This window comes from Saccharopolyspora soli (assembly GCF_022678645.1).
Lineage (GTDB): Bacteria > Actinomycetota > Actinomycetes > Mycobacteriales > Pseudonocardiaceae > Saccharopolyspora > Saccharopolyspora soli.
The window spans coordinates 1-44,989 of the sequence record NZ_JALBWV010000066.1; the positions used below are offsets into that span (position 1 = coordinate 1).

The 44,989-nt window shown below is 68.5% G+C and carries 47 protein-coding genes and 2 pseudogenes; 23 read left to right on the forward strand and 26 right to left on the reverse strand.

Annotated elements, in window-relative coordinates; translation table 11 throughout:
* The 3 genes and pseudogenes from MOQ72_RS35290 to MOQ72_RS35300 all read right to left on the reverse strand — a co-directional run.
* Positions 1-124: pseudogene (locus tag MOQ72_RS35290) on the reverse strand (isopentenyl-diphosphate Delta-isomerase); the annotation flags it as partial.
* Between the two features lie 223 nt (positions 125-347).
* Positions 348-1,328, reverse strand: a complete 981-nt coding sequence (locus MOQ72_RS35295) for a zinc-binding dehydrogenase (protein ID WP_242190174.1) — start codon at positions 1,326-1,328, stop codon at positions 348-350.
* Between the two features lie 122 nt (positions 1,329-1,450).
* Positions 1,451-1,684: a hypothetical protein gene (locus MOQ72_RS35300; RefSeq protein WP_242190175.1), complete on the reverse strand. Its 234-nt coding sequence runs from the start codon at positions 1,682-1,684 to the stop codon at positions 1,451-1,453.
* A 38-nt stretch (positions 1,685-1,722) separates the two neighbouring features.
* On the opposite strand from MOQ72_RS35300, the pseudogene MOQ72_RS35305 reads away from it, so the two are divergent.
* The 3 genes and pseudogenes from MOQ72_RS35305 to MOQ72_RS35315 all read left to right on the forward strand — a co-directional run.
* Positions 1,723-1,818: pseudogene (locus MOQ72_RS35305) on the forward strand (helix-turn-helix domain-containing protein); the annotation flags it as partial.
* 111 nt (positions 1,819-1,929) lie between these two features.
* Positions 1,930-3,123: a CaiB/BaiF CoA transferase family protein gene (locus MOQ72_RS35310; protein WP_242190176.1), complete on the forward strand. Its 1,194-nt coding sequence runs from the start codon at positions 1,930-1,932 to the stop codon at positions 3,121-3,123.
* 82 nt (positions 3,124-3,205) lie between these two features.
* Complete coding sequence (locus MOQ72_RS35315) at positions 3,206-4,372, forward strand: acyl-CoA dehydrogenase family protein (RefSeq protein ID WP_242190177.1); 1,167 nt, start codon at positions 3,206-3,208, stop codon at positions 4,370-4,372.
* 74 nt (positions 4,373-4,446) lie between these two features.
* Here the strand turns inward: MOQ72_RS35315 and MOQ72_RS35320 are convergent, their stop codons facing one another.
* On the reverse strand, positions 4,447-5,190 hold the full coding sequence (locus MOQ72_RS35320; RefSeq protein ID WP_242190178.1) for an IclR family transcriptional regulator: 744 nt from the start codon (positions 5,188-5,190) through the stop codon (positions 4,447-4,449).
* 159 nt (positions 5,191-5,349) lie between these two features.
* On the opposite strand from MOQ72_RS35320, the gene MOQ72_RS35325 reads away from it, so the two are divergent.
* The 11 genes from MOQ72_RS35325 to MOQ72_RS35375 all read left to right on the forward strand — a co-directional run bounded on the left by MOQ72_RS35325 (position 5,350) and on the right by MOQ72_RS35375 (position 14,336).
* Positions 5,350-6,318, forward strand: coding sequence for a M28 family metallopeptidase (locus tag MOQ72_RS35325; protein ID WP_242190179.1), 969 nt, complete (start codon positions 5,350-5,352; stop codon positions 6,316-6,318).
* A gap of 123 nt (positions 6,319-6,441) precedes the next feature.
* Positions 6,442-6,678, forward strand: coding sequence for a hypothetical protein (locus MOQ72_RS35330; protein ID WP_242190180.1), 237 nt, complete (start codon positions 6,442-6,444; stop codon positions 6,676-6,678).
* Between the two features lie 48 nt (positions 6,679-6,726).
* Positions 6,727-7,701: an NAD(P)-dependent oxidoreductase gene (locus MOQ72_RS35335; protein ID WP_242190181.1), complete on the forward strand. Its 975-nt coding sequence runs from the start codon at positions 6,727-6,729 to the stop codon at positions 7,699-7,701.
* 138 nt (positions 7,702-7,839) lie between these two features.
* Entirely contained in the window at positions 7,840-8,433 is a 594-nt protein-coding gene (locus MOQ72_RS35340; RefSeq protein WP_242190182.1) for a helix-turn-helix domain-containing protein, read from the forward strand.
* A 304-nt stretch (positions 8,434-8,737) separates the two neighbouring features.
* Positions 8,738-9,922 (forward strand): NAD(P)/FAD-dependent oxidoreductase, encoded by a 1,185-nt coding sequence (locus tag MOQ72_RS35345; protein WP_242190183.1) that lies wholly within the window; start codon positions 8,738-8,740, stop codon positions 9,920-9,922.
* A gap of 35 nt (positions 9,923-9,957) precedes the next feature.
* Positions 9,958-10,248: a (2Fe-2S)-binding protein gene (locus MOQ72_RS35350; protein ID WP_242190220.1), complete on the forward strand. Its 291-nt coding sequence runs from the start codon at positions 9,958-9,960 to the stop codon at positions 10,246-10,248.
* Entirely contained in the window at positions 10,245-11,657 is a 1,413-nt protein-coding gene (locus MOQ72_RS35355) for an FAD-dependent oxidoreductase (RefSeq protein WP_242190184.1), read from the forward strand. Before MOQ72_RS35350 ends, MOQ72_RS35355 begins: the two co-directional genes overlap by 4 nt.
* On the forward strand, positions 11,654-12,574 hold the full coding sequence (locus MOQ72_RS35360; RefSeq protein WP_242190185.1) for a dihydrodipicolinate synthase family protein: 921 nt from the start codon (positions 11,654-11,656) through the stop codon (positions 12,572-12,574). Before MOQ72_RS35355 ends, MOQ72_RS35360 begins: the two co-directional genes overlap by 4 nt.
* A complete protein-coding gene (locus MOQ72_RS35365) occupies positions 12,574-13,575 on the forward strand; it encodes a proline racemase family protein (protein WP_242190186.1) in 1,002 nt (333 codons plus the stop codon). Before MOQ72_RS35360 ends, MOQ72_RS35365 begins: the two co-directional genes overlap by 1 nt.
* Positions 13,576-13,644: 69 nt before the next feature.
* The gene (locus MOQ72_RS35370) at positions 13,645-13,782 is read left to right on the forward strand and encodes an amino acid permease C-terminal domain-containing protein (protein ID WP_242190187.1); all 138 of its coding nucleotides are present in this window, start codon (positions 13,645-13,647) and stop codon (positions 13,780-13,782) included.
* Between the two features lie 11 nt (positions 13,783-13,793).
* The gene (locus tag MOQ72_RS35375; RefSeq protein WP_372495614.1) at positions 13,794-14,336 is read left to right on the forward strand and encodes a GNAT family N-acetyltransferase; all 543 of its coding nucleotides are present in this window, start codon (positions 13,794-13,796) and stop codon (positions 14,334-14,336) included.
* Between the two features lie 134 nt (positions 14,337-14,470).
* Here the strand turns inward: MOQ72_RS35375 and MOQ72_RS35380 are convergent, their stop codons facing one another.
* Both MOQ72_RS35380 and MOQ72_RS35385 read right to left on the reverse strand, forming a co-directional pair.
* Entirely contained in the window at positions 14,471-14,695 is a 225-nt protein-coding gene (locus tag MOQ72_RS35380; protein ID WP_242190189.1) for a hypothetical protein, read from the reverse strand.
* 40 nt (positions 14,696-14,735) lie between these two features.
* Positions 14,736-14,924 carry a hypothetical protein gene (locus MOQ72_RS35385; protein ID WP_242190190.1) on the reverse strand — a complete coding sequence of 63 codons (189 nt, stop codon included), beginning with the start codon at positions 14,922-14,924 and terminating at the stop codon, positions 14,736-14,738.
* A 217-nt stretch (positions 14,925-15,141) separates the two neighbouring features.
* On the opposite strand from MOQ72_RS35385, the gene MOQ72_RS35390 reads away from it, so the two are divergent.
* From MOQ72_RS35390 to MOQ72_RS35400, 3 genes are read left to right on the forward strand one after another with little or no spacing between them, the layout of a single operon-like run.
* Entirely contained in the window at positions 15,142-15,990 is an 849-nt protein-coding gene (locus tag MOQ72_RS35390) for a helix-turn-helix domain-containing protein (RefSeq protein ID WP_242190191.1), read from the forward strand.
* Complete coding sequence (locus tag MOQ72_RS35395) at positions 15,987-16,160, forward strand: DUF397 domain-containing protein (protein WP_242190192.1); 174 nt, start codon at positions 15,987-15,989, stop codon at positions 16,158-16,160. Before MOQ72_RS35390 ends, MOQ72_RS35395 begins: the two co-directional genes overlap by 4 nt.
* Before the next feature lie 27 nt (positions 16,161-16,187).
* Complete coding sequence (locus tag MOQ72_RS35400) at positions 16,188-16,364, forward strand: DUF397 domain-containing protein (RefSeq protein ID WP_242190193.1); 177 nt, start codon at positions 16,188-16,190, stop codon at positions 16,362-16,364.
* Between the two features lie 73 nt (positions 16,365-16,437).
* Here the strand turns inward: MOQ72_RS35400 and MOQ72_RS35405 are convergent, their stop codons facing one another.
* Positions 16,438-18,000: an aldehyde dehydrogenase family protein gene (locus MOQ72_RS35405; RefSeq protein WP_242190194.1), complete on the reverse strand. Its 1,563-nt coding sequence runs from the start codon at positions 17,998-18,000 to the stop codon at positions 16,438-16,440.
* Positions 18,001-18,353: 353 nt separating this feature from the next.
* On the opposite strand from MOQ72_RS35405, the gene MOQ72_RS35410 reads away from it, so the two are divergent.
* Positions 18,354-19,151, forward strand: a complete 798-nt coding sequence (locus MOQ72_RS35410) for an SGNH/GDSL hydrolase family protein (protein WP_242190195.1) — start codon at positions 18,354-18,356, stop codon at positions 19,149-19,151.
* Here MOQ72_RS35410 and MOQ72_RS35415 read toward each other — a convergent pair.
* The 8 genes from MOQ72_RS35415 to efeU form a co-directional block, all read right to left on the reverse strand.
* Entirely contained in the window at positions 19,141-19,866 is a 726-nt protein-coding gene (locus MOQ72_RS35415) for a Mut7-C RNAse domain-containing protein (RefSeq protein ID WP_242190196.1), read from the reverse strand. The genes MOQ72_RS35410 and MOQ72_RS35415 overlap by 11 nt on opposite strands.
* 25 nt (positions 19,867-19,891) lie before the next feature.
* Complete coding sequence (locus MOQ72_RS35420) at positions 19,892-21,097, reverse strand: cytochrome P450 (protein WP_242190197.1); 1,206 nt, start codon at positions 21,095-21,097, stop codon at positions 19,892-19,894.
* Between the two features lie 228 nt (positions 21,098-21,325).
* A complete protein-coding gene (locus tag MOQ72_RS35425; protein ID WP_242190198.1) occupies positions 21,326-22,225 on the reverse strand; it encodes a dihydrodipicolinate synthase family protein in 900 nt (299 codons plus the stop codon).
* A 201-nt stretch (positions 22,226-22,426) separates the two neighbouring features.
* Positions 22,427-23,581 carry a cation:proton antiporter gene (locus MOQ72_RS35430; protein WP_242190199.1) on the reverse strand — a complete coding sequence of 385 codons (1,155 nt, stop codon included), beginning with the start codon at positions 23,579-23,581 and terminating at the stop codon, positions 22,427-22,429.
* A 3-nt stretch (positions 23,582-23,584) separates the two neighbouring features.
* On the reverse strand, positions 23,585-24,064 hold the full coding sequence (locus MOQ72_RS35435) for a cation:proton antiporter regulatory subunit (RefSeq protein WP_242190200.1): 480 nt from the start codon (positions 24,062-24,064) through the stop codon (positions 23,585-23,587).
* A 213-nt stretch (positions 24,065-24,277) separates the two neighbouring features.
* Positions 24,278-25,513 (reverse strand): iron uptake transporter deferrochelatase/peroxidase subunit, encoded by a 1,236-nt coding sequence (gene efeB, locus MOQ72_RS35440; protein WP_242190201.1) that lies wholly within the window; start codon positions 25,511-25,513, stop codon positions 24,278-24,280.
* A complete protein-coding gene (gene efeO, locus MOQ72_RS35445; protein WP_242190202.1) occupies positions 25,510-26,625 on the reverse strand; it encodes an iron uptake system protein EfeO in 1,116 nt (371 codons plus the stop codon). Before efeO ends, efeB begins: the two co-directional genes overlap by 4 nt.
* Positions 26,622-27,467 carry an iron uptake transporter permease EfeU gene (efeU, locus tag MOQ72_RS35450; RefSeq protein WP_242190203.1) on the reverse strand — a complete coding sequence of 282 codons (846 nt, stop codon included), beginning with the start codon at positions 27,465-27,467 and terminating at the stop codon, positions 26,622-26,624. The genes efeO and efeU overlap by 4 nt, the downstream gene beginning before the upstream one ends.
* Before the next feature lie 651 nt (positions 27,468-28,118).
* On the opposite strand from efeU, the gene MOQ72_RS35455 reads away from it, so the two are divergent.
* The 4 genes from MOQ72_RS35455 to MOQ72_RS35470 all read left to right on the forward strand — a co-directional run bounded on the left by MOQ72_RS35455 (position 28,119) and on the right by MOQ72_RS35470 (position 30,698).
* Complete coding sequence (locus MOQ72_RS35455; RefSeq protein WP_242190204.1) at positions 28,119-28,373, forward strand: biotin/lipoyl-containing protein; 255 nt, start codon at positions 28,119-28,121, stop codon at positions 28,371-28,373.
* A 57-nt stretch (positions 28,374-28,430) separates the two neighbouring features.
* Complete coding sequence (locus tag MOQ72_RS35460) at positions 28,431-29,504, forward strand: J domain-containing protein (protein WP_242190205.1); 1,074 nt, start codon at positions 28,431-28,433, stop codon at positions 29,502-29,504.
* Positions 29,505-29,875: 371 nt separating this feature from the next.
* The gene (locus MOQ72_RS35465) at positions 29,876-30,274 is read left to right on the forward strand and encodes a DoxX family protein (RefSeq protein ID WP_242190206.1); all 399 of its coding nucleotides are present in this window, start codon (positions 29,876-29,878) and stop codon (positions 30,272-30,274) included.
* Positions 30,275-30,302: 28 nt separating this feature from the next.
* Positions 30,303-30,698 carry a VOC family protein gene (locus tag MOQ72_RS35470; protein WP_242190207.1) on the forward strand — a complete coding sequence of 132 codons (396 nt, stop codon included), beginning with the start codon at positions 30,303-30,305 and terminating at the stop codon, positions 30,696-30,698.
* A gap of 81 nt (positions 30,699-30,779) precedes the next feature.
* Here MOQ72_RS35470 and MOQ72_RS35475 read toward each other — a convergent pair whose 3' ends face one another.
* The 10 genes from MOQ72_RS35475 to MOQ72_RS35520 all read right to left on the reverse strand — a co-directional run bounded on the left by MOQ72_RS35475 (position 30,780) and on the right by MOQ72_RS35520 (position 41,538).
* Positions 30,780-32,726 carry an ABC transporter substrate-binding protein gene (locus tag MOQ72_RS35475; RefSeq protein WP_242190208.1) on the reverse strand — a complete coding sequence of 649 codons (1,947 nt, stop codon included), beginning with the start codon at positions 32,724-32,726 and terminating at the stop codon, positions 30,780-30,782.
* 20 nt (positions 32,727-32,746) lie between these two features.
* Positions 32,747-33,787 carry an ABC transporter ATP-binding protein gene (locus MOQ72_RS35480; RefSeq protein WP_242190209.1) on the reverse strand — a complete coding sequence of 347 codons (1,041 nt, stop codon included), beginning with the start codon at positions 33,785-33,787 and terminating at the stop codon, positions 32,747-32,749.
* Positions 33,777-34,820 (reverse strand): ABC transporter ATP-binding protein, encoded by a 1,044-nt coding sequence (locus tag MOQ72_RS35485; protein WP_242190210.1) that lies wholly within the window; start codon positions 34,818-34,820, stop codon positions 33,777-33,779. The genes MOQ72_RS35480 and MOQ72_RS35485 overlap by 11 nt, the downstream gene beginning before the upstream one ends.
* 3 nt (positions 34,821-34,823) lie before the next feature.
* Positions 34,824-35,948 (reverse strand): ABC transporter permease, encoded by a 1,125-nt coding sequence (locus MOQ72_RS35490; protein ID WP_242190211.1) that lies wholly within the window; start codon positions 35,946-35,948, stop codon positions 34,824-34,826.
* A 15-nt stretch (positions 35,949-35,963) separates the two neighbouring features.
* Positions 35,964-36,950 (reverse strand): ABC transporter permease, encoded by a 987-nt coding sequence (locus MOQ72_RS35495; RefSeq protein WP_242190212.1) that lies wholly within the window; start codon positions 36,948-36,950, stop codon positions 35,964-35,966.
* Positions 36,951-37,201: 251 nt separating this feature from the next.
* Positions 37,202-38,287 carry a Gfo/Idh/MocA family protein gene (locus tag MOQ72_RS35500; RefSeq protein ID WP_242190213.1) on the reverse strand — a complete coding sequence of 362 codons (1,086 nt, stop codon included), beginning with the start codon at positions 38,285-38,287 and terminating at the stop codon, positions 37,202-37,204.
* Positions 38,272-38,943 carry a ThuA domain-containing protein gene (locus MOQ72_RS35505; protein WP_242190214.1) on the reverse strand — a complete coding sequence of 224 codons (672 nt, stop codon included), beginning with the start codon at positions 38,941-38,943 and terminating at the stop codon, positions 38,272-38,274. The genes MOQ72_RS35500 and MOQ72_RS35505 overlap by 16 nt, the downstream gene beginning before the upstream one ends.
* Before the next feature lie 382 nt (positions 38,944-39,325).
* On the reverse strand, positions 39,326-40,006 hold the full coding sequence (locus MOQ72_RS35510; protein ID WP_242190215.1) for a DUF899 family protein: 681 nt from the start codon (positions 40,004-40,006) through the stop codon (positions 39,326-39,328).
* A 122-nt stretch (positions 40,007-40,128) separates the two neighbouring features.
* Entirely contained in the window at positions 40,129-40,674 is a 546-nt protein-coding gene (locus MOQ72_RS35515; RefSeq protein ID WP_242190216.1) for a hypothetical protein, read from the reverse strand.
* A 471-nt stretch (positions 40,675-41,145) separates the two neighbouring features.
* Positions 41,146-41,538 (reverse strand): DUF805 domain-containing protein, encoded by a 393-nt coding sequence (locus tag MOQ72_RS35520; RefSeq protein WP_242190217.1) that lies wholly within the window; start codon positions 41,536-41,538, stop codon positions 41,146-41,148.
* A 438-nt stretch (positions 41,539-41,976) separates the two neighbouring features.
* Between MOQ72_RS35520 and MOQ72_RS35525 the strand changes: the two genes are divergently transcribed.
* Positions 41,977-42,474: an alpha/beta fold hydrolase gene (locus MOQ72_RS35525; protein WP_308198037.1), complete on the forward strand. Its 498-nt coding sequence runs from the start codon at positions 41,977-41,979 to the stop codon at positions 42,472-42,474.
* 9 nt (positions 42,475-42,483) lie between these two features.
* Here MOQ72_RS35525 and MOQ72_RS35530 read toward each other — a convergent pair whose 3' ends face one another.
* Positions 42,484-44,907 carry a PEP/pyruvate-binding domain-containing protein gene (locus MOQ72_RS35530; protein ID WP_242190219.1) on the reverse strand — a complete coding sequence of 808 codons (2,424 nt, stop codon included), beginning with the start codon at positions 44,905-44,907 and terminating at the stop codon, positions 42,484-42,486.
* Positions 44,908-44,989 lie beyond the last annotated feature (82 nt).

The following is a 44,989-nucleotide window of genomic DNA, read 5'->3' on the forward strand; positions in this document are numbered from 1 at the left end:
CTCGGTCGTTGAACACGTAACAGGAGAAGGCGAGGTGCAGTGGCGTGTCCTGGTGGTGCACGGCCGCCTTGTCCTCGGCTCCGATCGGCTGACCGGATTCGTCGAGCAGAACCACCTGTTCCACGCGGTACCTCCAGGCGAGGGTTGATCCAGACCAGGGCGGGACCTTACGACAATCCGGACGGGGCCCGCCATCCGATCTTGATCAGCGGTTCTTCGCGGATACGCGCTCCATTTTCGCAGCAGTGCGAACAACGGGTGCGGGATAAGGGGAAGGTGTAGCCGGACGGCGGAGCGCGCCTACCTGCGCCGCCCGTGCTTTCCCCGATCGGGCGAATACCGCTGGATCACCGTCGGGGCCGAAGCACCACCTTGCCGTAGGTCTCGCGATTCTCCAGCGCGGCGTGCGCCCGCGGGGCGTCGGCCAATGCGAACGGCGGGTTGACCAGCGGCACCAGGCTGCCGTCGGCGAGCGCCGCCAGCGACTCGTTCTCCAGGGTCCGCATGGGCACTCGCAGCAGGTTCGGGCCGAGGGCGACCGTTGCGGTCAGCGCGCGGCTGATCAGGTCGTCGGAGGTGAACCGGTGCTCGCCGAACTCCCTGCCATACATGGTGATTCGGCCGCCAGGTCCGAGCAGGTCGAACGCCGTCCGCCCGTACTCGCCACCCGCGCCGTCCAACACCAGGTTCACCGCGCGTCCGTCGAGGGCGGCGCGCACCTCGCGCGCCCAGTCCGGCGCGGTGTAGTCGACGGCCACATCGGCGCCGAGCTCCCGCACCTTTTCGACCTTGGTGCGGCCGCCAGCCGCGCCCACCACGGTCGCGCCGATGTTGTTGGCGTGCTGCACCAGCAGTGCGCCGATGCCACCGGCCGCCGAGGTGACCAGCACGACGTCATCAGCGCTCAGCGGCGTGCTGCGCAGGATGGACATCGTGGTCCGCCCGGTGCCGATCATCGCCACAGCTGCGTCGAAATCGGCATTGTCGGGCAGCGCCTGCACGGCCTCGACGTCACGCACGGCAAGTTCCGCGTAACCACCGCTGGCTTGGCCCAGGTGCGCCACGACGCGCCGCCCCAGCCACTCGGCGTCCACGCCCTCGCCGAGTTCGTCCACGACTCCGGCGACCTCGCGGCCAGGCGTCATCGGCAGCTCCGGATGCGGGAACGGCCCCCGCTGGTTCCCCTGTCGGATCATCGTGTCGAGCACGTGGATTCCGGCGGCAGCAACCTCGATGCGGACCTGTCCGGGGCCTGGGCGCGGGTCGGGGACCTTTTCGTAGCGGAGGACCTCCGCGGGGCCGAACTCGTGCTGCCGAATCGCGTGCATGCCGTGCTCCCTGGGTTCGCTGTTGGCCGTGAGTGCGAAAGCGCGTTGGAACCCGCTTTCGCACTCACGACCGCGAACGCTATGACCTCGACCAAAGTGGAGGTCAAGACCGGCCTCTGAGTTTATCGTTTTTCGATAAATCGATGGAGAGAGGAGGGATGCGTACGAAAGCGCGGGAAGAAGCAGGACCCGCTGGCGCCGATCGCCGGGTTCGCCACCGTGTTGTTCAACCTCTGCGTGGCCGGACTGGTGTTGGCGGTGGTCATCAAGGCCGTCGCCGGGGCGGAGCTGGTACGGGCGATTGTGCCGATGGTCCACGCCGAGGCGCTCAGCGCGATCATCAACGAGTTTCCCATCGTGGTCTTCTTGACCGGCCTCGGCGTGCTCACCTTTCAAGAACGGCAAGGCCAAAGCCATCCGGTTCAGCACCCTCGCGAAGCTCTGCGAAGTCCTCGGCTGCCAACCGGGCGACCTGATCGCCTACCGCTAGTCCATTCGTATATAGGAATCCGGCTGCGACTGATCAGGTTGTCGTTCCTGGACTTGACGGCTGTGGTCTCGGTTTCTATGTTCGCAAATACGAACATTGCTGGAGGTGGGGATGGGCAAGCCGCTGGCCGGGATCCGGGTGTTGGACCTGTCGCGCATCCTCGCCGGGCCGTACTGCGCGCAGTTCCTCGGCGAGATGGGCGCGGACGTCGTCAAGGTCGAACCGCCGGGGCACGGCGACGACACCCGCACCTGGGGTCCGCCGTTCCTGGCAGGTGGCGAGGCGGTGTACTTCCTGGCCGCCAACCGCAACAAACGCGGCATCGCCGTCGACCTCAAGACCGAGCCGGGCCGCGAGATCATCCGGAAGTTCGCCGCGGCCGCCGACGTGCTCGTGGAGAACTTCCGCCCCGGCACCCTGGAACGCTGGGGCCTGGACTACGCCTCGCTCAGCGCCGCCAACCCGAGGCTGATCCACCTGTCGATCACCGGGTTCGGCCAGACCGGCCGCTACCGGGACCGACCCGGCTACGACCTGATCGCCCAGGGCATGGGCGGTGTGATGAACCTGACCGGCGACGCGGACGGGACGCCGATGAAGGTCGGTCTGCCGGTCGCCGACCTCAACGGCGGGACCTGGGGGATCGTCGCGGTGCTGATGGCGCTGCAGGCCCGGCACCAGAACGGTCGCGGCCAGTACCTGGACGTGTCGCTGCTGGAAGCCCAGTTGGCCTGGCACATCTACGCCGCTGGCAGCTACCTGCAGACCGGTGGGGAGCCCGAGCGCAGCGGTACCGCCCACCCGATGATCGCGCCGTACCAGGCGTACCAGGTCGCCGACGGCTGGCTGAACGTCGCGGTCGGCAGTCAGAAGCTGTGGCGGCTGTTCTGCCAGGTGCTCGACTTGGACATCGCCGACGACGAGCGTTTCGCCAGCAATTCGCAGCGGGTGGCGCACCGGGCCGAACTGGCCGCGCTCGTCGAGCCCGTGTTGGGCGCCAAGCCGATGCGGCACTGGCTGGACGCCTTCGGCGCGGCCGGGGTGCCGGTCGGTCCGATCAACCGGATGGCCGACATCTACGCAGACCCCTGGGTCGCCGAACGCGACCAGGTGGTGCGCATGCCGCACCCGACCATCGGCACATACCAGGGCACCGGCTTCCCGGTGCACGCCTCGGAAACCCAACCCGAACCCGCGCTGCCACCGCCGACGTTGGGCCAGCACACCGCCGAGGTGCTGGCCGAACTCGGCTACCCACCGGAGCAGATCGCCGCGCTGCGCCGCGACGGAATCGTCAACTCCTGACCCCGCCAAGCGCTGCGCCTGAACCGGTTCAGCGCAGCAGGGCGGACAGCAGAACGAAGACGAGCACTGAGGACATCGCGGTATGGATTTCGAACTCACCGACGATCAGCGGACCATCCAGCGGGCCGTGCGGGAACTGGCCGCGCGGTTCCCCGACGAGTACTGGGCAGAGCAGGACGAGCAGCACCGGTTCCCGTGGGAGTTCTACAACGCCTTCGCGGAGGCCGGTTGGCTGGGCATCGCCATCCCGGCGGAGTTCGGCGGTGGCGGCATGGGCATCCAGGAAGCGTCCATCCTCCTGGAGGAGGTGGCCGCGTCCGGCGCCGCGATGAACGGGTGCAGCACCATGCACCTGACCATCTTCGGCATCAACGTGCTGGTCAAGCACGGCAGCGTTGGAATGCGGCACGAGGTGCTGCCGAAGGTGGTCGACGGCAGCCTGCACATCTGCTTCGCGGTCACCGAACCCGACGCGGGCACCGACACCACCCGCATCACGACTTTCGCCCGCCGCGACGGCGATTCCTACGTCATCAACGGCCGCAAGGTGTGGATCACCAAGGCCGGTGACGCCCAGCAGATGGTGCTCGTCGCCCGCACCACGCCGCGCGACGAGGTCGCCAAGCCGACCGACGGGATGAGCCTATTCCTGGTGGACATCGATCCGTCCGCTGTGGACATCCGGCCGATCCCGAAGCTGGGCCGGAATGCCGTGGCGTCCAACGAAGTGCTGATCGACGATCTGCGGGTGCCGGTCTCGGCGCGCATCGGCGCGGAGGGCGAGGGATTCCGGTACCTGCTCGACGGATTGAACCCGGAACGGATCCTGCTGGCGCACGAGGCGCTGGGCATCGGCCGGGCGGCGATTGAGCGCGCCACCCGCTACGCCAAGCAGCGCGAGGTCTTCGGTCGGCCCATCGGGCAGAACCAGGGGCTGGCGTTCCCGTTGGCAGAGGCGCTGACCCGGCTGGATGCCGCGCGGCTGATGGCCCGCAACGCCGCGTGGCGCTACGACCAGGGCTTGGCGTGCGGACGAGAGGCCAACATGGCGAAATTCCTGTGCGCCGACGCGGGTTTCCAGGCCGCCGACCACGCGGTGCAGACCCACGGCGGGATGGGCTACGCCAAGGAGTACCACGTCGAGCGCTACTTCCGGGAAGCCCGACTAATGCGGCTGGCCCCGATCAGCCAAGAGATGGTGCTCAACTACATCTCCCAACACGTCCTCGGCCTACCGCGCTCCTACTGATCGAACGGGGTGAGGGGCACCCTTTACCAAGTAAGTTGGTAAAGGGTGCCCCTCACTCCTCACCCGTTCGATGGTCAGCGCAGTCGGTGGGTGATCTGCTGGGCCGCTTTGCGCACCGCTGCGGCCATTTCGTCGAGCTGGTCGGCCACCCGCGAGGTCGGCCCGGCGATCGCCACTGACGCGGTGGTCCGGGGTGCCAGCACGATGCTGGCCACCGCGGAGACGTCCGGCACCGTCTCGCCCCGGTTGTAGGCGACCTCTTCGGTGACGATGTCGCCGAGTTCGCGCTCGACCCCGGCTCGCTCGGCGGGATCGGGGAAGTGCTCGCCCAGGTACGCCTCGCGGTCGGCCGCGGCCATGTGCGCCAGCAGGCACTTGCCGGTGCTGGTCGGGTAGATCGGGCGCCGTTTCCGCAGCGGAGCGGTGTAGCGGATCAGCTGGGTGGACTCGATGGTTTCCAGGTACACCACCGAATCCCCCACGAGTGTGGCCAGCATGACCGTCTCGTCGAACGCTGCCCGAAGTTCCTGCATCGTCGGCCGGGCGGCGTCGACCAGCGGCGCACCCGGCGAGGCGAGCAGCGCGCCGACGGCCGGGCCGAGCAGGTAAGCGCCGTCGTGCTCCTGCAGGTAGCCGTTCGCGACCAGCCCCTTGACCAGGCCGTGCACCGAGGTCTTCGGCGCGTCGAGCGCCCCAGCGAGCACGCTCAGCCGCACTCCGTGCGGGTCGGCGGCCACGGTCTCCAGGATGGTGGTGACCCGGCTGACGGTGCGGTGCTGCTTCGCGGGGCCGCGCCCCCGAGCACCTGACTCACCCACCACGCCCCCTCGGCTCGTTGGTGCCCGAAGGATAGCGCTGAATCCGGGAAAAACGCGTTTCGGACGGTCGAGGCGAGTTCCAGTCAAACCACCCGCGGCCCGCGATCCCGTCGTTACGTTCCGCTCGCAGGAGTGGATCTACCGACGGAAGGACGCGGCATGCCGAAACGACCACTACTGGCGACCGCAGCGGCGCTGGCTGCGGTGTCCGTCCTGGTGCTACCGGCCACCGCGGCCAGTGCACCGGCGACCGGAGTTGCTGCGGTGCAGGAGCACTTGCAGGAGTTGCAGGCCATCGCCGAGGCCAACGGCGGCAATCGGGCGGCTGGCCAGCCCGGTTACCGGGCGTCGCTCGACTACGTCAAGGCGCAGCTGGACGGTGCCGGATTCATCACCACGATCCAGGAATTCGACGCCCTCGGCGGCCCGACCTACAACCTGCTCGCCGAAACGCCCGGCGGTGACGCCAACAGCGTGGTGATGTTCGGTGCACACCTGGACAGCGTCAGCGAAGGTCCGGGCATCAACGACAACGGCACCGGATCCGCGGCGATCCTGCAAGCGGCGCTGGACTACGCGGGCAGCGGCGCCACCCCGACGAACAAGCTGCGCTTCGCGTTCTGGGGGGCGGAAGAGGAAGGTCTGGTCGGCTCGACGCACTACGTGCAGACGCTGCCCGAGGCCGAGCGCAGCAAGATCGTCGCCTACCTGAACTTCGACATGGTCGGCTCGCCGAACGCTGGCTACTTCACCTACGACGGCGACGATTCCGATGGGGAGGGCGCAGGCCCCGGCCCGGAGGGCTCGGCGCAGATCGAGCAACTGCTCAACGACTCGCTCGGCGCCGCCGGGGTGGCCACCGAAGGCACCGACTTCGACGGCCGCTCCGACTACGGCCCGTTCATCGAGGTGGGCATCCCGGCTGGCGGCACGTTCACCGGCGCGGAGCAGTCCAAGACCCCGGAGCAGGCGGAGAAGTGGGGTGGCCAAGCGGGCGAAGCATTCGACTCCTGCTACCACCAAGCCTGCGACACGGTGGAAAACGTCGACACCCAGGCCCTGGACCGAAACCTCCAAGCCATCGCAAGCGCAGTCGAAACCTACGCAGCCCAATTCCCCCAGCCGTAGGAACCTGTCTTCGTACTTGTTTTGCGTGGCGGTGGACCAGATCCAGCAGCGGCGGTTCGTCGGGACCGGTCCACCGTCTGTCGCACCACCGTTGCCCCGTGCATCAGACGTAGTCTTGACCGTATGGACGCTTTCTGGGTGCCCGTCATGACGGTCGTCGTGCTGGGCTTTGTCCTGGGCAGCATCGGTTGGCTCGCAACGCGGATGCGTCGCCGCCGCGTCGGCGGCTCGACCATGGGACCGTTCGACGAGTTGTGGCATCCGGCCGCGCACCGAGCCCGGATCGAATTCGAAGTGCAGACCCAACGCCAAGAACCGATGCCGTCACCCGACGACCCACCGGACCCCGGCGAAAAGTAGCCCGACCGGCTTTCGGCTTGGCCGCACTACCGATCGTGGAGCACTGCCGTGGCACGTTCCTACCGGATTATCATTCCCGATGATTATCAGGAACCTCTGGTGTTCGGCTCACCGGAACACCCGGCTCTTGACGCGCTCAATGCTCTTGGTGGGGTAGAACTCCACTCAACGGCGCCGAGTTCACGCGCTGATTTTCTGCGGCGCATCGAGAGCGCCGATGCTGTGATCAACCTTCTTTCTCGAACCTCGTACGACGAGGAAGCATTTCGATGCGCGCGCAATCTCAAGGTCATATCCCTCATGGCGGCGGGCGTGGACAACGTTGATCGGAGTGCTGCTCGTCGTCATGGGGTGACCGTGTGCAACGCTGCTGGTGCGAACTCCTTGTCCGTCGCGGAGTTCGCGCTCGGCCTCGTCTTCGCGGTGTTCCGGAGCATCAGTGCTTATGACCGCTGGATGCGCGATGGCCGTTGGCAGCGCGTTCCTGGTCGAGAGATCGCTGGCAAGACCCTGGGCCTGCTCGGCGTCGGCAACGTTGGCGCGCATTTGGCCCGCCTTGGTCGCGGGGTGGGAATGCGGGTGATAGCCGCGAGCAACCAGGCGGATTCCGGGCGCCTAGCCGACATGGGGATCGAGCCCGTTGACCGGCAGGAACTCTTCAGCACGGCTGATGCGATCTCCATCCACCTGCGTGGCACCTTCGAGAACGAGAAGGCCGTTGGTGCGGCGGAGCTTTCGCTGATGAAGCGGACGGCCGTGCTGATCAACACCGCGCGCGGGACAGTCGTTGACCAGCGCGCGCTGTACGATGCGCTGAAGGACGGCCAGATCGCCGGGGCAGGACTGGATGTCTTCCACCTCGATCCACTGCCGATCGAGGAGAACCTGTTCCGCGAACTGGACAACGTCGTGCTCACCCCGCACTCGGGATTCGAGACCGTCGAAGCGGGCGAGCGACTTCGCCGAGCAGCGGTCGACAACTTGCTCGCGTTCTTCCGCGGGCACCCCGAGAACGTCGTATGACCCTCCCACCGCCGCCGACCAGCTAGCGAGAAGCCCCGGCCGTGCTGTGGCTCGGCCCGATCGGACGAGTTGGTTGCGGACTGGCGTGGCCTGGTCCGGTTAGGCTCTGCGGGGAGGCGCTGGTTTCTGGAGGTGGGGATGGCGCAGGTGGAGGCCGTTCGGGTGCTGGCGGCCAATCTGCGGGCGCTGCGCGCCGAGCAGGACTTGTCCTTGTCCGAGGTGGCGCGGCGCTCCGGGATCGCCAAGGGCACGCTGTCCCAGCTGGAGTCCGGTGTCGGCAACCCGACCATCCAGACCGTGTTCAGTTTGTCGAACGCTTTGCAGGTGCCGGTGTCGACCCTGCTGACCGAGCGCGCCGAGCCGGACGTGGTGCTGGTGCGCTCGGCCGGGCTGGAGGTGCTCAGCAGCAACGCCGTCGACCTGCGGATGCTGCGCCGCCTCGACCTGACCTCGACGGTGCTGGAGGTCTACGACCAGCGGGTGCGCCCCGGCGAGGTGCAGCACTCCGACGGGCACCCCGGCCGGGAACACGTCGTGGTCACCGAGGGAACGCTGCGGGTCGGACCGGCCGACGCGCCTTTCGAGCTGGAGCCCGGCGACTACGTGTGCTTCCCGGCGCAGGCACCGCACACCTACGAGACGGTGGGCGGCCCGGTGACCTCGGTGCTGCTGCTGGAGTACCCGAGCGAGACCGACAGCCCGATGCTGCGGCACCACCCGCCGTTGGGCTAGGGACTGTTCCAGGGCTGGCCTGCGTGGCGGTGCGGGTGGCGGCACCTCAGCAGCCGCCTCGACTCCGGGATCGCCGACATCATGAATGCCAATTCACCAAGTCGGGGCTGCCCTCCCGAGGCGACGTCTGAGAACCCGCGGCGGTGCGAGTTGAATCCCACACCGCAAGCGGCTTCCGCCGCTTGTAAGACAGACCCGATGTGGCTGCGTCCTGGCTGGCCCACGCGCATTCTGGGGTTGACCCGGCTCCGTTCGGGGGCCTAACGTCTGTAGCGTTCATTTTAGTGAACGTTGGTGGTGATCAATGGGGCAGCTTCCGGACATCGTGATCGTCGGCGCCGGGATCGTCGGTGCGGCTTGCGCAGAGGCGCTCAGCGCGGCCGGATTCGTCGTCGATGTGCTCGATCGCGGTGCGCCCGCGGCGGGCACGACAGCCTCCGGCGAGGGCAATGTGCTGGTTTCGGACAAACCGCCGGGTGCGGAACTCCGGCTGGCGCAGGCGAGCCGTCGGCGGTGGCCGGAACTGGTCCGGAAACTGCGCGAAGAACTCGGCGACATCGCGGATTTCGAGTGGGAAGCCAAGGGCGGCGTCGTCGCGGCGACCACAGTGGACGGAGCTGAGGCGCTGACCGCGTTCGCCGCGGAACAGCGCGATGCGGGCGTCGATGCGCAGGTGCTGCCATCCGGCGCGGTGTTCGACCTGGAACCGCACCTCACACGGGACACCTCGCTGGCGGTGCACTATCCCGAAGACGCCCAGGTGCAGCCAGTTCTCGCGGCGTCGGCGCTGCTCGCGGCGGTGCGACGGCGCGGCGGCACGGTGCGCTCCGCGACCAGGGCCACCGGTGTGCTGCTCGGCCGCGATGGCCGCGTGACCGGGGTGCGCACCGACGGCGGTTCCTTGTCCTGCGGGGCGGTGGTCAATGCGTGCGGACCGTGGGCTGGGGACTTCGCGAGTTCCGCCGGGGCACCGATCGCCGTCCTGCCGCGCCGGGGCATGGTGCTGGTGACCGCGCCGGTGCCGCCGGGCACCGTGCGGCACAAGGTCTACGACGCCGACTACGTCGGCGCGGTGGAAAGCGGTGACGCCGAGCTGCAGACTTCCACCGTCGTCGAGAGTACCCAGGCCGGAACCGTGCTGATCGGATCGAGCCGGGAACGCATCGGATTCGACGACACCGTCCGGATGCACGTGCTGCGCGAGATGGCGCGCAAGGCCGCTGTGCTGTTCCCAGTGCTGGGGCAGGTTCCGGTGCTGCGCGCATATGGCGGCTTCCGGCCGTACGCGCCGGACCACCTGCCGGTGATCGGCGCTGATCCCCGAGTCGCCGGGCTGTGGCATGCGACCGGGCACGAGGGCGCCGGGGTCGGGCTCGCCGCTGCTACCGGGCAGCTGCTCGCGGAGTTGTTCACCGGGACCCCGCCGCACGTCGATCCGAAGCCGTTCCGGGTGGACCGTCCCGAACTGATCGAGGAGGTGGGCGCGTGACCGGCCCGTTCCTGGCGTCGGACCGGCAAGATCCGGTGCGACCGCAGTACCCGCCCGAATTCGCCGTCGAGGTCGACGGTGAACCGGTCAGTGCTCGGGCTGGGCAGACGGTCGCGGCGGTGTTGATGTCCATCGGTCGCACCTCGTGGCGCAGCACCAGGCAGCACTCCCGGCCACGCGGGCTGTTCTGCGGCATCGGAGCGTGCTTCGACTGCCTGCTCGTGGTCAACGGGCTGCCGGATGTGCGGGCGTGCCAGCGCGTTGTGTCGCCCGGCGATGTCATCCGCACCCAAATCGGTGCACAACTGCCGGGAGGTGAGTCGTGAGCGTCGTGGTCGTCGGCGGCGGGCCTGCTGGCATGAACGCCGCGGTGCGGACCGCGCGAGCTGGTGCCGAGGTGGTGCTGGTCGACTCCGCCGAGCAGCTCGGCGGGCAGTTCCACCGCCAGCTCCCAGCGCAGTTCGCGGCCCAGCGGCCGGACCGGGTCCAGCACGACTGGCAGCGGTTCCTGGCCCTTCGCGACGAAATCCTGGCGCACCCGAGAATTCGCTACTTGCCACGCAGCACGGTGTGGGCGCTCGAACCCGACCAGCTCGTGCTGCACGTCCAAAGTGGATCCGCCGATGCGCTGGATCGCCGATCGTCGGTGTTGCGCGCTGATGCGTTGGTGCTGGCCACCGGGGCGCACGACCGGGTGCTCCCGTTCCCCGGCTGGGACCTGCCCGGCGTGTTCAGCGCCGGAGCCGCCCAGGCGATGGCGAAGGGCCAGCGGATCGCGGTCGGCCGCCGGGTGCTGGTCGCCGGGACCGGACCGTTCCTGTTGCCGGTCGCCGAGTCGCTGCTCGACGTGGGCGCCGAGGTCGTCGGCGTGCTGGAGGCCGGGAATCCGGCCGCTTGGCTGCGGCAATCGACGGCGATCGCCGGGCAGTTCGGCAAACTCGCGGAACTGGCGGGGTATGCGGCCAGGTTCGCCGGTCGGGTGCCGTACCGGATCCGCACCACTGTCGTCGAGGCCCGTGGCGACGACCGGGTTCGCACCGTGGTGACGGCCAAAGTGGACTCCGCGTGGCGACCGATCCCCGGCACGCAGCGTCGTATCGAGGTCGATGCGGTGTGCGTCGGGCACGGATTCGTACCGCAGCTGGAGCTGGCGTTGGCCGCCCGCTGTCGCGTCGTGGACGGGTTCGTCGAGGTGGATGCGGCGCAGCGGACGTCCACGCCGGGGGTGTTCGCGGCCGGTGAGACGACCGGGATCGGCGGCGCCCAGCTCGCCGCTGCCGAGGGCGCGGTCGCCGGACTCGCTGCGGCCGTGCACGCCGGAGTCACCAATTGGAACACCGTGGAGGCACAGGCGCGCGAGGCGCTTGTGAATGTCCGGAGTGGACGGGAGTTCGCACGGGCGCTCGCCCGGTCACATCCGATCGGATCGGGCTGGTCCGAGTGGTTGAAACCGGACACCCTGGTTTGCCGGTGCGAGGAAGTCCCGTACCGCGCGCTGAAAGACGCGGTCCTGCAGCGCACCGCGCACAGCGCCCGGTCGCTGAAGCTGCTGTGCCGCGTGGGGCTCGGCCCCTGCCAGGGCCGGATCTGCGGGCGCAACGCCACCGATCTCGCCGAGCAGCTGCTGGGCGAGCCGCTCCCGGACCCCGAGACACCCGCCCGCAGGCCGATCGCGACGCCCATCCGGCTCGCCGACCTGGCAAGCATTCCAACCAGCAACGAGGAGGAAAAGTGAGCTCTAGCAAGGACCTCGGCGGTGTCGTCGTCGCGACTGCGTTGCCCTACGCCGAAGACGCGTCGGCCCCGGCCGGGCTGCGAGTCGACTACGACCGCTACGCGGAGCACTGCCGCTGGGTGGTGGACAACGGTTGCCACGGCGTCGGTCCCAACGGCTCGCTCGGCGAGTATTCCTCGCTGACCCACGAGGAGCGCCGCAAGGTGGCGCAGACCGCGATCGCGACAGTCGGCGACCGGGCCACGGTCGTCGTCGGCGTGCACGCACCGAGCGCGCACGAGGCGCGGCGCTGGGCCGAACTGGCCGCCGAGGACGGCGCGGACGGGCTGCTGTGCCTGCCACCGACGATGTACCGCGCCAACCACGGCGAAGTGCTGCACCACTTCGAGCAGGTCGCGGCCGTGGGCCTGCCCGTGATGGTCTACAACAACCCCATCGACACAAAGGTCGACCTCACTCCCGATCTGGTGCGCGAGATCGCCGAGATCGACAACATCGTGGCGATCAAGGAGTTCTCCGGCGACGTCCGACGCGTGCTGGAGATCCGCGAGCAGGCGCCCCGGCTCAACGTGGTGGGGGGTGCCGACGACGTGGTGCTTGAGTCGCTGCTGATGGGGGCGGGCGGTTGGTTCGCCGGGTTCCCGAACGTCTTCCCGGCCGAATCGGTGCGGCTCTACGAGCTGGCGCGGCAGGGCAAGGTCGAGGAGGCGCGGGCGCTGTACGAGCCGCTGGTGGCCGCGTTCCGGTGGGATTCGCGCACTGAGTTCGTGCAGGCCATCAAGCGCGGTATGGAGATCGTCGGCCGCTTCGGCGGTCCGTGCCGCCCACCGCGCGGACCGCTGCCCGAGGCGATGCTGGCACAGGTCGACGAGGACATGCGACGCGCGGTCGACTACCTGCGGAGCAAGGAGAACTGATGCGTTCGCGACGGTATTTCAGCGCCGTCGACTCGCACACCGAAGGCATGCCGACACGGGTGATCACCGGCGGCGTCGGTGTGGTGCCGGGTGCGTCGATGGCCGAAAAGCGGCGCTACTTCGTCGATAACCTCGACCACATCCGGGAGTTGCTGGTCAACGAACCGCGTGGGCACTCGGCGATGAGCGGTGCGATCCTGCAGCCCGCGACCCGCGAGGACGCCGACTGGGGCGTGATCTACATCGAGGTCTCCGGCTGCCTGCCGATGTGCGGGCACGGCACCATCGGGGTCGCCACGGTGCTGGTGGAGACCGGGATGGTGGAGGTAGTAGAGCCGGTCACCACGGTCCGGCTGGACACCCCGGCGGGTCTGGTGGTGGCCGAAGTGGCGGTCCGCGACGGGCAGGCCGAATCGGTGACCATCCGCAACGTGCCATCGTTCGCGGTGGAGTTGGACGCCGCGGTGGAGGTGCCGGGGATCGGCACGGTCGGCTACGACATGGCCTTCGGCGGCAACTTCTACGCCATCACGTCGTTGGCCGATCTCGGAATTCCCTTCGACAAGGCGGAGAAGGGCCGGATGCTGGACGCCGGTCTGGCGATCATGGCGGCCATCAACGAGCAGCGGCGGCCACAGCACCCGCTGGACGCCGGGATCGCCGGGTGCAAGCACGTCTACCTCGAAGCACCGGGCAGCGACGCCAAGCACTCCCGGCACGCGATGGCGATCCACCCCGGTTGGTTCGACCGATCCCCGTGCGGCACCGGCACTTCCGCCCGGATGGCGCAGTTGCACGCGCGCGGCCTGCTCGACCTGGAAACGGACTTCGTCAACGAATCCCTGATCGGCACCCGGTTCGTCGGTCGGCTGGTGGACACCGCACAGATCGGCGACCGACCCGCGGTGGTGCCGACCATCACCGGCCGGGCCTGGATCACCGGCATGGCCCAGTACCTGCTGGACCCGACCGACCCGTTCCCGACCGGCTTCACCTTGTAATCCCCGCGCGGCGTCCCCGCACGAGCCGCACTGGTGCACCCGCGACGTGGTCGTGAGTGCGAAAACCGGTTGGAGCCGGTTTTCGCACTCGACTGGGTCACCTGGCTCCGCTTCGTCGGCTGGATGGTCGTCGGGCTGCTGGTGTACGCGTTCTACGGCTACCGGCGATCGGTGCTGGCGGACAAAACGGTCGCGGGCGCAGGCTGAGCGCTGCCAGGATGGGCGGTATGACCGAAGTGCGCACCGCACACACCGCCGACCTGGACGATGCGACGATCAAGGCCGCCCGAGCGCTGCTCTGGGAAGTTTTCGACGACATGACCGAAGACGACTGGGAGCACTGCCTGGGCGGCATCCACGCCCTGGCGTGGGACGGCGGTGTTCTGATCGGCCACGGCGCGGTGGTCCAACGACGACTGCTGCACGCCGGGCGGGCGCTGCGCACCGGCTACATCGAGGGGGTCGGCGTCCGCGTCGACTACCGCCGCCGAGGAGTCGGCGCAATGCTGATGGCCGAACTGGAGCGCGTGGTGCGCGGAGCCTACGAACTGGGTGCGCTCGGTGCCAGCGAGGATGGGATGGCGTTCTACGCGGCGCGCGGTTGGCAGCCGTGGCAGGGCCCAACCTCGATCCTCACCCTCACCGGCTTCGAGCGAACCGCTGACGAGGACGGCTACATCTTCGTCCTGCCCGTCACGGCACCGCTGGACCTGACCGCAGACCTGGCGACCTGCGACTGGCGCGACGGCGAGGTCTGGTAGGCGCGTTCCGTTGGGAGAGCGGGACTCCCACCTGAACCCGCGTGGGCCCGGTAGCCGGGCGGGGGCAGCCCGGCTACCGGGAGGATCGGCGCGATGGTCGGGGAGGGGTCGACGCGCCGATCCGGTTCAGGGGGTCACGCGGCTCGGGGTTCCTCGTCCGCGTCCGGTGGTTGCTGAAGGCGGTGGCGGCCGGTGTATTCGGCTTCGCGCTGGGCTTCCACGTCGTCGATGAGTTGCCACACGTCGTAGGTTTCCTCGCCTCCGCCGCTGTGCTGGTGCGGGTTCGGCGAGGGAATGAGCAGCATCGCGAAGATCACGACGTTGATCGCGATGAGCGTGCCCAGCTGCAACCAGAACATCACCAAGTCCTCCCGGCCTATCATCGTCCGATGTGGATGGTCAGATCAGCGCGACCGCCTGACGCATTTCCGCTTGCGCAATTGACGCGTTGGCGCGCTCCTGGCGATGTCGGATCGGGCTGGATTCGATGCCCTGTTGTGCGCTTCCGCGATCCGCATGCAAACCGAACAACGCGGCCGGGTCGTGACCGGATGCCCGACGGCGGCCCACATCACCTCCGCGCCGCACGCGCCACCTCCACCGCGGCGGAGCACGAAATGCGTGTCCAACGCCCGCAATCCAGGCGAAGGCAACCACCGGGGCCACGTCTCCAACTCCAACACCTCCATGGTTCGCAACTTGTCCATTGGTTGCGTTGTCACCATGTTGGTTGGTTGCCAGGGTGCACCACCAGTGATCTAATTGGGTGATCTGTTTGCGCTGATCAACCGATAGGATGTGGTGCATGGCCGCAACCGCAGGTACGCCGCGTGCCAGGGCGTTGTCGGCGGCTCTTCGCGAAGCCCGAATGGCCAGCGGTGTGGGTTCACGAGAACTGGCGAGACAACTGGAGTTCTCGCATACCCAGATCTCGCACTGGGAGAATGGTCATCGGGTGCCCAACGTTGAAACGGTCGCGATGATTCTGACCGTGCTTCGCGCTTCCCCGCGCGAGCGCGAGAGAATCCTCGATCTGGCGCGCAACGTGGCCGAACCGAACTGGCTCACGGTCGGGATGAACGGCATTCCGCAGCAGCTCGCAGGCGTTGTGGAGTGCGAACGTTCAGCCTCGTCGATCGTCGAGTGGTCGCCGATGGTGATCCCAGGACTCCTCCAAACTTCCGACTACACAAGGGCGGTCAAGGAGGCCGCCGGGTTGTCGCAGACCGACATCGAGCTGCGAGTGATGCTGAACGTGAGTCGCCGCGAGCTTCTAACTCGGCGGAATCCGGTGAGCTTCCACGCACTGGTCGGGGTGGCCACTCTGCACGAGCCCATCGGTCCTGACGGCGTTGTGCTGGATCAACTCAGGCATCTGGCGGAAATGGCCGAACGCCCCAACGTGGTGGTGCAGCTGATGCCGCTGCGCATCGGGTGGCATCCGGGGTGGGCGGGGCCGTTCGTCTTCTACGAGTTCCAAGACGCTTCGCCCGTCGTGCATTTCGAGCATCACAGCTCGGGTGCTTTCATCCCGACAGAGCACGATGTCGTGGAATACCAGAAGGCTGTGGCCTGGCTCAGCGAGATCGCGATGGATGAAGCCGACTCGCTTGACCTCATCGCAAAGACCATTTCGGAGATGGAGGAAAGATGAGCACTCACGCCTGGCAGAAGTCCAGCTACTCCAATGCCAACGGCAACTGCGTCGAGTTATCCAACCCGCGCGGCCTGATCCGGGACTCGAAGGATCCGGCTGGCCCGCGTCTGAGTGTTGATGTCGCTGTGTTCCTACGGGCGGTTAGGGCCGGTCGCTTTGCGCGGTGAGTGATTCCGTTGGGTGGAGGACAGGGAATGATCGAGTCATTGCGTTGGCGCAAGAGCAGCTACAGCGGCCAGGAGACGCACTGCGTCGAGTTGTCGAGCCCGTATGGGCTGATCCGGGATTCGAAGGATCCCGACGGGCCGGTGCTGGCTGTCGATATCGCGAGCTTCTTGCGGGCGGTCAAGGCTGGTCGCTTCGAGCAGTGAGCCGTTCGTGTGACGGGTGAAGGGCACCCTTGGCCAAGTAACTGGGTCACGGGTGCCCCTCACCTGGTTCACCTCATGTCACGGGGTAGCGGTGGTAGCCGGGGAAGTTTCCGTAGAGCTGTTCCCCCGGTGGGCCTTGGGTGACCGCGTGCACTAGGTGTTGGCCACCGACGAACGCGCCCTTCCAGGACGCTCCCCGGCCGCCGAAGGGCTCCTCTCGGTCGCCGCGCGAGCGCGGCTTGTTGACGCCGACCTTGAACGCCTGCACGTGTTCGGCCAGTTGGGTGGCGAACGCCGCGTCGTCGGAGGCGATGCTGGCGACCAGCGCGCCGTTGGAGGCGTTCATCTGCGCCAACAGTTCCGCCTCGGTGTCGACCACGACGATCGTGTCCACCGGTCCGAACGGTTCCTCGTGCATCAGGCGGCTCGCGCCGGGCGGGGCGAGCAGCGTGACCGGCGCGGCGTAGGCCGAGATGTCCTGGCCGTCGAGGAACTGGCCGTCCTCGCGCTTGCCGTGGTAGAGCGGCACCGCGCCGTGCCGCAGCGCCTCGGCGACCCGGCCTTCCAGTTCGGTTGCCTTGGCCGCTGAGATCAGCGGGCCGAAGTCCAGCGCGGGGAGTTCAGCTCCGTCGGTCACCGCCAGCGGATGTCCGAAACGCACCGATTGCACCACTGGCAGGTATGCGGCGAGGAACTGGTCGACCAGCTTGCGCTGCACCACGAACCGCGGGTACGCCGTGCAGCGCTGCTTGCCGTACTCGAAGCCCTTGCGCAGGTGGGCGGCGAAGCCCTCCCAGTCGGAGAACTCCCACAGCCCCCAGGTGTTGAGACCTTCCTGTTCGAGCATGTGCCGCTTGCCGGTGTCGACCAGCTGCGCGGCGATCTTGCCGCCGTTGGAACGCCCGCCGACGAACGCCACCGCACCGATCTCCGGGCTCCGCACGAGCGGGTCCGACAGACGGGAGCCGTCGCCGGAGACCAGCGTCGCGGGCAGCCCCGCACGGGCCATCAGCGCGTGCGCGACGGTCAACGTCACCGCACCACCCTGGGTCGGCGTCTTGGCGATGACCGCGTTGCCCGCGAGCAGCTGCACCAGCTCGGCGTGCACCAGCACGCTCATCGGGTAGTTCCAGCTCGCGATGTTGCTGACCGGGCCGGGTAGGGCCTGCCGCTTGTACGGCGCGTCCTCGACGTCGACGGACAACATGTGCTCGGCGTTGTCCAGGTACCAGCGGACGCCGTCCAGGCAGCGGTCGACGTCGGCGCACGCCAGCTTCCACGGCTTGCCGATCTCCCAGGCCAGCAGCAGCGCCAGGTCATCGCGCACCTGGGACATCGACTCCACCGCCACGGACACCGCGGTCTGGCGATGTTCGAAGGTGGTCTGCGCCCAGGTCCGGTGCGCGCGGGCGGCAGCCTGCACGGCTCGGGTTGCGCTTTCGCCGTCGATCTTGGGCAGCTGGGAGAAGGTCGAACCGTCCACCGGAGTGATCTGCGGGGCCGGTTCGCCGACCGCCTCCCACTGGCCGTCGATCAGGTTGCGCGGATTGAGCCCGTCGAAGGCTTCCGGCGCCGCCGCGGCCGCACGGGCGAGCACGGCCGACGGCGTGCAGTGGTCAGGAACCCGGAGCGACATGCGCCCTCCTCGAAAATTGGGACGGGTGATGGGTGCCGGGTACCTAGCACGATGCCACGCGACACCGCCCGCCGTCTGCCCCGGACGGCCAGTTCGGTGCGATCCTCCGAATCGCGGGCATTGGTCTACTCCGCTGTTGCGCTGTCCGCCGTATCGTGCCGAGCCGCCGATCGGGGCAGCATGATTCGTCCACTGTGGTTGGTCGAGATTTTCGAAATCACCCTTATGGCGGCTGTTTTCGCGTCCTCTGCTGTGCCGGACATGCGGTTACTGGCGGGTATTCGCCAAATCGTCCGGTATGTTGCCAAGATCTCTTTGAATTGTGGCGTTTTCGCTCTCCGATCGGAGGAAGCATGCGCCACTCAAGGCACATCCCCGGTGCCGCCGCGGCGATCGCTCTGGCAACGACAACTCTGGCAACCCCGGCGTTCGCCGAGTCCGCCGCCGACAACTACGCAGCCCTGGGTGACTCCTACGCATCCGGGGTCGGCACGCGGGAGTACTTCGACGACAGCGGTGACTGCCTGCGCAGCCCGAAGTCCTACGCCCAGTTGTGGGCGGATTCGCACGACGTCGCGAACTTCGCGTTCGTGGCGTGTTCGGGCGCTGTCACCGACGACGTGAACTCCGGCCAACTCGACCAGCTCAACGCGGACACGACATTGGTCACCATCTCGATCGGTGGCAACGACATCGGTTTCGCCGACGTCATCCAGAGCTGCCTGCTCGGCACCGATTCGAGCTGCGACTCGGCGGTCGACGAAGCCAGCGCCAAGGCCCGCGACGAATTGCCGGGCAAACTCGACACCACCTACGCCAACATCCGCCAGGCCGCGCCCAACGCCGAGGTCGTGGTGATCGGCTACCCGCGGCTCAACGAACTCGGCGATTGCGGCATTCCCGGCTTCACCGACGCCAAGCGGCAGCGGCTCAACGAAGGCGCCGATGAGCTGGCGGGCGTGATCTCCGACCGGGCCGCAGCCGCCGGGTTCACCTACGCCGACACCCGCGACGCGTTCGCCGGGCACGGCGTTTGCAGCTCCGACGAGTGGATCAACGGTCCGAGCAATCCGATTGTGGAGTCCTTCCACCCGGACGCCGACGGGCACGCCCAGGCGTACCTGCCGACGCTCAACGCCATCACGGGCTGATGCCCGGGTGGGCGAGGCGCGCGGCCCGGATGATCGCGTTGATCCGCCGGGCGTGCGCGCCTCGCCAGTACACCTGCGCGCAATCGCGGCAGCGCGCGTATTCGTCGTAATAGCGGCGGGTTCCCGACTCGATCTCGCCCAGCACGTCCTGCTTGCGCACCGGATCGAGCGGGCCGTTGCACGAGGTGCAGCGGGTCCACGGCGCCAGCGGCGGGGCGAACCGGGCGATGACGTCCGCCAGCTGCCGCGCCGGGTCGGCGCCCCGCACGTAGGCACCAGCCCACAGCGCCCGGCGCCGGAGCAGACCGCGATCCTGGGTAAGCAGCACCCGCTGCTCGCGTTCGGCCTGCGCGATCAGCTCGTCGTCGGCGGCATCGTTGCGGTAGGCGGTGTCGATGCCGAGCAGCCGCAGTCGCCGGGCCAGTTTGCCGAGGTGCACGTCCAGCACGAACCGCGGCGGCCCCGGCTGCGGACGGCTGACCGGGCCGATCTCGATGGTCGAGCCGGGCCGGGGCTGCTGCGCCGGTGTCGCGGGAGTGCCGTCGACCAGCAGCGGGCCGACTTCGGGCAGCGGCACGCCGAGCGATTCGGCGAGGTGCCCCAGCGTGGCCGTGCCGTCGTAGCGCAGCTCGAACTGCTCGACCCGGCGCTGCGGTGCGGCGAAGAACCACAGGTCCGGATCGAGGCGCACCAACACGCTCGATTCCGCCGCCATCTCCTCATGGTGACCCCGTGTCCGGTCAACTCAACCGGACCGGTAGGGATTCGAGTCCGTAGACGATCGATGCTTTCCGGAACGCGAGGTTCTCCGGGGGGATCGCGAGGCGGATTTCCGGAAACCGCCGCACCAGGGCCGGATATGCCTCGCGGAGCTCCATGCGCGCGAGTTCCGCTCCGATGCAGCGGTGGATCCCGTGCCCGAAGGCCAGGTGCGACGGGCCGCGACGGGACAGGTCCAGTCGGTCGGTGTTCGGCCCGAACGAGTCGTCCCGGTTCGCGCCGCTCAACGAGCACACCACGACATCGCCCCGCGAGATCCTGGTGCCCGCGATTTCCACGTCCTCGCGGGCGAACCGGGGGAACGCCACCTGGACGACCGTGAGGTAGCGCAGCAATTCGTCGACGAAGCCGGGAACCGCGGCATCGTCGTCGCGGACCAGCGCCAGCAGGTCCGGGTCCCGGAGCAGTGCGAGCGCCCCCAGCGCGAGCATGCTCGCCGTGGTTTCGAATCCGCCGGTGAGCACCCCGTCGGCGAGTTCGGCCAGTTCCCGATCGCTGACCTCGTCGCCGTGCTCCTTGATGAGCGCGCCCAGCAGACCGTCGCCGGGATAGCTGCGCTGCTCCTCGACGACCCGGTGCAGGTACGCCATCGACTGCGACATCGCGCCCAGCGAGGCGTCGAACCCGCTGAACAGGTCGAACCGGGTCACGCTCAGCTGCTGGAACTGCGCGCGCTCCGCATAGGGGACGCCCAGCAGTTCGCAGATCACCAGGGAAGGAATGGGCAGGGCGAAATCGCGCACCAGGTCGACCGGCTGCGGGGCTTCGGCCATCGCGTCGAGCCGCTGCCGCACGATGGCGTCGATCTCCGGCGCCAACCGCGCGAGTCGGCGCATGGTGAACTCCGGGGTCAGCAGGCGGCGCAGCCTGGTGTGCGCGGGCGGGTCGGTGAAGCCGAGACCGCCGGGGTTGTCCTCGGTGGTGACGCCGATCCGCCCCACGAGGTGGGTGAAGTCGTTGCTGAAGCGCTCGGCATCGCCCAGCACCGCCTTGGCCTCGCGATACCCGGTGACCAGCCAGACGTTCGCCCCGAACGGCACCGGGAGCTTGCTGATCGGTGTCTCTTCGCGGGTGCGTCCCAGGTCGGGCACCGGATCCAGGCCGTTGCGCTGCAACGGCATCAGCGCGGCATCCGGCATGGCGGACCCGAGACCCCTGTTCCGCATCCGGGCGAGGTATCGGCGCGCGAACCAGGAAGTGATCCGGGACCGAAGATTCTGCACCAGCAAGACCCCCATCAGGCCGCACGTTCCGTCTCAGCGGAGGAATCGCCATCCGCCCAGGCGGGCGAATTCGCTCGACCACTCTACGCGAGAGCGTTGCTCGGGGATCTCGGCCGAGGCGGTGCGGTTGCCGAGATCACCGAGCGGGGGAGCCGGAAAGAACCAGGCCGATCAGCTGATCTTCGCGTGCGGGGTGGCCGCCAGATGCCGGTCCAGTTGGTCGACGAGGCTTTCCGGCATGCCCGGCGCGGGTGCGCGCACGCCGGATTCCCGCAGCAAACCGCGGCGGCGCAGCGCTTCCTTGCGAATCGCCAGCCCGATCCGGGCCTGCGCCTCGAAGTTCACCAGCGGCAGGTACGGCGCGTACGCCGCGCGGGCGGCGTCGTAACCGCCCTGCTGCCAGGCCGCGACGCAGGCGAGGAGTCCTTCGGGCACGGAGAAACCGGTCATCGCGCCAGCGGATCCGGCCGCCAACTCGTCGAGCAGCCCGATGCCGCCGAGGCCGCCGAACACCGGCACGTCCGTGGTCGCGGCCAACGTCGCGATCGCGGGCGGCGTCGGCGGCGCCTCAGCCTTCACCGCCACCGCGGACGGGACCTCGCGCACCGCCGAAGCGAGGCTCGCCGCGCTGATGGACACGCCCGTGACCAACGGATAGTCCTGGACGACCAGGCCAGCCCCGGTCGCCGCGTGGACCGCTGCGAGGTGCACCGCGAGCTGCTTCGGGTCGGGTGTGTTGACCTGGACCATCGCACCCGCGAGCCGGTCGCCGACCACTTCGGTCGCCAGCTCGACCTCCTCGACCACCGGTGCCAGCGAGGTGCTGGACGCGCCCACCACGATCGGCAGGTCGCTGGCCGCGACGGCCACCTCCAACACCGCGCGCCGCTCCGCGGTGGACAGCCGGACCGCTTCGCCGAAGACGCCGAGCACGGTCAGCCCGGTGACGCCGATCCGCTGGTAGTGCTCGACCAACCCGGCCAAGCTGGCTTCGTCGATGTCCATTGTGGATCCGGCGAACGGGGTGGCGACCACGCCCCACACGCCGGGCGCTAGCGGATTCGTCGACATGTCCTGCCTTTCCCTCACCTGGCCAGACGCGGTGGCGCACCAGCTCAGCGATCCTAGGCACGCCGCAGCCGACCTCGTCAAGATCGCCCGCCGCAGCCCCGGTTGGAACCCTCACTGACGGGGCGGGGTGAGGGGCACCCTTTACCAAGTAACTTGGTGAAGGGTGCCCCTCACCCATCACCTGAATGGGGTCGTGAGTGGCTAGCCCGGTTTCGCACTCACGACTCTTGGCGGGCTGAACCACCAGGTGAGCAGTGGTCCCGTGATCGCCAGGATCAGGACGTAGGCGGTGGCCAGCGGGCCGAGCGCGCCGCCGGGGACGGCAGCCAGGCCGACGATGACGATCGAGAACTCGCCGCGCACGACCAGCACGCTGCCCGCGCGCAACCGGCCGCGCCGCCCGGCGCCGCTGCGGGCCGCCGCGTACCAACCGGTGCCGATCTTGGTCAGCGCCGACACCACCGCCAGCGCGATGGCCAGCGGCAGCAGCGGCACCAGCGAGGCCGGTGCCACCGAAATGCCGATGGCCAGGAAGAAGGCGGCGGCGAACAGGTCGCGCAGCGGCGCGACCAGCGAACGCACCCGGTCGGCCAGCGGGCCGGTCAGCGCCAAGCCGACCAGGAACGCCCCGACTGCGGCGGACGTACCGGCCAACTCGGCGATCGCGGCCACCACCAGCGCCAACCCGACGATCCGCAGCAGCAGCTGTTCGGTGTCGCGGTCGTCGACCAGGTGCCCGACGCGATGCCCCCACCGCCGCGACGCCCCCAGCGCCAGCAGCAGCACACCCACCGCGACGGCGACGCTGGCCACGCCGTGCAGCGCGGTACCGCCGGTGGCCAGCACCGCCAGGATCGGCAGGTACACCGCCATCGCGAAGTCCTCCAGCAGCAGGATCGACAGCACCGCCGGGGTCTCCCGGTTGCCGAGCCGGTGCAGGTCGTCCAGCAGCCGGGACACGATCGTCGACGACGACACCCAGGTCACCCCGGCCATCGCCACCACACCGGTGACGTCCAGCCCGAGCAGCCAGCCCGCCAGCGCACCCGGAACGGCGTTGACCACCATGTCCACCAGGCCGGACGGGACGTGCCGCCGCAGCGTGACGGTGAACTCCTCGATGGAGAACTCCAGACCGAGGGTCAGCAGGAGGAGCACCACCCCGATCGACGCGCCGATCTCCACGAAGTCCCGCGCCGCGGGCAGCGGCGCGATGCCGCCTTCGCCCACCGCCAGCCCCACCAGCAGGTACAGCGGGATCGGGGACACGCCGAAGCGCCGGGTCACCGTGCCGACCGCGCCGAGCACGATCAGCACGATCCCGAGTTCCAGCAGGAGCGCGATCGAGGTGTGCACGGTTCACCCCGCCAGGATGTGTTCCACCCCGGTAATGCCATGGTGAGTGCCGATCACCACGAGGATGTCCCCGGCCTCCAAGGTCTGGCTGGGTCCGGGGGAGGCGATGACGTCCTCGCCGCGCACGATCGCCACGATCGACGCGCCGGTGCGGGTGCGCGCGCGGGTCTCGCCGAGCGTGCGTCCGGCGAATGCCGAACCCGCGGTGACCTCCACCTGCCCGGCGTTGAGCCCCGGAACCTCGCGGGTCAGGTCGGCGAATCGCTCCGCGATCCGCGGCGCGCCGAGGATTTCGGTGACCGCGTCGGCCTCGTCCTCGCTGAGCCGGAACAGCAACCGGACCTCGTCCGGATCATCGCCGGGGTAGGCGACGAACTCGAAGTCGCCCCGTCGACGAGCCACCACGCCGATGCGCTGGCCGTCGGTGGTGGTGAACTCGTAGCGCAGGCCGACCCCCGGCAGCAACACTTCGGTTACGTCCATGCGCTCATCATCGCGCCGCGACGACGCCCCTGCCGGACAGCAGAACCCCTCGTCAGAGGGCTCGCAGAGCCTGTTTCTGGTAGGTCCTCCAGAGAACGCCAGTGGGCACGGTCTGAGAACCCGCGGCGGTGCCGGTTGCATAGGTGGGCTAAGCGGCTTCGCCGCGTCAAAAACAAGACCAAAGACAGGCACTCAGGCGGCGCTGCGTCGGGGTCAGGTTTCGAAGAGGGGCTGGCCCCAGTAGGTGCCGGATTCGACGCCGGGCGGGCAGGCGAAGATGGCCGATCCGGTGTGCTCCAGGTACTCCATCATCGCGTCCTGTTTGGACAGCGTGCGCTGCACCGGCACGAACTGGGTGCGCGGATCGCGGTTGAAGCACACGAAGAACAGCCCCGCGTCCAGCCGCCCGAGGCCGTCCGATCCGTCGGTGAAGTTGTAGCCGCGCCGCAGCATCCGCGCGCCGCCGTGGGTGGCGGGCGCGGCGAGCCGGATGTGCGCGTCCTCGGCGATCCGCAGCTCGCCGTCCGGTCCGCGGGCCTGGAGGTCAACCGGGTCGAACTCCTCGCCCGCGCCTTGCGGAGCGCCAGTGCCCTTGGCGCGGCCGACGACGGCCTCCTGCTCGCGCAGCGACGTCCGGTCCCAGGTCTCGATTTGCATCCGGATCCGCCGCGCTACCAGGTAGCTCCCGCCGGACATCCACTGCGGACCGTCGGTTGGCTGGGCCCAGACGTGCTTGTCCAGCTCTGCGGTGTCCTCGGCCTTGAGGTTGTTCGTGCCGTCCTTGAAGCCGAAGAGGTTGCGCGGCGTGCTCTGGGCTCGTGAGGTGGCGGAGGTCCGGCCGAAGCCGAGCTGCGACCAGCGCACCGCGACCTTGCCGAAGCCGATGCGCGCCAGGTTGCGCACCGCGTGCACGGCCACCTGCGGATCGTTGGCGCACGCCTGCACGCAGAGGTCGCCGCCGCTGCGGGCCGGGTCGAGGTTGTCGGCGGGGAAGTGCGGCAGGTCGATCAGCGCGGCGGGACGCCGGTCGCCCAGGCCGAACCGCCCGTCGAACAGCGACGGGCCGAATCCGATGGTCAGCGTCAGCGCGGACGCGGGCAGGTCCAGCGCCTCGCCGGTGTCGCCGGGCGGCTCCTCGGCGGACCCGCCGACCGCGCCGTGGTCGACCGCCTCCAGCCCGGCGGTCATCCGCTCGGCGGCCCGAGTCCAGTCGCGCAGCAGCGCGACCAGCTCGGCGCGGTCGGTCGTGGTCACGTCGAAAGCCACGAAGTGCATCCGGTCCTGCGCGGGCGTGGTGATCCCCGCCTGGTGCGCTCCGTGGAACGGCACCGTCGCCGCGGCCTCGTCGGGGCGGCTGCTCGCGACGTACCCGGCTCCGGCGCCCGCGCCCGCGATCGCGACACCGGCGCCGGTCAGCCCGAACAGCCGACGGCGCGACACACCGGTCATCGCACGACCACGCCCGCCGTCTTGCTCAGCGGCTCGCCGAGCGCGTCCACCGCCGCCGCGAGTTCGCGGACCTGCTCGGGGGACAGCTCGGTGTAGAGCCGGAAGCCGTCGCCGACCTGGTAGCGCGCCAGCAGCGCGTCCACCGCGGCGAACTTCTCGTCCAGGGTGCCCAGCAGCTGCGGGTCCTTCGCGGCCAGCACCGGCCGCAGCGCGCTGATCACCTGCTTCGCACCGTCCACATTGGCCCGGAAGTCCCACAGGTCGGTGTGCGAGAAGGTTTCCTCCTCACCGGTGACCTTGCTGGTGGCGACCTCGTCGAGCAGTTCCTTGGCGCCGCCTGCGATGCCCGCCGGGGTCAGCTCGACACCGCTGGTCTGCGCCACGAGCTGGTCGGTGTCGGCGACGAGCTGATCGGCGATCGCCGCGGTGTCCGGCTGCGGCCCGGTGACCCAGAGGTCCTTCTCCAACCGGTGGAAACCGGTGAACGCCTGGCCCGGCTCCAGGTCGGCCTCCCGGCCGTCCATCTTCGGGTCCAGGTCGCCGAAGCTCTCCGCGACCGGTTCGATGCGCTCCCACGGCAGCCGGGCCGAGGCGTACAACTGCTTGGCCAGCGCCACATCGCCGGATTTGACGGCCTCGGCGAACCGCGCGGTGCTCGTCTTGAGCTCGGCGGCCTGCTGGTCGACGTACTGCTTGTAATCGGTGACCGACCGCGCTGCCGCACCGTCCGGGGCGGCAGCGGAACCGGTGACGGTGAACTCGCCGCGGATGCCGTCGCCCTGCATGCCGGGCTTGCACGCCGTGGTGTACTTGCCGCCCTGCGGTACGTCGGCGACGAGCTGCCGCGTCAGGCCGGGCCCGATGTTCTCGACCTCGCTGACGATCCGATCGCCTTCGCCGAATAGGTAGAACTCGGTGACCTGGCTGCCGGTGTTGGTGACGTCGAAGCGGATCGTCCCGGCCGGGGCGGAGGTCGTCGACAGCGTGCAGGCGTTGTCCCCGGCCTGCACCGAGATCGCGCCGGGTGCGTTGCCGCCGGGTTGCCCGCCGCAGCTGGCGAGCAGGACGGTGCACAGCGCGGGAAGCAGGGTGGCGCGGGCTTTGATGGTCACTTGGCCTCTCCGGTGCGGATGCTGGCGGGCCGGGCGGCGCCGCGGTGCGGACGAAGGAACAACGGGAGCACGACCACCACGTAACCGACCCAGACGACGGCTTCGAGCACGGTGGTCTGCGGCGAGAAGTTGAAGATCCCCTTGAGCAGCGCGCCGTACCAGGACGTCGGCGGCACGACGGCGCTGACGTCGAAGGCGAGGGTGTGCAGACCGGGCAGCACCGCGGCTTCCTGCAGGTCGTGCACCCCGTAGGCGAAGACCCCGGCGGCGACGAAGACGAGCAGCACGCCGGTGACGGTGAAGAACTTCGACAGGTTGATCCGGACCGCCCCGACGTAGATCAGGCAGCCGAGCAGGATCGCGATCGCGATGCCGATCACGAAGCCGACCAGCGGTAGCGCGGTGCCGCCACCGGCGGACTGCACGCTGGAGAAGAAGAACACGGCGGTCTCCATGCCTTCCCGGCCGACCGCCAGGAACGCCAAGGTGGCCACCGCGACCGGGCCCAGCCGCAGCGCCTCGTCCAGTTGGCCGCGCAGTTGGGCGGCCAGCGTGCGGCCTGCCCGGCGCATCCAGAAGATCATGCCGGTCACGAAGACGACCGCGACGATCGAAGCGGTCCCGCCGAAAGCCTCCTGGGCTTCGAAGCTCAGCGTGGCGGCGGTGTAGGTCAACAGCGCGCCCACGGCCACCGACAACGCCACCGCGACGCCCACCCCGCCCCAGACCAGTGGGAGGGCTCGGCGGCGCTCGGTGCGGACCAGGAATGCGACCAGAATGCTGACCACTAGAACGGCCTCCAGCCCTTCGCGCAGGCCGATCAGGGCATTGCTGAATAGCATCCACGTCTTCCTTTTCTCGCAGCTGTCGAGCGATCGAAACCTAGGTAAGGCTCACCTTGGTGTCAAGCAATTGTGAAAACCGTGGCATCGACCTGCGACTTTCGCCAGCGGGCCGTTGACCTGCTTGATCGAGCAATGACCGGAATGCTCGAATGATCACGCGAATACCGTGTTGCGAGGTTTTGTCCGGTCCGGTGATGAATTCCGCTCTCGATTGGGAAGATCAATAGCACCGGTGCGTCGAGGCGGTCGAATTCGCGGGAGTTCCCGGTCGGTGACGGGAGTGCCGGGTGCGCCGCCGGGGAGCCGTGGGTCACGTTGTGCCCCACGTGGCGGGCAGCGTCGGCTAGGGTGGCGTGGGCGGACTTCGCGTCCGCCGACGAACGACTTGGCGGTGCTGGGCGAGCCGACCGGAGCATCCCTGCGCTCCGGCCCGCGAACCCGGCGTTCGACCGCGGAACTAGCCGTGCCGGTTCAAGGCGCCACCGAGGACCGGTCGGCTGTCCCGGGTGGCCAAAAGGGAGGGACGGCGCACGCCGTCTCGGCCGCCCGCGTGGAAGAGCCCGCTGACCGGTCGGTCAGCGGGTTTTTTCGTCCCCGGCCCGGTCAGCCGGGTGGCGGCCCGGCGGGGGAGCGGGCACGGTACCGGACATGTCCACTGTGAAGGCCCAGCAACCCGGCGTGTTCTACCGGCGTCCGGCCCCGGAGGCCGACCCGTACGTGCGCGAAGGCGGTCACGTCGATCCCGGCCAGACCATCGCGGTGATCGAGGCGGTGAAGACCTACAACCCGGTCAAAGCGAAGACCAGCGGCATCGTGACCCGCTTCCTGCTCACCGACGGCACCGAGGTCATCCCAGGACAGGACATCGCGGAAGTCGCGGACGAAACACCCGCACGCGGTTGATCTTGGCTTCGGCGCAAGCCCTATCATTGCCGCGCAGCAGCGGGAGGCGGGAGGGCAGTGCGCGGGGTCGACTACTACGAGTTGCTCGGTGTGGACCGCGACGCGACGGCAGCGGAGATCAAGTCCGCCTACCGGTCGCTGGCGCGCAGCATGCACCCCGATGTCGGTGGCACCGCGGGCACCTTCCGGTTGCTGCAGGAGGCGTACGAGACGCTCAACGATCCGGTGCGCCGTGCCGACTACGACAACGCCGCGGAGCCCATCCGCCCGAAGGCCGCCGAGCGGCGTCGGCGGCGGGACTTCGGCGACGACCCGACCTACGTGCCGAAGCAGCCACGGCTGCGGCTGGACGACATCCCGTGGTGGGACGCCGTTGATCCCAACGCCCGGATCCGCTACCTGCCGATCATCGGGCCGGACCGGGCCCCGACGTTGGCGCTGGTCGGCGGCTGGTCGCTGTTGCTGCTGGCCGGGCTCGCCGTCGAGTTGACCGCGGTGCTGATGGGCGTCTGGCTGTCCCTGCTGGTGGCCTCGGGCGTGGTGATCGTGCTGCTGCTGCGGCGGCACATCCGGGCGCACCGCACCGACCGGTCGTTCGTCGCGGAGTACGGCGGCCGCCGGGTCTTCGGCCTGCCGGACGTGCAGCACGAGCGGGCCCAGCAACTGACCGCCGAGCTGTGCGCGAAGTACCTGACCCGGCTGCCGGGCGTGCGGGTGTTCCACGGGTTGTCGTGGCCCGACTCGGTGTTCGAGGACGTGCACCACGCGGTGCTCTGCGGTCGGCGGCTGGTGCTGGTGGAGTCCAAGAGTTGGTTGCCCGGCCACTACACCGCCGACGACGAGGGCACGTTGTGGCGCAACGGCCATCCGTTCCGGGGTGGCGCGACCCGGCTGCCGGAAGGTGTTGCCACCTTCGAGGAGTTGCTGCCCGGCGTCGCGGTGCGTGGTGTGGTGCTGATCTATCCCAGCCGCGCCGGTGACGTCACCACCGTGGAACAGGACGGCGATCCGGTTTCGCCGATGACCCCGGCGCAGTTCGTGCGGGACATCGGGCGGTGGCTGTCGCAGGATCCGGCGACCGTGGACCGCGAGGTGTTCAGCACCGTGTTGGACCAGGTCGTCGCGCACTGACCTGCCGGTGAGGGAGAGAGAGCTCGGGTCGTTTTGCGTGGCGGTGCGGGTGGCGGAACCTCATCAGGGGCCGTCTCGGTCCGGGATCCCCGACATCATGTATGCCAATACATCACGTCGTGGCTGTCCTCCCGAGACGACCCCTGAGAACCCGCGGCGGTGCCGGTTGCATAGGTGGGCTAAGCGCCTTCGGCGCTTGCGGTGGCTCAGCTGTGGTCCAGCTGCTCGTCGCGGTGGCGCGGTTCACCGCTGGAAGCGGCTACGCCGCTTGCCTGATGCGATTTTTTCCGCCGGGCGCGATGAGTTTTCGTTTCTCCTCCGGTCTGTACGGGTAGTCGACATTCCCGGCAGATCGGAAAGGGTGCAACGCCATGACTACCAGCTCGATCGCGACTGTTTCCCAGCGGCGGAGCGTGCATGTGGCGCTTTGGGTGCTGCAGGTCCTCCTGGCGGCGTTCTTCGTGTTCGCCTCGGTCCCGAAGCTGCTCGGTGACCCGATGACGGTGCAGATGTTCGGGCTGATCGGGCTCGGGCAGTGGTTCCGCTACCTGACCGGCGCGCTGGAACTGCTGGGCGCGATCGGCCTGCTGGTGCCCCGGCTGGCCGGACTGGCCGCGCTGGGTCTGGCTGGCGTCATGATCGGCGCGACGATCACCCAGCTGTTCGTGTTCGGCTCGCCCGCTCTGGCATCGATGCCGTTCGTCCTCTGCCTGGTGTTCCTGGCGATCGCCTGGGGACGTCGTCGTTCCATCCCGCTGGTCAACCGCTGATCAACTCATTTCGCGAAGAGGAGCAAGCATGTCCATCAAGACCTTCGTCAACCTGCCCGTCAAGGACCTCGGCAAGTCCATCGAGTTCTTCACCGCGCTGGGCTTCAGCTTCAACCAGCAGTTCACCGACGAGAACGCGACGTGCATGGTGATCAGCGACGAAGCCTACGCGATGCTGCTGGTGGAACCGTTCTTCAAGCAGTTCACCAAGAAGGAGTTGGTGGACGCCACGAAGGCCACCGAGGTGGTGGTGGCCCTCGGCGTGGAATCCAGGGCGCAGGTCGACGAGATGGCCGAAAAGGCGTTCGCCGCGGGCGCGCAGCCTGCCAACGAGCCGATGGACGAAGGCCCGATGTACACCAAGAGCTTCCAGGACCTCGACGGCCACATCTGGGAGCTCGTCCACATGTCGCTCGACGACTGAACGACACGAAGGTGAGGCGAAGGGCACCTTTTACCAAGTATGTTGGTGAAAGGTGCCCTTCACCCACAGCTCGGATCGCGGTCAGCGGTCTTCGATGAAGTACTGCTCGGGGTTGGTCGGCGCGGGGTTGTTGTAGACCGCCGAGTCGTAGATCTTGTCCGGGACGTTGTGGAAGTTGTTGGCCACGATCCCGTATCCGGCCGGGGAGAGGTTCAGGCCCATCACCAGGAACTCGTCGGCTGCGATCCGCAGGATCTGCCGCATCAACTCGTACCGCAGCTCGACATCGACGGCAGCCTGCAACGCCCGGAAGAGCCGCATCTGCTCCTGGACCGGCGCTGGCGGGGCCTCACCCTCGCCGCCGAGGCTGTTGTACCACTTGGCCCACGGGATCGCGTAGCCCGACTCGGTGCTGTTGGTGGGCAGGTACCAGCGGGGTTCGAACATCGCGTCGAGCAGTCCGTTGTCGCCCGGCCAGACGTTGGCGTCGTGGCTGCTGTTCTCCTTGCGCCACTGGAACAACGACCGGTCCTCGGTGTCCACCTGGACGTCCAGCCCCACGGCCCGCCAGTGGCGTCGCACGAGATCCATCGAGTCGAGCATGTCCGGCCGGTCCCCGCCCGGGACCGCGACGGTGAAGGCGATGCGTCGGCCGTCGGGACCGAGCCGGAAGCCACCGCCGTCGCGCTCGGCGTAACCGGCGCGGTCGAGGTGTTCGTTGGCCAGCCGGACGTCGTGCTCGGTGTACTGCTTGGCGAGTCGTTCGTCGAAGAACGGCGTCTGGCGGCGCGGTGCCGCCTGCCAGGGCTCACCGCGGCCCTGGTACACCACCTGGATGATCTCCGGCCGGTTGATGGCGTGGGACAGCCCGATGCGGAAGTCCTTGTTGTTGAAGATCTCCCGCTTCACCGGATCCTGGTGGGTGAGGTTCAGCGAGATCAGGCAGGTGTTCATCTCGCCGGGATCGGTGTCGAAGAAGCGGTAGCCGCCGCCCGCGCGGTTGTGCGCGAGCACCGGCTTGTTCGCCTGCGTGGTGAAGTGCCGCATGTGCATGTTGAAGTCGCCGTTGAGCGCGCGGGTCAGCATCACCTCCTCGTCGAGCAGCACGGCGAACACGACCCGGTCGATGTAGGGCAGCTGGCTGCCTTCCGGATCGACCTTCCAGTAGTAGGGGTTGCGTTCCAGGATCACCCGGTTCGACGTTCCCAGCGGCGTCTTGAGCTGCCACGGGTACATGCACGGCATCTCGGGGTTCTGCCAGTACAACGCGTCATTGGAGATTCCGGCCTTGGCGTCGAACAACTCCATCCAGCCGCCGTGACCTTCCTGGCGAGCCAACTCGTCCGCGTCGGGGTTGTACTTCTTGTGGAACTTCCGCAGGTAGTGCAGCGGTTTGTTGACGATCTGATAGGACAAGTTGTCGTAGGAGGCGAACTGCGCGTTGGGTTGCGGGAAGACGAGTCGGGCCGTGAGGTCGTCGATCTTGACGGCGGTGGGCTGGTCCGCGGACTTGTTCGGGTACAGGGTCCCGTCGTTGAGGACGTCGTTCAGCGCGAACACGATGTCGTCGGCGGTGAACGGCACCCCGTCGGACCACCGCAGCCCCTCGCGCAGCCGGACGGTGAGCTCGGTGGCGTCGTCGTTGTAGTGGAACTCCTCGGCGAGGTTCGGGATGGTGCCGGTCCAGTCGACGGTCCGCCGGGTCAGGTCCTCGTAGCCCACCGTGCGCCCCAGCCACGGCCAGTCCGCCGAGCCGAGGATGGTGGTGTGCCACTCCCCGCCGTAGTTGCCGATCCGCGAATTCGGTTGCACCACCAGCGGATTCTTCGGCAGTCGGGCCTCCACCGGCGGCAGTTCGCCATGGCTCACCAGTTCGGCGAGCATCGGCGCTTCCCGGCCCTTCGGACCGACCGGCGTGCCTCCGGCCTTGGCCGGTGCGAGCTCGAAGAACCCGCAGCCGCTCGTGGCGCCGACCAGCACGCTCATCCCACCCAACCGCAGGAAGTCCCGCCGTGGCATGCCGTTCATCGCTGGTTCCTCCCGTGTCCTCACTGGATCCCGCGCAGCGCGAGCTCACCGGCGTAGTGGCAGGCGGAGTACTGCTTCGGCGCGACCTCCCGCAGTTCCGGTGTCCGCTCGGCGCACAGCTGCGTGGCGAAGCGGCAGCGGGTTCGGAACGCGCACCCGGACGGCGGATTCGCCGGGTCGGGCACGTCGCCCTGGAGCACGATCCGCTGGCGTGCGCGGCGCAGCCGCGGGTCGGGCTTGGGCACCGCGGACAGCAGGGCCTCGGTGTAGGGGTGCGCGGGCTGGGCGTAGAGCGCCGCGGTGTCGGCCAGTTCGACGACCCTGCCGAGGTACATCACCGCCACCCGGTCGCAGACGCACTCCACTATGGACAGATCGTGCGAGATGAACAGGAAGGTCAGACCCAACTCGTCCTGCAGGTCCTGCAACAGGTTGAGGATCTGGGCGCGCACCGAGACGTCCAACGCGCTGACCGCTTCGTCGGCCACCACCAGCCGTGGCTGGAGCACGAGCGCACGGGCGATGCTGATGCGCTGCCGCTCGCCACCGGAGAAGGCGTGCGGGTAGCGGCGCATGTGCTCGGGTCGCAGGCCGACCTTGCGCAGCATCTCGCCGACCCGGTCCACCAGTTCCTGACCGGTCGCGACCCCGTTGACCTTCAACGGCTCGCCGATGATGTCGAGCAGGGTCAGCCGCGGGTTGAGCGAGGAGTGCGGGTCCTGGAAGATCATCCGGATCTCCCGGCGACAGGGCTTGAGCTCCTTGCGGCTGAGCCGGGCCAGGTCCACCGAGGTGCCGTCGGCGCGCAGGTAGTGGATCTCGCCGCGAACCCGGTCGTGGGCCCGGAGCACGCTGAGGCCGAGAGTCGTTTTGCCGCAACCGGATTCGCCGACCACGCCGACGTTCTCGCCGCGCCGGACGGTCAGGTCCACGCCGTCGACGGCGCGGATGTGACCGGCGGCGCGGCGGAACGCCCCGGCGCGCACCGGGTAGTGGACCTTGAGGTCCTTGATCGTCAACAGCGGGCGTTCGACTTGACCGGCAACCGGGTCAGCGGTCATCGGCGACACTCCCTCGGGTCTGGCTGGGGATCATCGGCTCGTGCAGCAGGCAGCTCGCGTGCCGGTCGGCGCCGAGCCGCACCGCGGTGGGCACCTCGGTGTCGCAGCGCCCTGGCATGACCTCCGGGCAGCGGGGGTGGAACGGGCAGCCGGTGGGCCGGTCGTGCGGCGAGGGCACCGCCCCGCTGATGGACTCCAGCCGGTGCCGCGCGGCCCGACCGACCCGGGGGATCGACTTCAGCAGCGCCCGCGTGTACGGGTGCCGCGGGTCGTGGAAGATGTCGTCCACCGGCGCCTGCTCCACGACCGTGCCCAGGTACATCACCGCGACCTCGTCGGCCATCTCGGCCACCACGCCCAGGTCGTGGGTGATGAGCAGGATCGCCATGCCCAGTTCCCGCTGGAGTTCGGCCAGCAGTTCCATGATCTGGGCCTGGGTGGTCACATCCAGCGCGGTGGTCGGCTCGTCGGCGATCAGCAGGTCCGGTTCGCAGGACAGCGCCATCGCGATCATGGCCCGCTGGCGCATCCCGCCGGAGAGCTGGAACGGGTAGCCGTCCACCAGCTTGTCCGGCCGCGGGATGCCGACCTTGGCGAGCAGTTCGATCGCCTGCTCGCGCGCTTGCCGCTTGCCGACGTCGCGGTGCACCCGGATCGCCTCGATGAGCTGGTCGCCGATGCGGTGCACCAGGCTCAGCGAGGTCATCGGCTCCTGGAAGATCATCGCGATGTCCCGGCCGCGCACCTCGCGGATCTTGCGGCCTCGGGGGCTCAGCCCCGCGAGGTCGATGGTCTCGTGCCGGCGGTGCAGGAGCACTTCGCCAGCGACGATCTTGCCCGGCGGCTCGACGAGCTGCATGAGCGAGCGGGCGGTCATGCTCTTGCCGCACCCGCTCTCGCCGACGACGCAGAGCGTTTTCCCCGCTCGGACGGTCAGATCCACACCGTCCACGGCCCGCACCGTCCCGGCGGGAGCCGGGAAGTGGGTCTTCAGCCCGCGTACTTCCAGCAGCACGTTGTCGTTGTCTGGCATCGCTCACCTGCTGTAGGGGTCGGCCGAGTCGCGGAGTCCGTCTCCGACGAAGTTGAGCGCCAGGACCGCGATCGCCACCGCGATGCCCGGCGTGAGCACCCACGGTGCGGTGGCCACCGCGACGATGCTCTGCGCTTCCTGCATCAGCACGCCCCAGCTCACCACGGGTGCTTGCAGACCGAGGCCGAGGAACGACAATGCGGTCTCGGCCAGGATCATCAGCGGGATCGCCAGCGTCAGCGACGCGATGATGTGGCTGGTGAACGACGGCAGCATGTGCCGGAAGATGATGCGCAACCTGCTGCACCCGTCGAGCACCGCCGCGCGCACGAAATCCTCTTCCCGCAGGGCGAGGAACCGGCTGCGGACCACGCGGGAAAGATCGGTCCAGCCGATCAGCGCGAGGATGACCGAGATCGCGAAGTAGGTTTGCAGCGGTCCCCAGTCGGCGGGCAGCGCGGCCGACAGTCCCAGCCACAGCGGAATCGTGGGGATCGACATCAGCAGCTCGATGATCCGCTGGATGACCGTGTCGACCGCCCCGCCGAAGTACCCCGAGATGCCGCCGAGCAGGACGCCCAGCGCGAAGGTCAGGGCGACGCCGGTCAGCCCGATCGACAGCGAAACCCGCGCGCCGTGCACGATCCGGGACAGCATGTCGCGTCCGAGCCGGTCCGCGCCGAGCAGGTACATCGGCTGTTCCGGGTTCTTGGGGCCGATCAGGTGGACATCGGCCGGGATGAGTCCCCACAGCTCGTAGGGCTCGCCCTTGACGAACAGGCCGACCGGGATCTTGGCCGAGGTATCGACCACAGTGGACCGTTCCAGCGTGTAGGGATCGACCTCGGTGTCGTACCCGTGGACGTACAGCCCGAAATCCAGTTCACCGCCGGAGGTGTCGATGAGGTGCAGCTGCTGCGGGGGGAGGTAGGTGTAGCGCTCGTCCACGGTGTCCGCGCTCTGCGGCGCGATGACCTCGGCGAAGATCGCGACCAGGGCGAACAGCAGCATGATGGCGCTGCTGATCATCGCCAGCCGGTGCTTGCGGAACCGCCACCAGATCAGTTTCCACTGCGGCGCCACGTATTCCCGGACCGCGGCGGTGTCCTGTGCGGTCGGCACGCTCATACCCACACCTCCAACTCACCTGTAGCGGATGCGCGGGTCCCACCACGCGAGTAGCAGATCGGACAGCAGCGTGCCCAGCACGGTGAGCGCGCTGAGGATGAGGATGAATCCGCCCGCGAGGTACATGTCTTGGCTCATCAGCGACTGCAGCAGCAGCGGCCCGGTGGTCTCCAGGCTCAGCACGATCGACACCATGATCTCGCCGCTGATCAGGGTGGGCAGCAGCCAGCCCGCGGTGCTGATGAACGGACTCATGGCCATCCGAACCGGGTACTTGACCAGCAGCTTCGATTCGCTGAGTCCTTTTGCGCGGGCCGTGGTGACGTACGGCTTGCGCAGTTCGTCCAGCAGGTTGGCGCGCATGACCCGCATCAGGCTCGCGATGCCAGCCAGGCCGATGATGATCATCGGAATCCAGGCGTGCGAGAGCACGTCGAGCACCTTGCCCAGGTTCCACGCGGCGTCCTGGTAGTCGGGGGAAACGAGGCCGCCGACGCTTTGCCCGAACAACGCGAAGGACAGGTAGAGGAAGAGCAGGGCCAGCAGGAAGTTCGGCACGGCCAGGCCGAGGAAGCCGAGGAAGGTGAAGGTGTAGTCGCCGATCGAGTACTGCCGCGCGGCGGAGTAGATCCCGACGGGCAGCGCGATCGCCCAGGTCAGCAGCAGGGTGCCCAGGGAGAGTCCGATGGACAGGCCGAGCCGGTCCCAGATCAGGTCCGACACCGGCAGGCCCCATTCGAAGGATTGGCCGAAGTCGCCGTGCAGCACGATCCCGGATATCCACTTGAAGTACTGCACCAGGAACGGATCGTCGAGCCCGTAGCGCTGCCGGAGCGCGTCCAACTGGGCCTGGTCGACGGTTTCGCCCTCGGAGGAGAGCCTGGCCACGTACGAGGTGAGGAAGTCGCCGGGGGGCAGCTGGATGATCAGGAAGCAGACCAGCGAGATCGCCAACAGCGTCGGGATCATGTAGAGCAGGCGGCGGATCACGAACCGAGCCACTGGTTCCTCCTGGGACGGGGGAGTCAGTGCGCGAGCATGCCGTCGTCCACGTCGGACTCGCGCCGTTGCGACCGGTGGTGCCCTTGTTGAAGCGGTACCAAGAAATTAGGTGTCGGCCGTCACAGTGTCAAGATTTCCCTTGTGTCCCAATGGGGAATTTCGCCCTTCGTCCGCAGTGGACGGTCTGGTCGGGCACGCCGGAGCCGCGCGGGACCACTGCGGTCTCGCGCGGCTCGGTATTCAGCTGTGTGCTACCTGCGGGTCAGCGGAAGCGGATCGGGCCTGGTGCACCGGTTCTCGACGTCGACGACCGTCCCTTCCCGCGCGGCCCGTTCCAGCGCGTCCACGACGGCGAGGAAGTGCACGGCCAGCTCTGCGGACGCCCGGTGCGGGCGTCCTTCGCGGAGGGACTGCGCGAGATCGCTGATCCCGCACCCCCGGCCGCCGTCGCGGAATCCGGCGGAGGGCGCGATCTCCTGCCACTCGGCGTCTCCGTCGCGCCGCAGCCGCACGGCGCCTTCGAACCGGTTCGGGTCGGGCACCGACACAGATCCGCGGATGCCGTGCACCTCGATCTTCGGGGTCTCCGAAGCGGCCACGTCGAAGCTCATCACCATCGTGGTCAACGCCCCGTCGACGTGCTCCAGCAGCGCGGTGACGTGCGTGTCGACCTCGACGGGGAACCGGCTCCCAGCGCGCGGACCCGAGCCGACCACGCGCTCGTCGAGATGACGTCCCGCCATCCCCACCACGCGGCGGACCGGGCCCAGGAGGTGCACCAACGCGCTGAGGTAGTACGGCCCCATGTCCAGCAGCGGCCCGCCGCCGGGCTGGTAGTAGAACTCGGGCGAAGGGTGCCAGCGCTCCGGGCCCGGCGACTGCATGAAGGCGGTCGCCGAGGTCGGTCGGCCGATGAGATCGTCGTCGATGACACGTCGCGCGGTCTGGATTCCGGTGCCCAGCACGGTGTCCGGAGCGCAGCCCAGCCGCAGGTCGTTGCTCTCGGCCTTCTGGAGCAACTGCGATGCTTCGGAAAGCGTGCTGCCGAGCGGCTTTTCGCTGTAGACGTGCTTGCCCGCGTCGAGGCTCGCGGCGCTGACGGCGAGGTGCGCGGCCGGGATCGTGAGGTTGACGACCAGATCGACGTCGTCGGAGGCCAGCAGCTGTTCGGTGCTCAACGCGGTAGCGCCGGTGGTGCGCGCCGTTGCCTGCGCGCGCTCGGGCTCGGCGTCGGCGACCGCGGTCAGCCGGATGTCCGGGAGCCGTTCGAACGTCGCCAGGTACTGACCGCTGATCGTGCCGCAACCGATCATCCCGACGTTCAACGACTCGCCCACAGCAGGCCCCTTTCGGTGATGGTGCGGATCTCCGGAACTTCCAGATCGGACAACTGGTGACCGACGGTCGAGACGAACACCCGGCCCGCGCCCCAGCGCCTCGTCCAGACCGCTGGCACGGTGATCGCCTCCGGCCACTCGCTTTCCGGGCCGGTTGGGATCGTGGTGGTCGCAAGCACGTCGTTGGCGGCGTCGGTCAGCGGCCAGTACTGCTCGGTGTGCACCTCGACGTGCTCGATGCCCGCGACCACCGGGTGGTCCGCGCGGTCCGGGACGACGTCGATCGAGTAGGTCACGAATCCGCCGGGGTGCGCCAGGAACTGCCCGCCGGTGAGCCGCTGGTAGGTGATGTCGCCGCGGAAGGAGTCGACGATGCCGCCGTGCCAGCCCGCCAGGCCGGTCCCGGCGGCGACGGCGGTGGCCAGCCCGGCGGACTGCTCCGCCGTGATCGTCCCCATCGTCCAGCACTGCAGGACCAGGTCGGTCCGCGCGAGCAGTTCGGCGTCCAGGTACACGTCCAGGGACTCGGTGATCGTCGTGGTGAACCCGTTTTCGGTCAGCCAGGGCGCGAAGGCGTCGGTGACCGCCACCGGCGTGTGGCCCTCCCATCCTCCGCGCACCACCAGGGCATGTCGTGCCGCGACTTCCGAGGTCACCGCGCCTCCAGACCAGCGATTGAAACTTTTTGAAAACTTTGCACAGGTCTTTCGGATATCGAGGCTAGAGTTCCGCGGAACCCCGGTCAATGCCGGTGAAATCGGCATTCCGGACAGGGAAACTTTCGAAGGAGAGCTCCGTCACAGTGCCGCGGCCTCGGCAACCCGAGGCATGCTGGCCGTCATCCGGACGCGAGCCTGGGTCGTGGCAGTGTTCTTCGGCGTGCCGTCGCCAGGGCCCTATCTTGATCCCAAGGTCCTTTGTGGACAACGATGGATGCTACGCCTCGCTGCGCTGGATTGCCGTTGAGACGGCGAGAATCTCCAAGAGCAGGATGCTACCCGTACCGCTACGCGAACCACGACTGAAACAGTCTAGTTTTTAGTAGTTCAGCGCCGCGAACCAGTCTCCCCGGCCCTTGGGGGTGAGGTCGAGGATGTGCCACACCGGGCTGAGCAGGTCGATGCCCCGCTCGTCGATGTCGTCGGACATCCGGGGGTGCACCGAGTAGAAGTGGCGCACGGCCCCGTCGCTGTCGCGGGTGAACACCGACACCGTCGAGTCCTGGTTGCCCTCGTCGTCCTCGCTGCCCAGGTCGTACTTGAAGGTGCTGGCCCCGGCGCTGAGCAGGCGGAGGTTCGTCCACTGCCGGTTCCGGGCGTGCGCGCGGAGCGCGGGCAGCTCGGCGGCGGCCACCACGGCGAGATCGACGTTCTGCGCGACGTGGTGGGCCACGCCGTTGAAGCCGTCGATCCACATCGTGCACATGGGGCACGGCTGCGTCTGCCGCTTGCCGTACATGAGGTGGTAGATGACCAGATCGCGGCCGGGCTGGGTGAACAGCTCGCTCAGCCGCACGGTCCGCACGGGTGCGTCACCGGCGTCGAGGTCCGTGGGGCCTTCCTCGAACGCGTAGTCGTCGACGACAGGGCCCAGCGGCAGCCTGCGGCGCAGGTCCGCGACTCGTTCGCGATGGCGCATCAGGTCGATCTCAGCTTGCCGCAACTCCTCGCGGGCGTTGGCGTAATCGGCGGCCTCGCCGGTGAGATTGGTTAGGTGCATCGCTGGCTCCTGGGCTACCGGCGGCAGACCACCATTGTCTGCTCATCCGCGGTCTCGCGCCAGGTGGGTCAGGACTCGCGCGGAAGGTACCGGCGGTCCGGAAAACCTTTGCTCGCGCGCGGTCAGCTGGGTTTGGGCAGGAAACCTCGGTTGACCGCCGCGTCGATCTTCGCCGCCAGCTTCGTCGCGTCGGCGGTGTAGGTGTTGAACTTGAGGCGCCTGCCGTTGGTGAGCCGCAGTGCGCACTGGAAGTCGATGCCCAGCATGTGCGGGCCACCTTGCAGTTCCGCGCCCTTCAGCCGCACCGACTCGACGTCCGACCACCGGATCGTCGAAACCGCATCGGCCACCCGATGCACCAGGCCCCGCTCGTAGAGCTCGAAGCATTCGCCCCTGGTGCGAGCGGCTTTCACCAAGAACGGAATCCCGACGCAGAGGCACAGCGCGCCGAGCATCGTGAACCCGCTGGGGAGTATCCCGGAGCCGGACCAGTAGCGCGGGTCCTCGGACGAGGGGCCCCAAGGCACGGTGAAGTACGCGATGCTCATCGGAATCCCGGCTCCCAATCCGACAACCGCGATGAGCAGGCAGACCAGACCTACTTTGCGCCGCCTCGCGTTGTCGGTCCGGTATTCGGCTACTCGCTGCCCCAGCTGCTCGGTCTCCATGGTTGCCTTCCGCTCCGGGCCATCGGCATTCGTGCCACCAGCGGGAAAGCCGGATTCCCGCCGATGTCGGCCAGTACGCCGAATTCCTGCCAGACCTATACCAGTCGGCACCTGGGACCGGTCCCGAATTCGCATTCATCTCAACCGGATCGTGCTTCAGAACCTGTCTTCGGACTCGTCTTGCGTTGCGGTGCGGGTGGCGGCCTCTGCGGGAGTTGCTGTCGTCTTCTCGACTCGGGATCCCCGACATCATGTATGTCCGATACGCCACGTCGTGGCTTCGCTGAGGTCGTGAGTGGTTATGGTCGTTGGAGCGGCCTTGACCACTCACGACCTACAGGTGCAGGTCCTCGCGAGATAGCTCGGGGTGCGGCGCATGGCGCTTCTGAGAATCCGCGGCGGTGCCGGTTTCGAGGGTGAGCTAAGCGGCTTCGCCGCTTCAAGAACAAGAACAATGGCAGGCACTCAGTCTCAGGGACCGAAGCGGTTGACGTGTGGTTGGCTGGGTTCGGTCCACAGGACGAGCACGACGAAGAACGCGATGGTCAGCAGCAACAAGCCCCAGGCACCGGTGCGGCCCGTGTCGTGCAGGCGACGGACGCCCGCGGTGATGAACGGGATCAGCAGGCCCAGGTAGGCGATGAAGCCGACGGCCGTGATCCAGTCGTTGTCCAGCGCGCCGCCGATCATGAGCGGACCCCACGACACGACGACGTAGAACAGGGTGAACAGCCAGAACTCGCTGCGGGACGCGCGACCCGACCCCTGGAAGGATTTGCGCAACGCGGCACCCACGGTGCTGCCGAACGTGATCGGCGGCTGCGGCGGCCGCCGGGCGAGCGTCGGGGGCGGTTCCTGCGACATGTGTCCCTTCCTGGCGGTCCGGCGGCGCTTCGGGTTGAAGCGCGGCGAGTGCCGTGGCATCACCTCGTCCGGAAGGGACGCGGTGCGATGTGCATCCGCTCGATGTTGGCAGCGGTTGATGCGTTCGTGCGGGCTGCTGGAATGCCGCGGTGATTTCCTACCGTGCCAGGTGCGGGACCGGTCCCGGCGCGGAGATGAACGTGCGCGTCGCCTTGTCGGCGTGCTGGGCTAGGTTTCCGCTATGGCGGAATTCGTACTGGTGGCGGGTGCGTGGCTGGGCTCGTGGGCGTGGGACGAGGTGGTTCCCGAGTTGCGTGCGGCCGGGCACGGCGCACACCTTGACGCTGTCCGGCCTCGCTGACAAGCCGGACGTGCCAGGCGGGCAGCAGACCCACGTGCAGGACATCGTCAGCGAGGTCGAACGACTCGATCTGCGATGTGGTCGTGGTCGGGCACAGCTATTCGGGCATCCCGGTCGGTCAGGCCGCTGAGCGGATCGGCGACCGGCTGGCCCGTGCGGTGTTCGTCGATTCCAACGTCCCGGCCAGCGGTGAGTCGTTCCTGGCGCAACTGCCCGAGGGCTTTCGGGAGGTGGTGGCGGCATCGCTGGTCGAGAACGGCGGCTTCTGGATGCCGCTGACCGCAGCCGACTACGACGACCAGGGGCTCACCGACGAGCAGATCGCCCGGATCGTGGGCGGCTCCACGCCGCATCCGGGTGCCACGCTGTCCGAGCCAGCCGTGCTGGCGCGCCCGCTCGGCGAGCTCCCGGCGACGTACATCAAGTGCCTGCTCGACGGCCCCGAGCCGAGGGACGACGTGGCGGAACTGCTGAAGAGCGAGCACTGGCGGCTTGTCGAGATGGACACCGGCCATTGGCCGATGTTCTCCCAACCGCACGAGCTGGCACGGATTCTGCGTTCGTCCGTCGAGTAGGCGGCGATGCTAGGAATCCGCTGCGGTCACGCGTCCGGTGTCGCCGTCCACGGTCACCAACTGGCCATCGGTTAGCAGGTGCGTGCCGTCCGCCGTGCCCATGACGGCTGGGATGCCGTACTCGCGGGCGACGATAGCGGCGTGCGAAGCGGTCCCACCGGCGTCGACCACCACGGCCACCGCGCGCTGGAACAGCGGTGTCCACGACGGATTGGTGTACCGGCACACCAGCACATCGCCGCTGTTCAGCCGCGAGAACTCGGCTGGTTCGCGGATGATCCTGGCCGGGCCGGTGGCGCTGCCAGCGCTCGCGGGCGTTCCGGAGACCAACGCGTCACCAGTTTTCTTGCGCGCGAAGACCAGGTTGGGATCGATGAGCCGGACACCGGGAAGTTCCTCGCGCCGGGCCGATCTGGTCCGCACGAGGCTGCGCAGCCGGTCAGCGGCGGCTCGATCCGGTGGCCCGCTGAGGCTTTCCAGTTCCTCCAGGCGCAGGTGGAAAACCTGCTCGGGTTCGTCGAACACGTCCGCTTGCACCAGCCGCCTGCCGATTTCCAGCAGGGATCGGCGCAGGACGGGTTGCGGCAGGGTGAAGTAGAAATGGCTGTCCTCGCGGAACGCGATGCCGCTGCGCGCCTGCTGAACCCAGCGTTGGATGCGAGCGCGGCTCTTGGCGCCGCGCAGCAGCGGATGGTCGAGCAGCTGCGCCATCGCACGGTCTTCCGGCTCAGCGGGTTTCGGTGGTGCAGCCGCCAGTACCTTGATCAGGCCGAGCACTGTCTCCGGTGCGTCGCCCCAGGTCGGTGGTGTCACCAGGACCGGGGTTTCCGTCTCGCGGTGGCCGTATTCGGCGAGGAACGCCTCGAATTCGGCCTGGAAGTCAGCGAAATCCGCCACCTTCGCCACGTCGAGGTCAGCAACGGCGGTCTGCAACGCCGAGTCCTCCCGCACCCGCGCCGCGAGGGTTTCCAGAGCTCGGTTCGCGTCCGCGGTGCGGGTTGGCGCGCTGGAGATCAACTTCCCGAGCAGCGCCGACCGGCCGAGCAGCTTGAGCGCGACGAACAGGCGCACCAGCGACAGCCCGGTGCGCGGCAGGTAGTCGATGCGGAAGTCGGCGACCGGCTGGACCAGGTCGAGGGCTTGCCGGGGGACGCGGATCAGCTGTTGCCACGGCATCGCGGCCAGGTCGCGGGCCGCCAGCTCGCGCACCCCGGCGAGGTACCGGGCGAACCGCGGATCCTGCGTCCACCGGGCCGGATCATGTTGCCTGGCCAGGAAAATCAGCTTGAACGGTGCCTTCAGCACGCCGAGCGTCGGGCGTGGCGACGGTGGCACGAGCCGGTCGACCACGCCGTCGACTTCCGGTAGGAAGCCGTCGAACACGTGGCGCAGCCCGAACGCACCGATGACCTTGCCCATCAGCCCAGCTGGTCCGTACCGCACCCAGGTGGACATGTCGATCGGATACGGCCGGTGCGGAACGTATTCGAGGAACACCGAAGCAAGCCGCCGCTGGAAGCGGTTCAGCCGGATCGGTGGTGGCGGGAGCGCGGTCATCGGCCGGGCCTGCACCAGCTGGACGCGGCCGTCGGCGTAAGCCCACTCGATGTCCTGCGGTCGTCCGAAATGCGCGGCCGCCTCGGTGCCGAGCCGGGCGAGTTCCCGCAGCACGGTCTCCGGCAGCGGTTCGGTCGGCGGCGCGGCGTCGGTGTGCCGGGCTGTGCCGCCGCCGGTGGCGGCGGTGATCACGACTTCCCGTCGACCGGGAGACCACTGCTCGATCTCGCCGTCGGAACGCAACACGTAGTGGTCGGGTGTGACCAGACCCGAGACGACCGCCTCGCCGAGCCCGCAGCTCGCGTCGACCACGAGTTGGTGCCGGTCACCGGTGACCGGATTGGCGGTGAACATGACTCCGGCGGCCTCGGCATCGACCATGCGCTGGACGACGACCGCGATGCGCACCCCATCGGGGTCGATCCCGAGCTTGCGGCGATAAGCGATGGCCCGGTCCGTCCACAGTGAACCCCAGCACCGGCGCACCGCGTTGATCAGGTCAGTTTCCCCGACGACGTTGAGGAAGGTGTCCTGCTGACCGGCGAACGCGGCGCCCGGCAGGTCTTCAGCGGTGGCGCTCGACCGGACTGCGACCGGGCCGTCCAACCGCCGGTAGGCGTCGATGATCGCCGCCCGCAGATCCGGCGGAACGGTCACGGTTTCGAAGTCCGCCCGGATCGCCGCACCGTCGTCCATCCGATCGACGATCCGCAGATCAGCGCACCGGACGATGTTGGCGTAGGCATCGGTGGTGATCACGAAGCCGTCGGGGACGGGGAACCCGGCTTGGACGAGTTCGCCCAGGTTGGCGGCCTTGCCACCCGCCGACGCGAGGTCCGACCGGCCGAACTCGCGCAGCGGCGCGACGAGCTTCATGAGATCTCCGTAAGTTGTTGGTCGGTCCGGGAGGACCGGGTGTGGCTGATGAGTTCTTGCCTGCAGTGGCTGCATGGGAGTG

What these genes read in the sequence shown, in the direction of transcription:
- MOQ72_RS35295 (WP_242190174.1), bottom strand. Translation starts at nt 1,328, where the DNA reads ATGCACGCGATTCGGCAGCACGAGTTCGGCCCCGCGGAGGTCCTCCGC.
- MOQ72_RS35300 (WP_242190175.1), bottom strand. Translation starts at nt 1,684, where the DNA reads ATGGGAAACTCGTTGATGATCGCGCTGAGCGCCTCGGCGTGGACCATC.
- MOQ72_RS35310 (WP_242190176.1), top strand. Translation starts at nt 1,930, where the DNA reads ATGGGCAAGCCGCTGGCCGGGATCCGGGTGTTGGACCTGTCGCGCATC.
- MOQ72_RS35315 (WP_242190177.1), top strand. Translation starts at nt 3,206, where the DNA reads ATGGATTTCGAACTCACCGACGATCAGCGGACCATCCAGCGGGCCGTG.
- MOQ72_RS35325 (WP_242190179.1), top strand. Translation starts at nt 5,350, where the DNA reads ATGCCGAAACGACCACTACTGGCGACCGCAGCGGCGCTGGCTGCGGTG.
- MOQ72_RS35330 (WP_242190180.1), top strand. Translation starts at nt 6,442, where the DNA reads ATGGACGCTTTCTGGGTGCCCGTCATGACGGTCGTCGTGCTGGGCTTT.
- MOQ72_RS35340 (WP_242190182.1), top strand. Translation starts at nt 7,840, where the DNA reads ATGGCGCAGGTGGAGGCCGTTCGGGTGCTGGCGGCCAATCTGCGGGCG.
- MOQ72_RS35345 (WP_242190183.1), top strand. Translation starts at nt 8,738, where the DNA reads ATGGGGCAGCTTCCGGACATCGTGATCGTCGGCGCCGGGATCGTCGGT.
- MOQ72_RS35365 (WP_242190186.1), top strand. Translation starts at nt 12,574, where the DNA reads ATGCGTTCGCGACGGTATTTCAGCGCCGTCGACTCGCACACCGAAGGC.
- MOQ72_RS35375 (WP_372495614.1), top strand. Translation starts at nt 13,794, where the DNA reads ATGGGCGGTATGACCGAAGTGCGCACCGCACACACCGCCGACCTGGAC.
- MOQ72_RS35380 (WP_242190189.1), bottom strand. Translation starts at nt 14,695, where the DNA reads ATGTTCTGGTTGCAGCTGGGCACGCTCATCGCGATCAACGTCGTGATC.
- MOQ72_RS35390 (WP_242190191.1), top strand. Translation starts at nt 15,142, where the DNA reads ATGGCCGCAACCGCAGGTACGCCGCGTGCCAGGGCGTTGTCGGCGGCT.
- MOQ72_RS35395 (WP_242190192.1), top strand. Translation starts at nt 15,987, where the DNA reads ATGAGCACTCACGCCTGGCAGAAGTCCAGCTACTCCAATGCCAACGGC.
- MOQ72_RS35400 (WP_242190193.1), top strand. Translation starts at nt 16,188, where the DNA reads ATGATCGAGTCATTGCGTTGGCGCAAGAGCAGCTACAGCGGCCAGGAG.
- MOQ72_RS35405 (WP_242190194.1), bottom strand. Translation starts at nt 18,000, where the DNA reads ATGTCGCTCCGGGTTCCTGACCACTGCACGCCGTCGGCCGTGCTCGCC.
- MOQ72_RS35410 (WP_242190195.1), top strand. Translation starts at nt 18,354, where the DNA reads ATGCGCCACTCAAGGCACATCCCCGGTGCCGCCGCGGCGATCGCTCTG.
- MOQ72_RS35415 (WP_242190196.1), bottom strand. Translation starts at nt 19,866, where the DNA reads ATGGCGGCGGAATCGAGCGTGTTGGTGCGCCTCGATCCGGACCTGTGG.
- MOQ72_RS35420 (WP_242190197.1), bottom strand. Translation starts at nt 21,097, where the DNA reads ATGCGGAACAGGGGTCTCGGGTCCGCCATGCCGGATGCCGCGCTGATG.
- MOQ72_RS35425 (WP_242190198.1), bottom strand. Translation starts at nt 22,225, where the DNA reads ATGTCGACGAATCCGCTAGCGCCCGGCGTGTGGGGCGTGGTCGCCACC.
- MOQ72_RS35435 (WP_242190200.1), bottom strand. Translation starts at nt 24,064, where the DNA reads ATGGACGTAACCGAAGTGTTGCTGCCGGGGGTCGGCCTGCGCTACGAG.
- efeB (WP_242190201.1), bottom strand. Translation starts at nt 25,513, where the DNA reads ATGACCGGTGTGTCGCGCCGTCGGCTGTTCGGGCTGACCGGCGCCGGT.
- efeU (WP_242190203.1), bottom strand. Translation starts at nt 27,467, where the DNA reads ATGCTATTCAGCAATGCCCTGATCGGCCTGCGCGAAGGGCTGGAGGCC.
- MOQ72_RS35455 (WP_242190204.1), top strand. Translation starts at nt 28,119, where the DNA reads ATGTCCACTGTGAAGGCCCAGCAACCCGGCGTGTTCTACCGGCGTCCG.
- MOQ72_RS35465 (WP_242190206.1), top strand. Translation starts at nt 29,876, where the DNA reads ATGACTACCAGCTCGATCGCGACTGTTTCCCAGCGGCGGAGCGTGCAT.
- MOQ72_RS35470 (WP_242190207.1), top strand. Translation starts at nt 30,303, where the DNA reads ATGTCCATCAAGACCTTCGTCAACCTGCCCGTCAAGGACCTCGGCAAG.
- MOQ72_RS35475 (WP_242190208.1), bottom strand. Translation starts at nt 32,726, where the DNA reads ATGAACGGCATGCCACGGCGGGACTTCCTGCGGTTGGGTGGGATGAGC.
- MOQ72_RS35480 (WP_242190209.1), bottom strand. Translation starts at nt 33,787, where the DNA reads ATGACCGCTGACCCGGTTGCCGGTCAAGTCGAACGCCCGCTGTTGACG.
- MOQ72_RS35485 (WP_242190210.1), bottom strand. Translation starts at nt 34,820, where the DNA reads ATGCCAGACAACGACAACGTGCTGCTGGAAGTACGCGGGCTGAAGACC.
- MOQ72_RS35490 (WP_242190211.1), bottom strand. Translation starts at nt 35,948, where the DNA reads ATGAGCGTGCCGACCGCACAGGACACCGCCGCGGTCCGGGAATACGTG.
- MOQ72_RS35510 (WP_242190215.1), bottom strand. Translation starts at nt 40,006, where the DNA reads ATGCACCTAACCAATCTCACCGGCGAGGCCGCCGATTACGCCAACGCC.
- MOQ72_RS35515 (WP_242190216.1), bottom strand. Translation starts at nt 40,674, where the DNA reads ATGGAGACCGAGCAGCTGGGGCAGCGAGTAGCCGAATACCGGACCGAC.
- MOQ72_RS35520 (WP_242190217.1), bottom strand. Translation starts at nt 41,538, where the DNA reads ATGTCGCAGGAACCGCCCCCGACGCTCGCCCGGCGGCCGCCGCAGCCG.
- MOQ72_RS35530 (WP_242190219.1), bottom strand. Translation starts at nt 44,907, where the DNA reads ATGAAGCTCGTCGCGCCGCTGCGCGAGTTCGGCCGGTCGGACCTCGCG.